Annotated in this window: 50 protein-coding genes, 1 tRNA gene and 5 pseudogenes (1 of these 56 only partly in view); 25 read left to right on the top strand and 31 right to left on the bottom strand. The window is 66.1% G+C overall.

The annotated features are described in order from the left end of the window. Positions 1-62: 62 nt before the first annotated feature. Positions 63-1511 (top strand): IS1182 family transposase, encoded by a 1449-nt coding sequence (locus MKL20_RS28185; RefSeq protein ID WP_244039443.1) that lies wholly within the window; start codon positions 63-65, stop codon positions 1509-1511. Positions 1512-1553: 42 nt separating this feature from the next. Here the strand turns inward: MKL20_RS28185 and MKL20_RS28180 are convergent, their stop codons facing one another. The 4 genes from MKL20_RS28180 to MKL20_RS28165 form a co-directional block, all read right to left on the bottom strand. After that, entirely contained in the window at positions 1554-1940 is a 387-nt protein-coding gene (locus MKL20_RS28180) for a hypothetical protein (RefSeq protein WP_244039442.1), read from the bottom strand. Between the two features lie 95 nt (positions 1941-2035). Beyond that, complete coding sequence (locus MKL20_RS28175; RefSeq protein WP_244039441.1) at positions 2036-2293, bottom strand: DUF6894 family protein; 258 nt, start codon at positions 2291-2293, stop codon at positions 2036-2038. Between the two features lie 66 nt (positions 2294-2359). Then, entirely contained in the window at positions 2360-3148 is a 789-nt protein-coding gene (locus tag MKL20_RS28170) for a Crp/Fnr family transcriptional regulator (protein ID WP_244039440.1), read from the bottom strand. A 461-nt stretch (positions 3149-3609) separates the two neighbouring features. Then, positions 3610-3858 (bottom strand): hypothetical protein, encoded by a 249-nt coding sequence (locus MKL20_RS28165; RefSeq protein ID WP_243969655.1) that lies wholly within the window; start codon positions 3856-3858, stop codon positions 3610-3612. Positions 3859-4139: 281 nt separating this feature from the next. Here MKL20_RS28165 and MKL20_RS28160 point away from each other — a divergent pair, with 281 nt between their 5' ends. Together MKL20_RS28160 and MKL20_RS28155 are read left to right on the top strand one after the other, a co-directional pair. Continuing rightward, entirely contained in the window at positions 4140-4883 is a 744-nt protein-coding gene (locus tag MKL20_RS28160) for a Crp/Fnr family transcriptional regulator (RefSeq protein ID WP_244039439.1), read from the top strand. Continuing rightward, the gene (locus MKL20_RS28155; RefSeq protein ID WP_244039438.1) at positions 4880-5134 is read left to right on the top strand and encodes a hypothetical protein; all 255 of its coding nucleotides are present in this window, start codon (positions 4880-4882) and stop codon (positions 5132-5134) included. Before MKL20_RS28160 ends, MKL20_RS28155 begins: the two co-directional genes overlap by 4 nt. 505 nt (positions 5135-5639) lie before the next feature. Here MKL20_RS28155 and MKL20_RS28150 read toward each other — a convergent pair. From MKL20_RS28150 to MKL20_RS28140, 3 genes are all read right to left on the bottom strand, one after another. Beyond that, a complete protein-coding gene (locus MKL20_RS28150) occupies positions 5640-5873 on the bottom strand; it encodes a hypothetical protein (protein ID WP_244039437.1) in 234 nt (77 codons plus the stop codon). 231 nt (positions 5874-6104) lie between these two features. Beyond that, positions 6105-6473 (bottom strand): hypothetical protein, encoded by a 369-nt coding sequence (locus MKL20_RS28145; protein ID WP_244020140.1) that lies wholly within the window; start codon positions 6471-6473, stop codon positions 6105-6107. A 256-nt stretch (positions 6474-6729) separates the two neighbouring features. After that, on the bottom strand, positions 6730-7227 hold the full coding sequence (locus tag MKL20_RS28140) for a MucR family transcriptional regulator (protein WP_409568209.1): 498 nt from the start codon (positions 7225-7227) through the stop codon (positions 6730-6732). 968 nt (positions 7228-8195) lie between these two features. Here MKL20_RS28140 and MKL20_RS28135 point away from each other — a divergent pair. Both MKL20_RS28135 and MKL20_RS28130 read left to right on the top strand, forming a co-directional pair. Then, entirely contained in the window at positions 8196-9746 is a 1551-nt protein-coding gene (locus tag MKL20_RS28135) for an alpha/beta hydrolase (RefSeq protein ID WP_244039435.1), read from the top strand. Between the two features lie 19 nt (positions 9747-9765). Beyond that, positions 9766-9984: pseudogene (locus tag MKL20_RS28130) on the top strand (alpha/beta hydrolase); the annotation flags it as partial. Here the strand turns inward: MKL20_RS28130 and MKL20_RS28125 are convergent. Next, positions 9966-10604: pseudogene (locus tag MKL20_RS28125) on the bottom strand (IS256 family transposase); the annotation flags it as partial. The pseudogenes MKL20_RS28130 and MKL20_RS28125 sit on opposite strands and share 19 nt — an antisense overlap. Before the next feature lie 59 nt (positions 10605-10663). Between MKL20_RS28125 and MKL20_RS28120 the strand changes: the two are divergent. Next, positions 10664-11148 (top strand): annotated as a pseudogene (locus MKL20_RS28120) (transposase); the annotation flags it as partial. A 281-nt stretch (positions 11149-11429) separates the two neighbouring features. Here MKL20_RS28120 and MKL20_RS28115 read toward each other — a convergent pair. The 3 genes from MKL20_RS28115 to MKL20_RS28105 form a co-directional block, all read right to left on the bottom strand. Then, on the bottom strand, positions 11430-11996 hold the full coding sequence (locus MKL20_RS28115) for a hypothetical protein (RefSeq protein WP_244039434.1): 567 nt from the start codon (positions 11994-11996) through the stop codon (positions 11430-11432). Between the two features lie 242 nt (positions 11997-12238). Continuing rightward, a complete protein-coding gene (locus tag MKL20_RS28110; protein ID WP_244039433.1) occupies positions 12239-12913 on the bottom strand; it encodes a hypothetical protein in 675 nt (224 codons plus the stop codon). Positions 12914-13289: 376 nt separating this feature from the next. After that, on the bottom strand, positions 13290-14165 hold the full coding sequence (locus tag MKL20_RS28105) for a hypothetical protein (protein ID WP_244039432.1): 876 nt from the start codon (positions 14163-14165) through the stop codon (positions 13290-13292). Positions 14166-14417: 252 nt separating this feature from the next. Here MKL20_RS28105 and MKL20_RS28100 point away from each other — a divergent pair, with 252 nt between their 5' ends. Next, positions 14418-14666 (top strand): hypothetical protein, encoded by a 249-nt coding sequence (locus tag MKL20_RS28100; RefSeq protein WP_244039431.1) that lies wholly within the window; start codon positions 14418-14420, stop codon positions 14664-14666. 51 nt (positions 14667-14717) lie between these two features. Here MKL20_RS28100 and MKL20_RS28095 read toward each other — a convergent pair whose 3' ends face one another. The 4 genes from MKL20_RS28095 to MKL20_RS28080 form a co-directional block, all read right to left on the bottom strand. Further along, complete coding sequence (locus MKL20_RS28095) at positions 14718-15413, bottom strand: hypothetical protein (protein ID WP_244039430.1); 696 nt, start codon at positions 15411-15413, stop codon at positions 14718-14720. Between the two features lie 899 nt (positions 15414-16312). Beyond that, positions 16313-16654 carry a hypothetical protein gene (locus MKL20_RS28090; protein WP_244039429.1) on the bottom strand — a complete coding sequence of 114 codons (342 nt, stop codon included), beginning with the start codon at positions 16652-16654 and terminating at the stop codon, positions 16313-16315. Positions 16655-16658: 4 nt separating this feature from the next. Then, on the bottom strand, positions 16659-17549 hold the full coding sequence (locus MKL20_RS28085) for a 3'-5' exonuclease (RefSeq protein ID WP_244039428.1): 891 nt from the start codon (positions 17547-17549) through the stop codon (positions 16659-16661). A gap of 171 nt (positions 17550-17720) precedes the next feature. Continuing rightward, positions 17721-18626, bottom strand: coding sequence for a hypothetical protein (locus tag MKL20_RS28080; RefSeq protein WP_244039427.1), 906 nt, complete (start codon positions 18624-18626; stop codon positions 17721-17723). Positions 18627-18742: 116 nt separating this feature from the next. Between MKL20_RS28080 and MKL20_RS33200 the strand changes: the two genes are divergently transcribed. Then, complete coding sequence (locus MKL20_RS33200; RefSeq protein WP_244039426.1) at positions 18743-18988, top strand: multiprotein-bridging factor 1 family protein; 246 nt, start codon at positions 18743-18745, stop codon at positions 18986-18988. Between the two features lie 570 nt (positions 18989-19558). On the opposite strand, the pseudogene MKL20_RS28070 reads toward MKL20_RS33200, so the two are convergent. From MKL20_RS28070 to MKL20_RS28055, 4 genes and pseudogenes are all read right to left on the bottom strand, one after another. Then, positions 19559-19813: pseudogene (locus MKL20_RS28070) on the bottom strand (integrase core domain-containing protein); the annotation flags it as partial. Between the two features lie 19 nt (positions 19814-19832). Next, positions 19833-20788 (bottom strand): IS630 family transposase gene (locus MKL20_RS28065; RefSeq protein ID WP_244039425.1). Its coding sequence is split into 2 segments (ribosomal slippage): positions 19833-20437 and positions 20437-20788, totalling 957 coding nucleotides; the frame shifts between segments, so codons are not numbered across the junction. A gap of 90 nt (positions 20789-20878) precedes the next feature. Beyond that, positions 20879-21268, bottom strand: a pseudogene (locus MKL20_RS28060) (IS3 family transposase); the annotation flags it as partial. Between the two features lie 211 nt (positions 21269-21479). Then, positions 21480-24716, bottom strand: coding sequence for a MobA/MobL family protein (locus MKL20_RS28055; protein ID WP_244039424.1), 3237 nt, complete (start codon positions 24714-24716; stop codon positions 21480-21482). Positions 24717-27038: 2322 nt separating this feature from the next. On the opposite strand from MKL20_RS28055, the gene MKL20_RS33195 reads away from it, so the two are divergent. Continuing rightward, entirely contained in the window at positions 27039-28532 is a 1494-nt protein-coding gene (locus tag MKL20_RS33195; RefSeq protein WP_244039423.1) for a hypothetical protein, read from the top strand. Next, entirely contained in the window at positions 28529-30787 is a 2259-nt protein-coding gene (locus MKL20_RS28045; RefSeq protein WP_244039422.1) for a DEAD/DEAH box helicase, read from the top strand. The genes MKL20_RS33195 and MKL20_RS28045 overlap by 4 nt, the downstream gene beginning before the upstream one ends. 4 nt (positions 30788-30791) lie before the next feature. Here the strand turns inward: MKL20_RS28045 and MKL20_RS28040 are convergent, their stop codons facing one another. The 5 genes from MKL20_RS28040 to hemF all read right to left on the bottom strand — a co-directional run bounded on the left by MKL20_RS28040 (position 30792) and on the right by hemF (position 35180). Beyond that, on the bottom strand, positions 30792-31046 hold the full coding sequence (locus tag MKL20_RS28040; RefSeq protein WP_244039421.1) for a hypothetical protein: 255 nt from the start codon (positions 31044-31046) through the stop codon (positions 30792-30794). A gap of 147 nt (positions 31047-31193) precedes the next feature. Continuing rightward, complete coding sequence (locus MKL20_RS28035; protein ID WP_244039420.1) at positions 31194-32873, bottom strand: DUF6538 domain-containing protein; 1680 nt, start codon at positions 32871-32873, stop codon at positions 31194-31196. A gap of 89 nt (positions 32874-32962) precedes the next feature. Further along, positions 32963-33052, bottom strand: a tRNA-Ser gene (locus tag MKL20_RS28030). Positions 33053-33132: 80 nt separating this feature from the next. After that, a complete protein-coding gene (locus tag MKL20_RS28025; protein ID WP_244039419.1) occupies positions 33133-34251 on the bottom strand; it encodes an ATP-dependent RecD-like DNA helicase in 1119 nt (372 codons plus the stop codon). Beyond that, positions 34248-35180 (bottom strand): oxygen-dependent coproporphyrinogen oxidase, encoded by a 933-nt coding sequence (gene hemF / locus MKL20_RS28020; RefSeq protein WP_244039418.1) that lies wholly within the window; start codon positions 35178-35180, stop codon positions 34248-34250. The genes MKL20_RS28025 and hemF overlap by 4 nt, the downstream gene beginning before the upstream one ends. A 167-nt stretch (positions 35181-35347) precedes the next feature. On the opposite strand from hemF, the gene MKL20_RS28015 reads away from it, so the two are divergent. Next, entirely contained in the window at positions 35348-36052 is a 705-nt protein-coding gene (locus tag MKL20_RS28015; protein WP_244039417.1) for a glutathione S-transferase family protein, read from the top strand. Positions 36053-36104: 52 nt separating this feature from the next. Here the strand turns inward: MKL20_RS28015 and MKL20_RS28010 are convergent, their stop codons facing one another. After that, positions 36105-36515: a PaaI family thioesterase gene (locus tag MKL20_RS28010; protein WP_244039416.1), complete on the bottom strand. Its 411-nt coding sequence runs from the start codon at positions 36513-36515 to the stop codon at positions 36105-36107. 370 nt (positions 36516-36885) lie between these two features. On the opposite strand from MKL20_RS28010, the gene MKL20_RS28005 reads away from it, so the two are divergent. Then, positions 36886-37392 (top strand): MucR family transcriptional regulator, encoded by a 507-nt coding sequence (locus MKL20_RS28005; protein ID WP_243950450.1) that lies wholly within the window; start codon positions 36886-36888, stop codon positions 37390-37392. Between the two features lie 153 nt (positions 37393-37545). Here the strand turns inward: MKL20_RS28005 and MKL20_RS28000 are convergent, their stop codons facing one another. Then, entirely contained in the window at positions 37546-37731 is a 186-nt protein-coding gene (locus MKL20_RS28000; protein ID WP_244039415.1) for a hypothetical protein, read from the bottom strand. Between the two features lie 199 nt (positions 37732-37930). On the opposite strand from MKL20_RS28000, the gene MKL20_RS27995 reads away from it, so the two are divergent. From MKL20_RS27995 to MKL20_RS27980, 4 genes are all read left to right on the top strand, one after another. Continuing rightward, positions 37931-38458: a hypothetical protein gene (locus MKL20_RS27995; RefSeq protein ID WP_244039414.1), complete on the top strand. Its 528-nt coding sequence runs from the start codon at positions 37931-37933 to the stop codon at positions 38456-38458. Positions 38459-38532: 74 nt separating this feature from the next. After that, positions 38533-38994 carry a GNAT family N-acetyltransferase gene (locus MKL20_RS27990; protein ID WP_244039413.1) on the top strand — a complete coding sequence of 154 codons (462 nt, stop codon included), beginning with the start codon at positions 38533-38535 and terminating at the stop codon, positions 38992-38994. A gap of 71 nt (positions 38995-39065) precedes the next feature. Continuing rightward, positions 39066-39419, top strand: coding sequence for a hypothetical protein (locus tag MKL20_RS27985; RefSeq protein WP_243972165.1), 354 nt, complete (start codon positions 39066-39068; stop codon positions 39417-39419). A gap of 118 nt (positions 39420-39537) precedes the next feature. Then, positions 39538-40668, top strand: a complete 1131-nt coding sequence (locus tag MKL20_RS27980) for a DUF2336 domain-containing protein (RefSeq protein ID WP_244039412.1) — start codon at positions 39538-39540, stop codon at positions 40666-40668. A gap of 133 nt (positions 40669-40801) precedes the next feature. Here MKL20_RS27980 and MKL20_RS27975 read toward each other — a convergent pair whose 3' ends face one another. Further along, positions 40802-41122, bottom strand: a complete 321-nt coding sequence (locus MKL20_RS27975; RefSeq protein WP_244039411.1) for a hypothetical protein — start codon at positions 41120-41122, stop codon at positions 40802-40804. Between the two features lie 263 nt (positions 41123-41385). Between MKL20_RS27975 and MKL20_RS27970 the strand changes: the two genes are divergently transcribed. The 4 genes from MKL20_RS27970 (at position 41386) to MKL20_RS27955 (ending at position 46422) form a co-directional block, all read left to right on the top strand. Next, positions 41386-43260, top strand: a complete 1875-nt coding sequence (locus tag MKL20_RS27970) for a PAS domain-containing sensor histidine kinase (protein ID WP_244039410.1) — start codon at positions 41386-41388, stop codon at positions 43258-43260. 27 nt (positions 43261-43287) lie between these two features. After that, a complete protein-coding gene (locus MKL20_RS27965) occupies positions 43288-43995 on the top strand; it encodes a peptidoglycan-binding domain-containing protein (protein WP_244039409.1) in 708 nt (235 codons plus the stop codon). 147 nt (positions 43996-44142) lie between these two features. Next, positions 44143-44481 (top strand): DUF1491 family protein, encoded by a 339-nt coding sequence (locus tag MKL20_RS27960; protein ID WP_244039408.1) that lies wholly within the window; start codon positions 44143-44145, stop codon positions 44479-44481. Between the two features lie 270 nt (positions 44482-44751). Further along, complete coding sequence (locus MKL20_RS27955) at positions 44752-46422, top strand: methyl-accepting chemotaxis protein (RefSeq protein ID WP_244039407.1); 1671 nt, start codon at positions 44752-44754, stop codon at positions 46420-46422. An 87-nt stretch (positions 46423-46509) separates the two neighbouring features. Here the strand turns inward: MKL20_RS27955 and dgcA are convergent, their stop codons facing one another. Further along, positions 46510-47493, bottom strand: coding sequence for an N-acetyl-D-Glu racemase DgcA (gene dgcA / locus MKL20_RS27950; protein ID WP_244039406.1), 984 nt, complete (start codon positions 47491-47493; stop codon positions 46510-46512). 1 nt (position 47494) lies between these two features. After that, positions 47495-48508, bottom strand: a complete 1014-nt coding sequence (gene dgcN, locus MKL20_RS27945; protein ID WP_244039405.1) for an N-acetyltransferase DgcN — start codon at positions 48506-48508, stop codon at positions 47495-47497. A 279-nt stretch (positions 48509-48787) separates the two neighbouring features. Between dgcN and MKL20_RS27940 the strand changes: the two genes are divergently transcribed. Next, entirely contained in the window at positions 48788-49357 is a 570-nt protein-coding gene (locus MKL20_RS27940; protein ID WP_243972183.1) for a PAS domain-containing protein, read from the top strand. A gap of 42 nt (positions 49358-49399) precedes the next feature. Here MKL20_RS27940 and MKL20_RS27935 read toward each other — a convergent pair whose 3' ends face one another. Together MKL20_RS27935 and MKL20_RS27930 are read right to left on the bottom strand one after the other, a co-directional pair. Then, positions 49400-49951 (bottom strand): GNAT family N-acetyltransferase, encoded by a 552-nt coding sequence (locus MKL20_RS27935; RefSeq protein ID WP_244039404.1) that lies wholly within the window; start codon positions 49949-49951, stop codon positions 49400-49402. A gap of 249 nt (positions 49952-50200) precedes the next feature. Then, a complete protein-coding gene (locus tag MKL20_RS27930; RefSeq protein ID WP_243960431.1) occupies positions 50201-51367 on the bottom strand; it encodes a type III PLP-dependent enzyme in 1167 nt (388 codons plus the stop codon). Between the two features lie 834 nt (positions 51368-52201). On the opposite strand from MKL20_RS27930, the gene MKL20_RS27925 reads away from it, so the two are divergent. From MKL20_RS27925 to glcF, 4 genes are all read left to right on the top strand, one after another. Continuing rightward, positions 52202-52696, top strand: a complete 495-nt coding sequence (locus tag MKL20_RS27925) for a GNAT family N-acetyltransferase (RefSeq protein WP_244039447.1) — start codon at positions 52202-52204, stop codon at positions 52694-52696. Positions 52697-52805: 109 nt separating this feature from the next. Then, positions 52806-54248, top strand: coding sequence for a lipopolysaccharide biosynthesis protein (locus MKL20_RS27920; protein WP_244039403.1), 1443 nt, complete (start codon positions 52806-52808; stop codon positions 54246-54248). Positions 54249-54372: 124 nt separating this feature from the next. Then, entirely contained in the window at positions 54373-55560 is a 1188-nt protein-coding gene (locus MKL20_RS27915) for an FAD-binding protein (RefSeq protein WP_244039402.1), read from the top strand. Positions 55561-55608: 48 nt separating this feature from the next. After that, on the top strand, positions 55609-56418 hold the 5' portion of the coding sequence (gene glcF / locus MKL20_RS27910; RefSeq protein ID WP_244039401.1) for a glycolate oxidase subunit GlcF. The gene runs 519 nt beyond the window's last position; 810 of the gene's 1329 nt are visible here — the first part of the coding sequence; it begins with the start codon at positions 55609-55611; its stop codon lies beyond the right edge, outside the window.

The raw sequence follows: 56418 nt of genomic DNA, 5'->3' as shown, positions 1-56418 counted from the left end.
GGCCCAGGCTGTGTGAAAACGCGCTGATCTGTTAGTGTAAATCCTGATCTTGGGAGGTCGGGATGAAGCGTTTCATTGCAGGCGAGGATCGTCAGCAGATCACACTGCTTCCCGACTGTCTGGACGACTACATCACTGCGGACAATCCGGTTCGCCTCGTCGAGGTGTTCGTCGATGAGCTCGATCTGACAAAGCTCGGCTTCGCGGGCGCCGTGCCGGAGGCAACGGGCCGTCCCGCCTACCATCCGGCGATCCTGCTCAAGATCTATCTCTACGGCTACCTCAACCGCGTTCCGTCGAGCCGGCGCCTCGAACGCGAGAGCCAGCGCAACATCGAGCTGATCTGGCTGACCGGTCGGCTGATGCCCGACTTCAAGACGTTGGCCGACTTCCGCAAGGACAACGGTTCGGCCATCCAGGCCGCCTGCGCGCAGTTCGTGGTGCTGTGCCGCAGGCTGAACCTGTTCAGCAAGGCCGTCGTCGCGGTCGACGGCAGCAAGTTCAAGGCGGTGAACAACCGCGACAGAAACTTCACCGCCGCCAAGGTCGAAGCTCGACTTGCCCAGGTCGAGACTAGCATCGGCCGTTACCTCGCGGCGCTGGACCGGGCCGACCGCGAGCCAAGCGACATCGCCGAGGCGCGCACGACGCGGCTCAAGCAAAAGATCACTGGCTTGCGCGAGCAGATGCAGGTTCTCCAAGCGAGAGGCCGGCAGGTCGAGGCCGCACCTGACGGCCAGATCTCGCTGACCGATTCCGATGCGCGCTCCATGGCGACCAGCGGCAAGGGCACCGGCATGGTCGGCTACAACGTCCAGGCGGCCGTGGATGCCGAGCATCACCTGATCGTGGCGCACGATGTGACCAACATCGGGAACGACCGGGCGCAACTCGCGCCGATGGGGCTTCTGGCGCAGGCGGCGACGGGATGCGACACGCTCACGGTGCTGGCCGACCGGGGCTACCTCAACGGCGAGCAGGTCCTGGCCTGCAAAGGCACTGGCGTGCTGCCCTGCGTGCCAAAGACCCTGACCTCGGGCCATGCCAAGCGTGGCCTCTTCACGGGACAGGACTTCGTCTACGACGCCGAACAGGATCACTACACCTGTCCCGCCGGCCAGCACCTGACCAAGGGGCTCGCCCGGTCCGATCGCCGGGCCGAGGGTGACGAGATGGACCACTACCGCAACCTGACGGCCTGTCTCGATTGCGCGCTCAAGCCCCGCTGCACGCCGGCGGAGACGCGGCGTGTCAAACGCTGGGTGCACGAGGGCGTCCTCGACGCGATGCAGGCGCGGCTCGACCGGATGCCGGACGCGATGAAGATCCGTCGCCAGACCGTCGAGCACCCGTTCGGCACGCTGAAGGCCTGGATGGGAGCGACCCACTTCCTGGCCCGGACCTTGGCGAAGGTCAGAACCGAGATGAGCCTGCAGGTTCTGGCCTACAACATGAAGCGGATGATCCAGATCTTCGGAGTCGGTCCGCTCATGGCGGCCATCCGGGCTTGAGGCCCACCACCTCGATCCGCCGCGCGAATCCCCGCGATCTCCTCAACCCCTGACGATCAGCGTTCTCACACGGCCTCGGTCGGTAGCTGCCGCGTTGGCGAAAGCCGTCTGGGCGGTCTGGACGAACTGCGCCTGGATAGAGCGATGCAGCACCCGGCGCAGGGCCGGGCGCTGTTCCACATCGGCCCGCAGCACCGCCACAGCGATGCTCAGCATGTGCCCGGCGGCCATCTGCACGAAATGGTTGTGCGGGCTACGGGCGTCGCCGAGCAGGATGAGAGAGTCCCCGATCAGCCCCTCCCGGCCGATCAACCCGATCTCGACCCGACCGCTGGGTTGATCGCGGGTGATCGAGACGAAGCCCGCCTCCGGGAAATACGCCGTCGCGATCGTCGTATGGGACGGGATCAGGACCTGTTGCAGGGGCATCTCCCGGGGGCGCCATGCGGGTCGCAGACTGGAAAAATCCTCCGGCGGAAGGGCTTGGAGGAGCTTGTTGCGAACGTCGGACTGCTGGAGGAGGGCTAAGACGACGAACCCGCACGTGGAACGTGCCACTCACCGACCAAGGCGAGCGAGGCGGAGTAGACCGCCGTCCCGTCCTTATCGCGCACCCGAACCGAATAGGTGCGACGATCCCGGTCCGGGAACTTGTTACGCGCCATTTCCGGGAGGGCATCCAATGCCTCGATGCGAGCGGCGTCGAGGCTGGGCAAGTCGAAGCCCTCATCGTCCTCATGGCGGAAGTGGCCGTCGTCGGTATCGAAGAAAAAATGGGGCATGAGATATCCGATCTCGCTCAGGCGGGAGCATTCGCATCTCTCAGCCGCTGACGCCCAAATGTTCGATCAGCGATGTGTTTGGTTCTGCCTCATTCGGGGGCTGACGTTTGTAGCCTGTGTTGGTGAACCCAAAGTTTTTTTCGCTCTTGGCGTGTGATGCAGGTAGGTTGGGACGAAGTCGCAGAATGCTTTCAGCCGAGCCACATCTGGGATCTCAAGGCGACGCTTCTTGAGGACGATCAGGTCTTCGGACCGCAGGTGTTTCATCACGCGGTTCACGTGAACCGGCGTCAGACCGAGCATGTCGGCGAGGTCAATCTGGGTGAAGGGCAAAGCGTAACCGTCCTTCTCCGCCAAGCCGACCACACGCAGGCGCAGCAGCAGCTCACAGAACAGGTGTGCCATCCGCTCGGCGGCCTCGCGTCCCGCCAAGCTGACGAGCCACTCGCGCAGTACGGCCTCATCGACGAGGGTCGCCCACCAGAGAGCGTGGGCGATGCGGGGATGGTTCTCGGTCAGGTCCTGGATGGTGGCGCGTGGGATCTCCACCACGGTGCACGGCGTCATCGTGCCGAGCGAATGGTCCATCTCGTCGAGGATGGCGACGTGCAGGTCGCAGAAATCGCCCGGCACCATGAGGGCAGTGATGTGGCGCTGACCCTTCGGCAGGATCTTGTAGCGGCAGACGAAGCCGGAGAGGACGAGATGCACGTTATCGGGTCGATCTTCTTCGCTGGTGAGATCCCGACGGGCTGGGACCGGTCGGCTATGCAGGCTCGCGCGCCGCAACGTCACGAGATCGGCCTCGGTTAGTCCGCCTGCGGTGCTGAGCTTGCGGATCAGGGTCTCGATCATGGCTCACGACGCGCTCTTCGGCGGTCGTTTCGCCCCGATCCGGACGGCGTATCGCAATTATGCGGGATAGGCTTCGAGATCGGCGCGTCGAGAGACACGCAATCCGGCGGCACCATACCATCATATATTGTGTTTATGGCAGCGCATGAGATTGAGTACAGTTCCAGACCTTCGGGCCACCCTGGGTCCTATCGTGGATGGGCCTGCGGCTCCCCACATGTGAGAGATGATCATCTTCAAGCCGAACCCCCACAAGCTGCGGGTTACTCCCTCCTCAAAGGAGCCAGGCCGGTTCGATTGGTCGGTCACGCGGGATGATATAGTCGTGCGCCAGTCGGCCCGGTCCTTCGGCTCGGAGGGCGCGTCAGAGGCGAGCGGCGATGCGGCGTTTCGAGAAATCACGTCTCAGTGGCTGAGCGGACGCTAGCTGCTGTCTGCTCGCAACTGACCGGGCGCGCCGGCTACACCCGCTCCGGCTGCGCGAGCATGATGGCGGCACGGATAGCGGCCCGCCGAAGCTCCGGGCTTGCCCAGAACTGACCCATGAGCGTTTGGGCGAAGGGGTGGGCTGCAACGGCCGCGGCAGGGTCGATCCGATAAATCTCACCGAACGAGACCGGACCAGAAGTTGGATCGTCGATGTAGGCGTCCACCACGGCGGTGACATCGTCCTCGACGATGTCGAGGGTGGCGAACAGGTCGAGCGTCATGAGCCGGTTTGCCATGCCGACGCCGTAGCCGCTTCACCGAGGCCCGGCTCTGATTGAGGTTAACACGGTGCGTGCAGCCCGGTCACGTAACCGTGAGGTCCGACATCTCAACAGACGGGGGGCGACCATGCGGAGCACCGGGATCGCCGAAAATCTTAACGCAGGTTTGATCGCGGAGTTAATACACCTCCTACGCTCATAGGATCGTCAGCCGCTCCGATACAGGTGCTGCCGCCTGGGAGAGCCGTGTGCTTCCGCCTGCGACGCAAGGCGACGCCACGATGGCTGCAAAGCTCCCCCACGCCCTCTACCCGCTCATCCGCAAGCTGGAGAGCGTCACCCGCCTCTCTGACGAGGAACGACGGGCGATCGAACGTCTGCCCGTCCGGGTGCGGACCCTCACGGCAAGACAGGACATCGTGCGGGACGGAGACCGGGCGACCCAGTGCTGTGTCATCCTGGAAGGTTGGGCCTGTCGGTACAAGTTCCTGAGCGAGGGGCGCCGCCAGATCTTCTCGTTCCACATCGCGGGCGACATCCCGGATTTGCAGAGCCTTCACATCCCGCTGATGGACCACAGCCTCGGGACGATGACCCAGGCCACCGTGGCGTTCGTCCCGCACGAGAGCATGCACGACCTCACAGCCCGCTTTCCGACCATCGCCGCCGCGCTCTGGCGTGACACGCTGATCGACGCGGCGATCTTCCGGGAGTGGTTGATCGCCATGGGCCGTCGCCCGGCGTTCGAGCACTTGGCGCACCTGTTCTGCGAACTGTACCTGAAGCAGGAGTCGGTCGGTCTGGCGGGTGATCACCGATGTCCCCTGCCGATCACCCAGACCGATCTCGCCGACGCCACCGGCATGACGGCCGTGCACATCAACCGCGTGTTGAAGGAGATGCGCGGTCGTGGGCTGATCACGCTGCACCGGCAGACACTGGTGGTGAAGGCGTGGGACGAGCTTGTCCGAGCCTCAGAGTTCGACGCGACCTACCTGCACTTGCAGAGGCGAGCGGCGGGATGACCCTCTACCTCCAGCCCGTGCGTGTCGCCACCAGCAGTGAAGACAGCGACGGCCAACTCGTGTTCGCGGACGGGTTCCTCGTGGCAGTGCTGGTGCAACTGTCCGGGCAGCACGGGGCCAACGCGGGCATGTGGTTCCTAGAGGCCGGGTTCGGCCTGACCGCGGTGATGAGCGCTCCCCTGTTCCTCGATGTGGACGCGGCTCAAGACTGGATCAGGCTACACCTCGGCATCAAGAGAATTGGCGGGTAGCATAGCTAGAAACCCGAAATGTTCTCACAGATCTAACTTGACCGGTGATGGAGCCCCCCATCTACGCTGGCAATCAGTGTTCATCGTCGAAGCATGACCCTATTCCACCTCCAATATGTAGTTCATCGTGCAACTGCGAGCGGTATCGCGTTCGGTCGGGAGCAGTTCAGCGCCTGCACAGAGACGGAAGCGGTCATCGAGGCCGCTGGCCGGTTCACTCGGTTGCTTGGGAAACGTTCGGGATCGGCCATCCTCAGAGATGAAGCTGGTCGAGTCGTCTGGACCGAACGGCGCCCTGTCGGCTCAGATATCTCCACCGGAGGCTGATCACGATTGGAGAAGGGGGCAATTCTTCCACCTTCCGGTTACACTATTCCTCCAGGTCGAACTGGATCGACACGACCGGGGACAATCATGCTGAGATGGCTACTTCGGTTTCTTACCAGCTCGGAAGCGGTCGAACATGCGGCCAGAAGCGGGGTTGCCCGGCATGGACTGGGCTGACTCAGGCACAGCCCTTGTAGCCGCCGCGCTCGGCTTCCCGTCTTGCTACGCTTAGGACACGATGGCGGCCCTCGCCGTCCTCGATTGCCGACCAGAACTGCACCAGGGCAAGCAGGGCGCCAGCTTCGCCGACCGGCGGCTCGCCGAAGAGTTCAGCCACCGGCACGTCAAGTGTGTGAGCGAGCCGGTTCAGCGTAGCGGCGTGGCGGTCGGTGTGGGCGTCAAGCGTGTCCATGGCCCCGGCAACGCACGAGATAGGCCGCTGATCGCACTATGTATTCAAAATACGGTGCGGCACATTGCTGAGCCGTCCGGCTCGGCCCCGCCGCCCGATCTGATCACGGGCTGGTGGGGGAGGTCGTCTATCTCACCGGCGATAGCCGATACGCAGCGCGGCCCTTTAACATCATACCGAGGACGGGGTTAGCAGGCCGACGTTCTGTCAGGCGAAGCGCTATCTCTCCAGTCAGATACCGACGCTGGCAGCCCCGGCATCGGCTGCCTGCCGTGCGGTTGCACCATCGCGCAGCGCTGCAGCTATGACAGACGAAGACATGTCGATCGCGCCGGCTCGCTCGTCACCAAAATCGTGCATGCTGTTCGCGTTGGATCCAACCCGCGCGTGGAAGTTGTCCGGGAAGCGCCTGTTGATTCGATCCCTCAGCATGTCCGTCGCTATGCGGTAGTCGCCGCTGAAATCCTTCGGCGTTTTGGTCGCCCTCGCACCGGAACCTCGCTCATCTTCCGAAGCAAGCAATTGATGATTTTCCGCCCGACCGGGTCTGGCCGACATAAATTCTGCGAAATTCGAAATCAGTTTTTTGATGGTATTCATTGAACATACCAAAAATAGCAGCGGATATCGCCGCGTTGGGACCTGCGTAGCACGCGCTCGTCGGCGCAAAGTTCCGAGGTGATCCCATACCGAGGCATGATGATCGGTTCGCACGCGCATGCGTCGAAGGATATCCTGAGTCCCTGGCCTGCGCTCCACCGGCAAGGACGATGAAGGTGAGGGCTATGCGCATCCTAGTAGGATAGCTGCCGGGATGGCGTATCGGGGGACGACTAGATTGAAGCGCAGGGCTTGATCAGGCAGCCTTGCGTCGGCCCTTCGGGGTAATCTTAGCCATTGCACCTGGACGCCCAAGGCCGATCGCCTTGGCGAGGGCAGAGCGCCGCTCGGCGTAACTCGGGGCGACCATCGGATAGTCGCCTGGCAGGTCATAGCGCTCGCGGTAGCTCTGCGGGCTCAGACCATTCGCAGTCAGGTGACGCTTCAAGGTCTTGTAGGTCTTGCCGTCCAAGAAGCTGACGATCCCGTCCTGCTGGACCGACTTGCGGATCTGGGCCGCGGTCGGCTTGTCGACCGCTTCGTCCAAGACTGTGCTGGTCGCGACGGTGCTCGTCCCGGAAGCGAGGCTAGCGATCGCGCCGTGCACGCGGGCGATCAGCGCCGGCAGCTCGGCAACCGGAACGGGGTTGTTTGACACGTAGGCGGAGACGACGTCGCCCGCCAATTCGGTGGTTGAATAGTTAGACACGGGTTGATCCGATCGAATGCATGTGACTCGGCGGGGCCGCCGCATATTTTTCTATTGCACGGATATTTTGAAAAGTAATCGGTCATCAATGTCGCATTTAATGTCAACGATGCGACACATTTGCGATCGTGACCGCCCACCAGCTTAACGTTAAGTGCATGAGAAAATCAGTTCAGGATCAGTGTCGTTACCGGACCTCGATAGAACTTGGCTGTTGGATCCTCTCCACAGTCTCTTCGACGAGGCAGCGGACGGGGTCAGTGCACCACTTTGCTGACCGTGGCGCTGAACGATGCGATCCCGTCGCTCTCTACGACCTCTGTGAACGCGCGGTAGGCGTCCTGCTCCGTCGCGAACCGCTCCTGCGATTCAGTACTGCCGCTGGACATGTGGACGACCGCCAACTGCCACGGGTGCCGGAATCCGATCGTTTTCCCGACGAGTAGTCTCAACCGTCAGGTGCCCCACCAGACGGGCTCACGTTTCGTCGGAAAAATATGCCGGGTTTTCAAGCGCCGGAAAAACGCGCAGTCAGGCGTGCATGTCTGCTTCGAGCTACGGCTTGCCAGAAACCGGACGGGCAGCTTTCGGTCAACTTCTGCCGTCCGCGTTGCGCCAGACTACGTCATGCTGGATTGAAGACACGAGCAAAACCGGCCGTTCGGGTCGACGCTCCGGGCCACAGCTGATTGGACCAAGCCCTCGACAAATGCTTGCGTTGAGCGCTCCTCAGAAGTGGACACCTCCTTGCGGCTTTTTTCTTCGAGCGATCGCGTCAATATGCAGTCAGCGCGTTTGGCCAGTCGTCTTGAGACGTGTCCTCCCCCCGCTGCCAAACGACGATGCGGATACATGGGCGAGGGGTCGTTTCCGGCAGGCGACAATCTCCGCGTTGACGGCGACGAGCGCCTCGATCCACGGCATTGGCATGAACTTCGTCATCGCCTCCTGTCGCATCTTCTCATACCTATCGCCCGAGGACGAACGGTCACGGCACGCCGACCTAGGCTGCCATGAGGCTGTCTTATCTGTACAAGGCTTTCCGTACGGCGGTGGCGGCCCTTGCGCTCGGCGCGATCACGGCAGCACTCTGGCACTTGCGGGCGGAGACCGACGGGCTGGCAATCGAGGCGACCTCGATCGACGGGACCCCAGTTACGATCTTCCGTACTCAGGTTGGGCAACCCGGCCCTGTCGTAGTGATCGCCCATGGTTTTGCTGGATCGCAGCAGCTGATGCTGCCCTTCGCGACCACCCTGGCGCATGCCGGGTACGTCGCGGTGACTTTCGATTTTCCTGGTCACGGTCGCAACCCGGCACCGCTGACCGGTAGCATCGCCAGGGAGGACGGTGCCACCCGCAATCTGGCGGCAGTGACGGCGCAGGTCACGGAGCAGGTTCGGATGCGTGGAGATGGGCGCGTTGCTTTGCTCGGCCACTCCATGGCCTCGGATATCGTCGTCCGCGTCGCGCAGGCGTTGCCCTGGGTGGCAACGACAGTCGCGGTCTCGATGTTCTCACCTGCTGTGACGCGGGAGAGCCCGCGCAACTTGCTGGTGATCGTTGGCGACTGGGAAGGGGGCCTGCGCCGCGAGGCCCTTCGAGCGGTCGGGCTGGTTTCAGCACCCGAGCCACCGCGCGAAAACGCAACTTACGGCGATGTCGCGATCGGAACAGCGCGCCGCGCTGCGGTCTCGGCAGGCGTCGAGCACATCGGCGTGCTGTATGCCCGTGCCAGTCTCACGGAGGCCGTCACCTGGCTCGACGGAGTCTTCGGGAGGTCGCCTCGCATGTTGGGGGCGCCCGATCAGCGTGGTCCTTGGATCCTAATGCTGCTTGCGGGCGTCGTGGCGCTGGCATGGGCTGCGTCGCATCTCCTACCCGTGGTGAGCCGGATGCCCGTCGGAGCTGGCCTCGGCTGGCGGCGCCTGTGGCCGGCGCTCGTATTCCCCGCCGTCGCGACGCCACTCGTCCTGCGGGTGCTGCCGACCCATATCCTCCCAGTCCTAGTCGCGGATTACCTCGTCGCGCATTTTGCGATGTACGGTCTGCTCACTGCAGGCTGCCTATGGCGGATTCGGTCTCGATCCGTGACAGCGCAGGAAAGCGCGTCGTCCCCGGTGGCGGTCGGAGCTCTGGCAGCCGGAGCGTTGGCTGTCACCCTCTACGGCTTCGTCGGGCTCGCGCTGCCCATCGATACCTACGTGACCTCCTTCATGCCGGGGCCGAACCGGATCGTCCTCATCCTGGCGATGCTCATCGGTACCGTCCCGTTTTTTCTTGCCGACGAGTGGCTGATGCGCGGACCGGATGCCGGGCGCGGCGCCTACGCGGCCTCGAAGATGGTCTTCTTGTTGTCGCTGGGCCTCGCCGTCGGGCTCGATTTCGGACGTTTGTTCTTCCTCGTTATTATCGTGCCGGTGATCCTGCTGTTCTTCCTCGTCTACGGTGCGATCGGCACCTGGGCCTACAAGCGCACCGGCCATCCCTGGGTTGCTGGGATCGCCAACGCAATCGCGTTCGCCTGGGCGATTGGCGTCACCTTCCCCCTACTGGCCGGATAACTATGCCAATCCCTGGCTACGACTACACGCCTTAGCCGAAGATGCCGCCTTGATGACGCCGGTGACGGTCGAGTTCGAAAAGCACCACCGCGACCTGACGCTCCCGGTGGTGATCATCGTCGGCGGTGACGATCAGATCCCTGACGTCTACCGCCAGTCGAAGCGGCTGAACCGCGAACTGCCGAGCAGCGAGCTCATCGTCGTCCGCGGCATGCCCCACAACCAGAACTTGGCGCCCTCGTTCTGCTCCAGCCACAGGCCGAGGATCTCCTTGGATCCGTCGGCGCGCACGCCGAGCGCGATGTACACGGCCTTGTTCCGCACCAAGCCCTCGTCGCGCACTTTGATCCGTAGGGCGTCGAAGAACACGAGCGGATAGACCGGCGCCAGCGGCCGAGCCTGCCATGCGGCGACCTCCTCCAGCACCGCGTCGGTCACGGGGCTGATCAGGTCGGGCGAGACCTTGATCCCGTAGAGCTCGCGCAGATGCCCGACGATCTCCCGGGTGCTCATGCCGCGGGCGTACATCGCCACGATCTTGTCGTCGAAGCCGGGAAAACGGCGCTGATAGCGGGCGATCAGCTGCGGGTCGAACGTCGCCTGCCGATCGCGTGGGATCGTCAGCTCGATCCGGCCGGTCTCGGTCGTCACAGTTTTGCGGCCGTAGCCGTTGCGGGTGTTGACGGCGTCCTCGCCCGCCAGATGATGATCCATCTCGGCGTTGAGCGCCCGCTCGGCCAGGGCCTTCTTCAGCTGCTCTAGCAGGCCGTCAGCCTCGAACTCCGTCTTGGGATCGGCGCCTGCTAGCAACTGGTCCAGGAGCGCGTCAGGGATGTGGGGTGCTTTGCGTCGTGCCATCGGGAACCTCCATCGGATCCACTATGGCCGCCCCCACACGAAATTCCTGCCAGTCCCCTACGAACATGTCCCGCACCTACGGTCGGGCTCCACGCGGCGAGCGCTGCCGGCTCCTCGTGCCCCAGGGCCATTACAAGACCAATACCGTCACCGCTGCCCTGCGCACCAGCGGCTTGGTCACCACCACCCTGTTCGACGGGGCCACCAACGGCGCGCGCTTCCGCGCCTACGTCACCGACACCCTGGTCCCGGTGCTGAAGCCGGGTGACACCGTCATCCTCGACAACCTGCAATCCCACAAAGTCATCGGCGTGCGCGGAGCCATCAAGGAGGCCGGCGCGGCTCCCCTACCTCCCGGCCTATTCGCCCGACTTCAACCCGATTGATCAGGCCATCTCAAGCATAGGGCTGCTACGCACCGCCGCTGTCCAAACCGTCCAAGACCTTTGGGCAGCCATCGCCCGGGCCTTTCGCAGCTTTCACCCAATATGAATGTAGCAATTACATCGCCGCCAACGGATACAACGCTTATGACCAAACCTAAACGGCAACAGCTCTAGCGACCGCGCCCGGCGGATGAAAAGCCTATCCTTCGCTTGCTGTACCTTGCCCACATCTGCAGTCCGGGTCAACCGATTTGGATGCACGAAATGCAATTGCATTCGAGTAAACGTGATTCAGCTACCCAGCCAGACGATTTCCATGGCTTGACGCCTTTGATTCCACTCATCTGGCTTGGCGTTGCTTCACGCGATCCGTTTTAAAGGGGTCGACTAGTCGTGGATCCCGATCCGCATGGCACGCCCCTGGTACTCGGAAGTTGAACTAGGATAATTCAGCCTGGGGGCGAACGCTATTGAGATTTACGATGAAGGCTGCGATCGACGAATAGACGAATTCGCGCGTGACACTTGGATATTGGAGCGATTCACTGCGGATGGGAACCGAGTTTGCGTCGATCTCGGACAGTTCGATCAGCGTGCGAACAGCCTTAGAACGGGCGCAACCATAGAAAGCGATATAACAAGGAGGCCAGATCAGGTCGGTGGTTACCCCGCGGGCCCGTCTCTGGCTGCAATAGAAGCGGATACCCGGTGTGGCAAAGATATCCAGTCGATCCAGTTCATCGTCGCGAACGACCGACACATGCCAGCCGCTCCGTGCAACCTGTTCGGCAACATCACGCATTGCTGGTTCGATCGTGGTGCGCACAAGGCTATCGAAGCGTGTCTCTTCCGCAGCGAGCGCAGCAGCCAAGGAGGGATTGCTTTCGGTGACGTATGCCTGGAATCGCTTCTGTTGCTCTCGTGCGCCGTCGATGCCGGCCTTCAGGACTTGCTCGAACGGCCAGGCTTCCTCGTGAGTACCGTCTTCGTCTCTGGAGTCGCTCATTCTCGGGTGTCCTCCTCGGGATCTTGCAAGAGTTATGTTCAAATTGCGTTATGGATCGACTGTGCGTGATGTCTCGGCAAATAGGCTTTCACATTTTGTGTAAGGCATAGAGTTGTTTTAATGTCTTCAACACGGCTGGGCTTGGATGCTTATGTTGATCGCAATTGGTCGAGGTCTGGTTCCACGATCCAACGTGTACCGCCTGTCGAGCGACGGCCATGATTTAACGACGTATCGAGATGTTAGGCGATGCTGCGTAGGCCGCCCAAAACGATGATGTGCATCCTCGGCTTGAGCGGCTTGCGATTTGTCCATCGGAACGGGTCGACCCTGACGGTGTCGAGATCGATGGTATCGATCGTTCTGACCCGTGTCGACGTGAGGATGATGTCCGCCGATGCCTCACGGATATGCGGGCTGGACTTCTGCGCTTCCTCCAGGGCCGCCTTCAGCAAAGAGCCGACGTTCACCATACGGCTCTCCGAAAGACGGCTGAGACGATGGCGGTACGCTTGCATCGCAAAATCTTCCCTCACAGCGATCAGGTCACCGTGATCGCCCGGTCGAAGGTTGGCGACAGGGCCGGAGTTCCGGTTGTCAACCGTCTTCATCTTCCGAAGATCAGGGATGCAGAACGGCAACGCGATGCCGTTCTCGATCACGCAGTTCAGCAGCTCGACGAGCACTTGCCAGTCGCAGTCCGCCAGGACAAGGGTGGCGCCGGACTGCAAAGCTTGGAGAACGCCGAAGAGGATGTCTTCGACGTGGTGCACTAGATTGGGTTCGTGGGGATCCTCCGGCGCACGCAGGCGCATCGTCTCCACCGTCGCCTCGGAGAAGGCCTTGGCGAGCACGGTAAGGCGGGCCAAGCGCAACGCATCGTCCTCCAGTTCGGCTCGGAGGATCGAGTCGTACATCCGTCCGTCGTGCCCGCGATGCGAGACGATCTTCTCCGTAGGTGGCGAACGGTCCAGTGGACCTACGACTCCAGCACTCAGCAGGTACATCATCCCCGCACGTTGGAAGAAGGACCGGTACGGCTCGAACGCGTCCGCAGGCGGCGTGTGATCGCAGGACGGTACCAGCCGGAATCGGTCCGGCTTCCTACCCATCAGGAAGCAACGATCGAGGTGGCCCGCGTATATGATATCCATCTGCATTCTCGACAAGCATGGTTTTGTAGTTAATGGAAAGTTGTCTCGGACGGATTTCCATTGATAATGACGCAAGTTCAGGGAGGCAGGTGGTAGACTTTGATTGACCAAGCCCATACCAAACCGTGGGGAAGGCCTATCATGGCTCGACATCTTCCAAGCCTGGAAATTCAGACCAGAGTTCCGGCTCGGTGAAGCCATTCGGCCATGCATAGGCATCGACGATCCGGCAGACGAGATCGTGGATCCATTCGCGGTCCGTGCCGAACAGTCGATCGAAGTGCCTGACACGCTTTACGTCGTGTTCACGCACACGCCAACGTGCATCTGGAAGCGTCAAGTAACCGAAGGTGACGTGCAGGATGACGTCCCGAACGAGGATCCTTCGCTCGCTGATGTAGCTAGGCATCACTTCACGGCGCAGTCGTTCGACGAAGACGCGATAAGCGAGGTCCTCCAGTTCGAGTTCGTCGAGGTTGTGCAGCACCTCGAGAGGGGGCTTCCAAGGGTTCGACGCGTCGATGGCCATCACCACGCTGTCTGCGTCCCCGTCCTGCGGGGCTGTCGCGATCGACACACGATCGTTCAGCCAGACGGCAGCTGTGGCATCGTCCCAGGTGTCCAACGGCTGGGGCAGGCGCCGGACCGGAGGGAAATTCTTGAGCCACGCGACCGCGTCCTTGGCGTGCCAGGCCGGATGATGATGGCCGACCTGCACGAGAGGCTTGTCCCAGTCCGCGAAAGCTTCTTTCGCCTCGCCGGACGGAGGCGTTGCGAGCTCTTGCGCCATCAGCTTCGCTAAGCCCGCTCGGACCTGCAACGGCACCAAGGCAAAATTGGCGTTGGCGGTGATCGCGCTGCGCATGGCCTCGGAATGGAGCGCACCGCCCAGTTCACGTACGATGACCGGATGTGTGAGCGGCGTCGGACCCCCGATCGCCCCGAGGAGCCGTTTCGACCAAAGCCCCTGGCACCGAGCGAAGGCCTCCAAAATCGGTCTGACAGCAGCGTTCATACGTCGACGGACCTCCTCGGAGAAATTGAGATGGGATCCCACCACCCGCGGCGAGAGATCACCCCAGACTCCTGGGACTTCGTCGACCTCCATCGATCCCGGGGAGGAAATCGGCATCGTTCCGGGCGGGCATGGATCGCCGCGCTTCGTTCTGGAAACAGATCCTGGATCTAGTGGCGATGGGTCGGGTACGGTCGCTTCAAGCCAGTATCGTCCGTCACCGTCCGACAGCTTCGACACGAGTGCGCCGCCATGGAGGCTCACCACATTATTTCGCGTGCGAGCGCCCGGCGTCAGCCTAGACAAATCTTCGTGCAAAATTTTGTTCGACATGGCGAAAATCCTGAATCACCGGCACTGGAGACGGCGGCTTTCCAACTGGTCGACTTTCTGGAGCTCGAAAGCGATATCACGATGAAGTATTGCGACTGTCACATCGATTCAGGCAAGTGGAGCGGTACGCATTCGATCCCATTGCCATTCTCAAAAATTCTTTGCTGAGTTTATACTTGTTGTATCAGAAAAAACGGTCGGACGGATCAGACCACATGTTCATTCGTTTGAAGTTCGAATTTTTAATTTATTCCAGAATTCTTTATATGTTGCGTAGCTAGATTCGAAAATACTATATGTAAGAACGCCTTGCGCCTCAGAGAACTTACTGGACTTGCAAAGCTCTATCACCTCACGAAGTCGAAGTAAGTTTTTCCTAGCTACATCGTGGCTTCCCCACGAGTAGTAATCGTACTTATGATAAATTCTCTTCAACATATAAACCGAAGGTCTCAGACCATTTTTTGAGTGGCCGTACATCAATCTAAAAACTTTTATGTCAGCATATACGAATTCCCGTCTGGTTTTCGATCTCAACCCATTGCAAATGACGCTCAATATAACGTCAAGTTCTATTTGGGATTTTCTCGGCATGGCATCTCTGAAAAGAATCCCTTCCGCTATCCCTCGATCATCTGCAAGCTTGATGATCTCGGCGGGGCTCATCGAAACAGCGCCGATATACGTATCGAATTTTCTTGCGAAACCTTCTTTGACGAGCTTTCTAAGCGCTACTTCTGCGATTGCTATGTCAACACTGTATCGCTTGGCAATCATTTGGCCGTCAATCTTCTCGCGATGTTTCGTAATTTCTTCCAAGATTGATACTCTTACAGCTTCTGCAACCATCTCAATCACCATCTCAATCCTTGCATTCGTCTTTTCTTTTTGACGGTCCTCGGTCTCGTTTCCCATGTCGTCAATGGTCCTCATGGCTATCAAACGCTGATCGACATTTTCTTGGACTACGAAGACCTGTCGACGCGATCAGCGTGAACGTGTTCGAAGCGGACCGTGAGGTCGAACTTCGCAGGTCGAGAAGCATGAGCGTCCGCGAACGCCTCTTGGAGCCTATGGATTACCTTTGTGGCGCGCGAGCAGGACGAGCGTCGTGTTCATCTCGATCATGCCTTGCAAACCGATCCGGCGGCGCGTCTCGCGATGGACCAACCCCCCGATGGTGGAGACCGACGAGCGCGTTGGCAGACGGCGGGACGCACCTGATGGGAGAGACGGTTCGAAGGTGGGCGGCCATGGCTCTATGAGTGACGGGTGAAGCATTTCGGGATCCAGACAAGTTGAGGGCGGGCCGCGCCCGTCTTGGGGCGCGGAGAATTGTTCGGCGAGGCGGTCGGTCCGGGATCGGCTGAGGACGGATCTCGGCCGCGCCCTTGCGCGGAGCGCGGCGGCGTGCGAATCCGAGGCAGCCGAACACGTTCACCGATTCACTCGGCGGGCGGGTCGGAGAACCTGTACGGTCCCGCGTGGGCATGACGCTAAGTTGGCGAACTTAGGAGCGTCTGCTGGGGGCGGGATCGCTTGTGGCCCATGTGAGGGGCGCGTAGCCTAGGTCGCGCGTCCCTCCGGGTTGTCATCAATTTTCTCGAGCGAAGCTCCTCGTCGTCGAACGGCTCCGGTGACCGCGGTCTGATTTTTATGGCCGAGTTCGCGCCGTATGAGGAGTCCGTGGGCTCGGCGCCAGTCGTTTTCATCTCGCAATTCTGGCGAATTACCCAGCCAGCTCAATGAATTGCGAATTTTTCGACGTGCGGCCTTCAACAGGCTTGTCGAGCCCATAAAATGGTTTCGAATCGCTAAACGGCCCCTTTGACGAGCTGTCTTGGAATGGCGCTGGTGAGGCTTGAGCGGGGCTCGGGATGCGACTGTAAGCATGTGCATCCCGGGGCGTTCCCGGGAGCGGCGGCGCCCATGACGAGCGCTGCCAGGAGGACGATGCCGATCTCCGCGAGGAGGTACATGGCTAGATATATGTGCCAGCGCACCAGCTCGTGCCGCAACGCCTCGACCGCCTCGCCGGCCGCCGCGTCCACGCTCTTGGCGATGGCCCTGGCCTGGATCTCCGTACAGCCTGAACCGGTCAAGTCCACGATCCGCGCGATGCGCGTCTGCCCGCCGGCATCGTTGTGATGTGCCATGGCGTCATCCATGTCGCGCGGAGAAACGGACGAACGCATCGATCTCCAGAACCAGAGGTTCGATGGTCGCGTCGTGATCTAAAGCGTTGAGGAACGCCAGTTCGGCACCGATCTCTCGCGCCTCACAGTCTCGGTGCCACGCCCGCGGTCGACCATCCTCGCCGGCGGACCACCGATACCCGCGCGCTCGCACTTCGTCCCGGAGCGCATAAGGCAGCCCGAGCGCGTAGACGCGCAAACTTGGCCGCTTGGCGGCCTCCAGCAATTCACTCAGAACAAGCTTGCCAGATCGAGGCAGCGGTTGCTCCAATACTTCCAGCAAGGCGTAAGTGTCATCAAGACTACGGTGGCCTTCAAAGAAGAAACCGAAGCGATGTGCAATGTAGAAAAGTTTCGTGCCCTCGATGCCCTCGTCTGACCACGGCACTTGAGTCTGTGAACAGGCCCATGGCAGATCCTCGAAGACCGGTAGAACTTTCTCGATGTGGCGTCGGTCGAAGGTCGCGTTGTGAGCGATGACTATGTCGGCGCCCCTCGCGAAGGTCTGTAGGGCTTCGACATCGAACCTATGACCACGAACGGTCTCATCGGTGATCCCAGTCAGACGCGTGACCTGCGGTGGGATCGGTACGCCCGGCTCGTTCAGTGCCTGTCGTTGTCCGAGCGTACCCAGTACGACTCCTGCCGGCGTATATATGAACTTCAAAAGACCTATTTCAATTATTTCCGCCGATAATTCCAGGCCAGTCGTTTCGACATCTACAATAATCCCAGTCTTTGCATATGGACCCAGCGGGCGCTCGCAGTATCCGCGTCGTGCAAGCTTACGTAAGACCCGAAAGTCTGGGGAGCAGCGCAATGCGATGGCGTGGAGTTCGCTTTCGAATGTATCCATGGTGATCCTCGCGATGGTGGTCGTAACCGTGTCGGCTCGGGGCACCCCAGTGGGCACCGGCCCTTGGAGCCGTGCCCGACCACGTTGGGTCGGGTCACGACGCTAAGCTATTGTTTTGACAGGCTCGCTGGCGCCGAACCGGTCTCCACTTCGGCGGCAAGCGCCCAAATTTCAGCGTCGGCCACCTGCGCGTAGGCCCACCGACATTGCGGCGCGCAGACGCATTGGCGACGTCAGGCGGATCTCGTCGGGGCCAACGGGAAAGATCGCATTGGCGCTGGGCTTGGCTTCCGGGCCTGAACGAACGTCGTCCTCCGGGGCCAACTCAGTTGGCTCCGGGCCGCGTCGTGTCTCGACAGGTGAGAGAGTCTCGAACCGGTGGTACAAGGGCTCGAGCAGAGCGGGCATGGTCCGATGCAACTCGTCGCGCAGGTGAGCCGTCATCTTCTCAACGGTCGCGATCACCGGCACGCCGAAGTGGACATCTACGTCGGGTCCTTGCACGGTGAGGTGCGGCGGCAGGCCGGCGGCGCCGAACCAGTCGATGCACGCCGAGGTGACCGTGTCGATCGTCGAGTAGCCCTGATCCCGCAGGTAAGACCTGAGTAGGAGACGCACGGCGGCGACGTCGCGCTCGAGCGGCCGGCGAAGGCGAGGGCCCATATCGCCACCGCCCCTCTTGATCGAGTAAGCGCCTGCCCATCCAGTGGCGATATCGATCACAACGATGTCCTGATTGACCGATCGGCTCGCGGGCTGATCATAGCGGAGGCTGAGTCGGGCTAGCTCCTCGGCGGTGTTCGATGTGACGAGGCTGTCAGCGGCTGGCGTGATTGGGATGGTTGGATTGTGGAGCACGTCAAACCTGCCACTCGCCTGCAGCGCCTCGACAAAGGCTTTCTCAAGCAGGATCCCGTGGCGCTTGACGACAGAAGCCGAAACACTGATCAGCCGGCTGAGCTCTGGGCCAAGGACTTCATCGAGGGCGAATTTGGTGCTGACGGCTGCTGCGACGGCATCGCTCGCAGCTTTCAACAGCACATCATTGTCAAACGGGCTGGTCGGGTGGGACAGCATTTGATGATCTCCGAATTTGCGGCTGGCGCTAAATCGCCATCGACGCGTTGCTTGCGTAAAATGCGCATGATGGCGCAATTTGCGCAAGTGGCCTCGTCCTCGCGTTCGAGGTCCAAATGATCACGCCAGGCCAATGTCGCGCGGCACGCGCGCTACTTAGTGTGTCTCAGAAACAACTGGCTGATTCCGCAGGAATAAGCCTACGCACTCTCCAGGGATTCGAGGCTGGTGAACGCGATTTGCAGAGCTTAGCGCTGAGCGCGATAGAGAGATTCCTAGCAGAGCAGGGAATCCGGCTGATCAACGATTCGAATTGGTCAGGTGTAAAATTGTCGCTTCACGCCAAGCCCGCATCATCGTGATTTTTCACGAAATATGAGATAAGTAACTATATTCGATTTTTCTCAGATGACTCCAGTTATCCACAGGCCTGAGCGCTTGTGTATTGGCCGCATCGTCCGCAGCCACTCCCGTGGAGTCCGAACCCGGCGTTGCGCCTCTCTGCCGCCGAGAGCGAACAAACCGTAACGAGTACAAGCTCTGCACTTAGCGTCACAGAACGATGCAACTGGATCTGGTTGCGAGGGACGGGGTTGCGATAAGGCTGGTGAAGACCTCGTCGTTGTTGGCTCGGCGATCGGAGCCAATGGGCGGGTGGGGAAGCGGTTGAACCAAGCCGAGCGTGCGCTCAATGCCCTAGCGCGGGCCCGCGTCCGCGGTCGCGTGTGGCAGGGGGCCTTCCAATCAACGCGGGCATCCGCGCATTTAAGGCTTTCGCATCAGCCGCGATGATCGTCCGTGCGGATTCAGGTACCTTCTGGATCCCGTCCAACAGTAGAGTGCGCCATTGCGGTCCACGTTCCCATGCCTCGGTGAGAGTGCCTTATAAGCGCGTTCGCGACATGGAGTTGACCCCGTTTGTGGTCCACAGCCTATGTAAGTTCTCGGGCAGTGACAGCTTGGTTGGCGCAGGCTTGGGGCGTCAAGCAGCCCGGGGCGGCGTGGGATCGATCTTCGTCGTAATGGCACCTCCATTCCTCAATGCGCTCTCGGGCATCGGTCAAGGACAGGAATCACGAGGCGTTCAGACATTCTGATCATAGGCGCCCATTGAACGACTCGATTTAGGCGTTCTCGGTCGGCTTGCCCGGTCGCGAGACGTCGATTTCGACCCCGTTCAGGTACGCCGACTAGAGCTGTTGCCGTTTAGGATGGGTCATAAGCGTCGTATCCGGCGGCGACGATGTAGTTGCGGCATTCCGCTGGGGTGAAGGCTGCGAAGGCCCGGGTGATGGCTGACCAAAGGTCTGGGACGGTTCGGGCAGCGGCGGTGCGCAGCAGCGCCTTAAGCTTTGAGAAGGCCTGCTCGATCGGGTTGAAGTCGGGTGAGTAGGCCGGGAGGTAGAGGAGCCGCGCGCCAGCTGCCTCGATGGCTTCGCGCACGCCGACGACTTTGTGGGATTGCAGGTTGTCGAGGATGACGGTGTCGCCGGGCTTCAGCACCGGGACCAGGGTGTCGGTGACGTAGGCGCGGAAGCGCGCGCCGTTGGTGGCCCCGTCGAACAGGGTGGTGGCGACCAAGCCGCTGGCACGCAGGGCGGCGGTGACGGTGGTGGTCTTGTAGTGGCCCTTGGGCACGAGGAGCCGGCAGCGCACGCCGCGTGGAGCCCGACCGTAGGTGCGGGCCATGTTCGTGGCGGTCGCTGTCTCGTCGATGAAGACGACGGCATCGGGGTCGAAGTCGAGTTGGCTCTCGAACCACGCCTCCCGTGCGGCTCTCACGTCCGGACGCTCCTGCTCGGCCGCGTAGACAGCCCCTTTTTACGGGTGATCCGATGCCGGGCGAAGAACCGCCACAGCCCGCTGACGCTCGTGCGGACACCCTGCTTGGCCAGGATATCACGCACCTCGTGCAGGAAGGCCTGCGGCTGCTCCCGATCGATCTGAAGGATCCGCCCAGCGTGCGCTTCGATGGCTGGCGCAGGTCGCTGCCCGCACGAGGGCCGGGGTGCGATCACGCCTTCCGCCTGGAAGCGTTCGTGCCAGCGGATCGCACTAGACGAGCCGATCCCGAAGCGCTTGGCCGCCTGGCGGCGCGAGGCTCCCGCCTCGATCGCCGCGATCGCCCGTTCTCGCAGATCCACCGATAGCGCTGACGGCATCCCGACCTCCTCGGAAAGCCTAACATCGAATCAGATCCGCTCACTGCCCACTACCTCAACGATTCAACCCAGCCGGACACGGCTCTAATAGAGCATGAAACCAGCGAATTCCGGTCCATTGTCCACCGGCGAGCTCTTGGACCGCCCCCGCAGCCGAACCAAGGCGTCCAGGGCCTCGGTAACCTGGAAGGCGCGGAAGTTGGCTCTTGGCGTGAGTGAGAGCGCCTCTCGCGTGTGGCAATCGACGATCATTAGGATCCGGAACGGACGTCCGTCAAACAGGCGGTTGGACATGAAGTCCATGGCCCAGTCTTCGTTGGGTCCACAGATCATCGGTCGTTCCTAGCGGTAGCGCCAGGTCCGTCTGCGCTTCAGCAGCTCGGGCCGGATCGAAAGTCCCTCGTCCCGATAGATCCGATAGGTGCGCTTGTGGTTCACTTTCCAGCCCTACCGCTGCAACAGGATGTGCAGCCGCCGGTATTCGATGTCAAAATCGCATCTTCGGCCCTTGGCGGCGGAATGCCGGCCCGCTCGAGGCTCTGATCGAAGACCTCGTCGCCGGGCCAAAATCAATCGAGGAATATCGGCTGTTTCTTCGGCGGCTCCGTGCTCGAACTTTACGCCCCCCCTTGCGGAGGAGATGTGGCGCATCAAGAGCATAAACTTTCTCGATCGGGTATTATGGGCTCGCCTAGCGTTCGCGGCCGCGATCGCGCTCCTTCCGCTTTTTCTCGGGGCGCTTGGCGCCCTTGATCTGAAGTTCGGGCGTGCTTTGGGCTGGAGGCCCGACCAGTCGCGGCTTTGTGCTCTCAGGCTTCATGATCTCGACCTTAGTCACAGCCGGGCGGACGTGCTTGGCGCGATCCTGCGCGTCCATGATCTCGGCTAGGTTGGGCATCGCTGCGGGGCGTTCGCTCCGTACCGATGCGCGCGGCGGCACCAGTTCGTCGACTCTCGTGGATGCTGGGTTCGCCGTTCCTCGTTGTGCGACGGGCGTTCCTCGGGCGGTGTCCGCGACCACGGGCGGGACGGGGATGGCCGGCTTGGCTGCCGGCGGCGGTTGCAGCGCGGGCGCTGGCGTCGCGCGTGGCGATGGAACCGGCTCGACAGCGACCGCCTCGAGAGGAGGCTTTGAAGGCTGGGCGAGCATCGCGTTCATTGGGATACCGGGCGGAACGCAAGCGTGATCGGCTTGAGCGGATGGCGTGGCGTCCGTTGCAGGGCAGGCCGTCCTCACCGCTGCGGACAGCGGCACGGCTGGTGTGGGTTCAGTATGAGCCGAGGGGCGTGGCCAGTAGCTCTCTGCCCATATGGTATCCGCGGCACGGGTCGGCATTGGATTTGGCGTATCGGCCTCGGCGGCCTGGCGCTCCCGCAGCACCTCCCGCTTGGTCGTCGGGTTCTGAGGTACGACGGAACGCCGTTCATCTGACACGGGCTTGATCGGCCTTGGTAGGGACGAGGCTTCGACCGGTCGGGCCCCCATGGCTGGCGCTCCGCTACTGCGCCCTTGGGGTCCGTAGCCGGCTGGCAGGGTAATCGGCGGCGCGATCCGGATTGGAGGCACCATCTCGGCGTTCGTGTCCGTGTCACGACGCCCGGGCCGATACCGCGACTTGGCGGGACGAGCGTCGTTCGGCGCGGCCGTCGCCGGACTCGCTGCACGCGCGGGGGCGGTTCTGCGTTCTAGCTGATCCGGCACTGGTGGCGCGGTCTTCAGCACGGACGACATCGCCACGACGGCGCTGTCGAGGCTTTCCTGCGACGCGGCCCGGAACTGCTCTTCCATGGACTGCTGGCGGGCGGCACGGACCTTAAGCCGTTCGTCGCTGTCGAACTCGTGCAGGGTTGCGGTCGCCAAGCTGCGTCCGGGAAGGGTCGGATAGGCGGGATTAGCGACGCGCTTGCGCATTTCCTGCACGATCAGTCGGACATTGTTGCGGGCGATGTTCGCGCGCGCCGCGTTTTCACGATCGAGACGCAGGCCGCCGTCGTAGATCGCCGTCAGGAACGTGATGACATCACTGCGCAGTTCCAGACCGAACAGGGATGCCCCGGCGACAGGACCATCGCGGGGCGGTGCGTCATCGGCGATTCCCTTTTTCTTCCGGGCTTTGACTTCTGCTTTATTGACGGCCGACATCATCAGCTTCGGCCTCGATGCGATGCGGTCGACCACCAGCCTGGTGAGATCCTGGTGCAACTCCAAGAGCGCGAGCTGGAAACTGGCCTTAACCCCCAATTCCTTCAGGCGACCGATCTCGCCAGCCTTCCTCGCCGCGCCCGGGACAGCACGGGCCACCTTCGTGGCATGCTCGGCCATCCTCTTCAACGAATGCTTCCGCTTCCGCGCCTTGATCTCGTGATCCTTCACGAGCCGGTCGTGGACGGTGTCCCACTGCCGCCTCGCTAGGACTGGGCCTTCCTCGGTCAACTCGCCCTTGCGCTCCTTGTTGAAGGTGCGTGAGTTGATGTGCTGGAGCGGCTCCAAGTCGATGCCCATGTTCTCGTATGTCCCGAGATTGTAGCGCTTCGATAAGCCGGCATCCTCGAGCACCCGGTTCGACACCGTCTCCCAGTGCTTGCGCAACTCCGTGACCCAGTCTTGGTTGTTGGTCTCGCGGAGCCGGTTCTGCTGATGGGGGCGCACGAGGTACTTCGTGCGGTTCGGATATCTGCGCTCCTCCTGGACTTCGAAATCCCAAACCTCCCCGCCGCTGCTGGTCGTGATCCTCGTGGTTGGGCGGTCGTAGTAGGCGATGTGTACGTGGAAGTTCCGGGCGTCGTTATTCGTGTCCGGCGCGTGGATCACCGCCCAGTACGGGAAGCCTTTCTCGGCGAGCTTCTGCGTGAAATCGCGCACGATCTGCAGCCGCTCGCGGCCATCAAGTTCATGCGGCAACTCAGCGATGACGCGCGTCTGCGTGCGGCCCCCGCGACCGGGTGAGATCTCGAGCGGAGCCGCGGTGTCGAGGCCGACTGCCCATTGATGCACGGCGAAGGCCTTGTCCGTCGGAAGCTTCAGCTCGAATAGTTCGTCGTCGCGCGCGAGAGCGTCTCGGAGTGGTCGCTGTGCGGCGCTGGGAGCGTGATCCACCGCCTCGGCGACCTTCGACCACCACTCGGGATTGTCCCGGGGCCTGATTGTGATCCGGTCACCCTTGGGTGTGGCTTCGGCCTCCTCGACCGCCAGCCAGAACTGCGTGCGTTCCTCGACCGTGGCGCCGATCGTGCCGAACGAGGCCTCGTCGAGGGCGTCCAGTTCTTCGTCGGTGATCCGCCGCCCGGGCTTGCGCTCAATGCCTTCGGCGGCTCCAGCGCGCTCGATATAGACCTGCTGCGCGACGGCAGACCGGTCGATGCCGCGCCGCTCGATTTCTGCGGTGAAGGCTTCGCCACGGAGGCGCTCCGCGCCGCGCTTCTCAACCTGCTCCGGCGCCCCTTCGCGCTCGACATAGAGCACGTGCGCGGCCGCTCGCGATCCGGCGAGCCGTCGCCCGCCGCGGGCCGCCTTGATCATCTCCCGGATCGGCGAAGTCTTCGAGACCGACGTCTGTGAGAAATGGCAACTCGTCTCGCCGGCGGCGGAGGTGGGACGCTCGCCGCCCTTCACTTGATTGCCGAACCGGACCCCCGGGTTATCGTAGGCCCGATCGATCGCCGGATGCACGCCGGGGCTCTTGCTGAAGGCCGATCCTTGCGCGCGGGGCGCGATGGTGATCGCGCCGTACCGAACCTTGGCCGGCAGCGATTGGCCGGTACGGTCGATCGCCATGTCTAGGCCGCCGAAGGCGCGGGCCTCGCTCCGCCCGACCGCCAGTCCGGCGCCCCCCGGTCCGCGCGAGATCGCGGTTGATCGGTTCAGAAGGAGCGAGAGGTTTTGTAGCGTGCCCAAGACGAGCGGGCTCGGGTTGAACAGCGCGGTCATCGGTCCTCGCAGAAGGCCCTTAACGTATCAGCTTCGGATCGTGCTTACGAACCTAGCGATTCATCGGATGGCGTTCGAGGACGCGTTCGCCGGCTGTGATGCGGCCTGTCCCGGCCGCAATAAGAGGATCAGGATCTTTGGCCCCATAGGGCCTCTATCGGATCCCGTGTTTTACGGGAGATGAGCGCGTGTCGACGCGCGTCCCAACTGTCCAGCATCGGGCGTGGAACAGCGACTGCAGTTTTCCTTCACCATACCCAAGCTGGATCCGAAACGGCTGTTTGATCTGGCGACCCAGTTAGTAACCGGACGCAGGCCCGGATGAGTGTGCCCGATGCCAGTAGACCCAAAACGGGTCTCACATGTCCCATGCGCGGGCATGGCGAGGGGCAGGACGATCCGAAACGTAGAAGCCCGTTTGATCGGACAGGGAGACTGGGAGGGGTACCAAAATCGGCTTGAAGGGGTCGTCAGTTTTTGCTGCGCCCGTAGGGTGCACAAAAACTGAGGAATTGAGCCATCGAGCTTGCGAGCCAGGGTCGTCGGATCCTGGGTCTCTTCTGGGACTTCTGGGGCCTGCGTTCTTCAGGGAAATTTCGGGGCTTCAGGACCCCTCCTGGAGGCCCGAAAAGCCGTCCGGGGCACCTCGGAATGGCCCTCAAAGAGGCCGGAACTGGCCCTCGGAGCGGGAGTGACGGGGTCCAGGCATCGGATCAGCGCCTCGAGACCCTCGGAAGGCGCAAAGATGAGGTGCGGATCGGTCTCGATCGCCACCTCTCCGAGGCACCACCAGGCTGCCTCGGACTGGGCTGGCGCAGCTCGCCACCGGCGAAAATTTCGAGCGGCGATGGGTCACCCATGGACCCGTCGATCGCTGGAAATGAGGATGGCCGATTTCGCCATCCTCCCACCCCGGAGCGGCGGTCCTTCGGCCCAGACGCCGGCGGTGACATCCCGGGGTTTGGAGGCGTATTTACACGTCAGGGTGATGCCGTAAAAGCCATACATTACAGAGATTTGGCGACCCTGTGCAAATGATGGCGCTGTGTCTGTTTGCATGCCCCTTCCGGGCTCCATCCCCCTGGGGATTCCGGCTGTGGGGCGGTGTAAATGATTGCCGTCGCTTCAGTGCCTGGAGCCGCAGGTCACTGTAAGTGAGCCGCCTCGGTTCATTGCCGAGACACGCTGTAAATGAACGCCGTTTTTCACCTGCGCCGGGCGCTTTCGGGGGCGTCGCCAGGTGCAAATGATGCGCGTCGGATCATGGCCGTCGGTCCTTGTGGCTCTCTGGAAATGACCGACTCGGGATCATAAACATCGCCACACGGTCGGGTTCGGAGCGAGGGCCACGATGAAGCCCGGACAGATCCGGGGCTCGCGGGCTCGTCAGACCTGCGCCTGGGGACATGGGCCTCCGACGGCGCGGCCGGCGCGGCACCTGGAGCCTCGTCGGGAGAGCTTCCAGCAGACCGCCCGTGTCGATGCCCTCGCCCAGGCGGCCGCTACTCGGCCGAGGGTGCGCGCAGACTTGCGGTTCGGATCGATCGCGACGCGTCGCGTCGTCGGGTCGGACGCCGACCGCGGGAGGTCGGACCGCGGGCGTGGCTCCACGTGGAAATGACCGGGCCTCGGTCTTCCGCATCGGCGGCCGAACCGGAGGATCGGTCCTGCTGGTCGCCCCTGTTGCGGGCCCCGAGAAGGTGGTGGATCAGGTGTGAATGATCGCCTCTCGCCTATGCGCGCCCGCGTTGACGGCCCCTAAGCGTAGCCGGTAGAATTGGCTGGAAATGACGCGGTCGGTTTCATCGCCGCCGGGAGGGTCGGATGGCAGAGGTCTCTTACGATTGGGGGAGTGAGCGGCCGGTGCGGTCGGGGATCCGCCCTTCGATCCGTACGACGCCTCGCCTCGCGCAGCTGCGTCAGGCCTGCGCGAGGGAGGCCGCGAGGCTCGCCAACGCGGATCTGCGTTTTCGGGCGGCGCTTGTTGAGCGTGAGGCGGATCTGGAAGATTCCAGCACCCGGGATCCCTTGTGAGGGTTCTCCGCATTTCGGGTGCGGTGCGATCAACCGGGCTGGTCCGCAATGGGACCTGCCTGAAATGCGACACCTGCGGGAGCACGACGGGCTCTCCCGGGTGGAAATGATGGACCTCTTTGGGATCTCGTGATGGCTGAGGTCAACTATGCCTGGGGCTCGGAGCGTCCGTCGGCACGGCGGACCCGTCTGAAGCATCAGATCGAGGCGGCGCAGGCTCTCAAGGCTGCGGCGGCGCTGGAATACGAGCGCAAGCTCGCGGAGATCGCGGCGATCGAGGCGGTGCGCGTGGCCGATCTCAACGAGGTCGACCTGATGACGTCCGGCGGGGCGGCTCCGTACAACCGCGATCTCGAGGCCGATCCGCAGGTTGCCGGGCGGACCCGGGTGGAGAACACCCAGGCGCTCTACGGGCGCGGGCGCAAGCTCGTGCGTTCGACGCTGCCGACCCAGGTGGTCAAGGCCGGCGAGACGGCGCGCCATGCGCGCAAGGGTGTGAAGGCGACTGGTCGCAAGGCCGCGGGACGCCCGAAGGCGTCGCGTGTCGCACCCTCTGCTCGATCGGGTCAGGACATGGATCCGACGGGTTCGTTGGTGCAGCCCGCAGGTCTGACTTCGCAGGGGCCGGTCGACGTCGCGCCGCAGAGCGAGATCGTGGTGCCGGACGCCGTGCTCGCGACGCCGGAGGCGATCGAGGCGGCCGCGACCGTCCCGGAGGTGCCGCCCTACCGGCCGCCGCCGATTGCCCCGGCGCTCGAGGCGGCGGCGTTTCTCGCCATGGGCGACATCGATGCGCCGGAGAGCGACGAGATGATCGAGGTCTCGACGATCACCGACAAGGTGATCGACGTGTTCTCGCCGGCGGTGCTGGCGGAGCGTGCGGCGCGTCGTGATCCGTCTCGGCTGCCGCCGGGCTACGATCCGACCTGGGCCGATCATTGGCAGCGGGATCCCTACGACCGTCTGGCGGAGATGGTGGCCGAGTTCCCGACGTTCGGGGCGGCGACCGACAAGAGCCCCGATCTCCTGACGGACGACGAGGCGCGCGTGCTCGCGGGTTCGGCGCTGTTTCGCCTGACCGGCAACCAGACGGTGGCGGACTATGCCGGCAAGACGCTGCCGCCGATCTACTCGCAGCTGACCGAGCTCGATCCGGCGCTGTGGCGGCGGGAGATTGCGCGCGGGGGCGGCACGCTCCAGAAGTTGGTGGCGGGCAAGCGCATCTACATCGACCCCTTTCGGGAGATCGAGCGCTCGCGCGTGCGGATGTGGCCGCTGGCGGTGTCGCGCCGCGATGCCGTCAAGAGCTACATGGAGGCGCTGGCCGTCGGCGAGATGACGTTCGAGCCGGCGTCGGACGCGAAGGCAGACCTGATGCGCTCTGTTCGCTATCGGGTGTTCCGCGGGCCGGACCACGACTGGGTCGGGTTGCCGTCGCGGCTGGATCTGGAGATCTACTACACGCGCATTCTCGACAAGCTGCCCTGGCCGGCGGGTCTGTCGCGGGTTGAGCTTGTGGAGCGCTTCGGGCAGGGGATGGGACCCACCGAGATCCAGAATCTGTCCCTGCTCGGCCGTCCGCCGGCATGGCTGCTCTCGGACAAGCGCTGGGACGACATCACGTCGGGGGTGATCGATCTCGGCAACGGCGAGACGGTGTCGCTCGAGGACGGGGAGTTCGAGACGGCGGATTCGTTCGGCTCGGAGGGCGGTCTCGCGCCGGTGGTGCCGTTCGATCCGGATGCGCCCGAGCCGGAGGCGTCGGAGACGGACGAATCTTGATAGTTCGGCCTCAGCTTGAGGCCCTGGCGGCTCCGCTTCGCGACCTGAGCCGGTGGAACCGGCTCCTCAACCTGCCCTCGGACCGGCGGAGTGGGTATCTTACCTTCTCCGAGCCGGTCCGGGCCGTTTGGGAAGTGCTGTCGCAAGGAGCTGCGATCGGGCTCGACGATCCCATTGTGGGGTTTCGCGACGATTGGTCGAGCGCGGATCCCGTCGGCTTGGGTCGGGATCAGGTGGCGCAGCGGCTGACGCGCCTGCGGTCGCTGTCGTCGGATCTGGCCGAGCAGACGGGGGTGAGCCCGTTGGCGTTCGCGCTCGGGCTCGTCCTGTGGCGGGACGGCGAGCGCGTGCGCGCGGCTCCGCTGATGCATTGTCCGGCGATGCTGGAGGGCGAGGCGGGGGCACAGACCCTGCGGCGGTTCGGAGCTCCGGTGCTTAATCCGCTGCTGGTCGAGCGGCTGGGGATAGTCGTCGGAGCGCTGCCGGCGGATCCGCTGCGGTGGCGGGCGGAGGACCTGGCGGGGTTCGGCGTGGTCGGGATCGCGCCGGTGCTGACGCTCGGCCTGTTCGATCTCGCCCGCTATCGCCAGTGGCAGTGGCTGATGAGCGGGGTCGAGCGGTCGGGTCCAGGGGCGGGCGCGGTCGTGCGGCTTCTCTCGGGTGAGGCGACGACCCCGTGGCCGCAGAAGCTGATCCGGCGGCCGATGCGCAACGGCCGGCGTCAGGAGATCGTGGTCGGATCGATCGACCGCAGCCAGGCGATGCTGCTGGTGGCGAGCCGGCGCGGCGTGAGCCTCGTGGTCGAGGGCGGCCCGGGCTCGGGCAAGACCCAGGCGATCGTTAACATCCTCGGCAACGCGTTCCGGGATCGCCGGACGGTGCTGTTTCTCAGCGGCCGGCAGAGCGCGTTCAACGCGGTCAAGGACCGGCTACGGGCGAAGATGACCGCGACCGCGATCCTCGACCTGTGCGACACCGGCTGGGAGCCGCGGCTCTTGGCCGAGCGCATCGGGGTCCAGCCGGGCGAGAGCATCCGGGAGACCTTGGCCAAGGCGGCCCTGCGCCAGCGGGTGGTGATGGCGACGCCGGCCAGCCTGGCGCTGCACATGCCGCGCGGGTGGGACTTCGATCTCCTGGTGGTCGACGAGGCGTCGCTCATTCCGGTGGTCGAGGCGCTGCCGGCGGTGGCGGCGTGTCGGCAACTGATCATCTGCGGGGACAGCCAGCAGATGCAGTCGGATCCGCCCCTGCATGTGCTGTTCGATCGGGATCGGCCGTACGAGCCGGTGCCGTCGCTGCTCGACGTGGCGCTGCGCGCCGGTCTGCCCGTGCGGGAGCTGAACTTCCATTACCGGTCGCGGCATCCGACGCTGATGCACTACACGAACCGGATCTTCTACGACGGCCGGATGCGGATGATTCCGAGTCCGTCACCCGATGGCACGAAGGGGCTGCGCGCCGCGTGGGTCGGCGGGACGATTTCGTGGGACACGATGACCAACGCGGCCGAGGCGGAGGCGGTGGTCGATGCGATCGCGGCGCATGTCGAGGGCGGCAGCGCGGCGTCGGTCGGGGTGATCGCGATGACGATGCAGCAGCGCGACCTGATCCGTCGGCGGATCGCCGAGCGGGGCATCGACCTCACGCGGATCGCGGAGCGGGAGCGGGTGCTGATCGCGGACTACAACGGCGTCCAGGGCGAGGAGCGGGACGTGGTGTTCGTGTCGCTGACCTTCGGGCCGCGCCCGGGCGAGACGGCTTGGCCGACGAGCTACGGGGCGCTGTCGCTGCCGGGCGGCGAGAAGCGCCTCGACGTGATCCTGACGCGGTCGCGGGAGCGAACCGTCGTGCTGACCTCGTTTCCGGTGGGGTCGATCGACGTCGGGCTGTGCCTCGCCCACGAGAATCTGCGGGCGTACCTGGAATGCCTGTCGCGTCCGGATCGGGACGAGGCCGTGCGCTACGAGGGGCCGCTCGAGGAGGTCCTCCAGCATTCCAGCCTGCGCGGGGCGCGGTTCGGCAACGCCGTCGGGGTCGTCGATCCGCGCACCGGCGCGTATGTCGGCGTGGTGTATCTCACCGGGCTGGCGCACATGCTGATCGAGCGCTCCGAGATCGCGCAGTACCGCAACTCCGGGTGGACGGTGATCGAGATGCCGGCCGAGGCGGTGACGCGTTCCGTCAAGGATCTCGAGGTGCGCGCCCAGCTGGCCGACCAGGTGTGGAAGGCCTGCTGGCAGACGCTGGTGGCGTGAGCGCTCAGAAGTCGAAGATCGAGCCGCTCTTCGGGGCCGGCTTGCGCCCGGTCGGGGCGGTGTCGCTGACGACGGGGTCGAGGCCGAGGGCGTGGCAGCGGATGCGCCAGAGCTCGGTCGCCGGGCAGCGCTGCCGCGCTGCAGCATTTAACTCGACGCCGCAATTACCCGCAGAAACGCCGCGGAGGTACAGGCGCACATCCGTGGCGATCTGCGGCAGTGACGCCGAGCTCCACAGGCTGTGGAGTGCCTTAGCCACAGCGTTGACGAGTGGCCACTCCGATGGTCCATTTCCTAGGTCCGATGCCGCTTGAGTAGGGTCGATCAAGCTCCTAAGTCCTTGATGTCGTACCCCTCCGGTTTTGGTTGAGAATCTTTGCGCCCCACTCATTCAGAGATAAAAGTCTCAGCCAAGCCCGGTTGGCACAGGAAGTTTCTCTATCTCCGGACATAGTGTTGAAATCGCGTAGTCTTCGCCGTAAAGTTCGCTGGCGTCCCCACTACTATGCCCCATCAGTCTGTCTCTAATTTCTGGCGGTACACCAAAATTCTTACACGATGTGGAGAAGCGATGCCTGAAAGAATGGCTTGGGCTGATACGGGGGTCCGTAATCTCCAACTTTTCCCTGACCCAGCGACTGATTACTTTCGTCGCATTACCTCCTCGATTGCCGAAGCGGTCTGGCGTTGCATCAGGGAACAAATCCCGGCCCTTTGAACGCAAGACAAAGTCCAGAAATCCTTCTTGAATGAGTCTCGAGTGGACGGGAATAATTCGTTTCGAGCTGAGATTTTTGAGATTCTTTCTAATCCGCTTCGTATCGGAGGTTTCCGTCCCCTCCCCTTCGCTGTCTTGCTCGGTGGTCATCCGGAAATAGTGCATGCCATGAGAGGTAGTGATATCGGCTCGCTCCAGTTGACAGATCTCTGAAATGCGGGCGCCAGTAAAGCAAGCAATCCACGGGACCCACCGCCGATAACCCGTACGATCCCGTGCCGCTCTCAAAATGCGGGCAGCTTCCTCGTCGGTGAAATCGCGCTTCGTCGATCGTCGCTGCCCCTTTACGGCGGCACGGGGCTGCTTCAAACCGCTAAAGGGATTGACCGGGCATTTGCCATTCGCCACGGCCCAGCCGTAGATAGCTTTGACAGCGAAGATGTCGTTCGAAACACTCTTTGCTGACCGAATCTCGAGCGAGGCAATCTTCCAATCGGACGCGTCCGACAAGCTCGCGCTTTGGAACGTGGCACCGCGCTGCGCTAGGAAAGCGGTCCACCGGCGTACCTTGCTCGAGAAGGTGTAAAAAGTTTTCTCGGTCGGTGTCTGATCCCTCTTCCAGCCATCCAGGATCTGTTCCGGGGTCGACGCTTCGATCTTCTCCCGTTTCGGCCGAGGTGTGCCTTCGGTTCTGAGGGCGTCGCTCACCTGTAGCTCAGGCGTCGGTCTGGTGTTCCCCCGATGCCGGTCGCTGATGACCGTCATCACCTCAAGTTCGGTCTCGACGAACGCCAGATGGAGACGACGATCCGCGGGCGATCCGAACGCGATGTTCAACCCAGCATCAAGAACGGTCATCATCGCATCGAGGTCGAAATGCACAGCGGTGAAGTCGCCCCGCGCGTTGGCGTCGCGCAACTCGGCCTCTCTTGACGCAATCTCTTGACCGAGTGCGTCGAACCCTTCGCGAGTGAGTGGGTCGGCGCCGCGCCGCCGCGCTTCATCCGCGGCGAGCTTGCGATGTCGAAAGGTCGCAACCAATCCCTGAATGACCATGTCGTCGAGTTCCGAGAGCTTCGGCTGAACGCTGAGAGCCAGACGGCGCTTCGCCAAACGAACCAGTGCGTCGGCCTCGCCGTCCAGTCGGCGCGCTCGGTCGCGCGCCACATCCTCGTCGCGGGTGCCGAGGCTGACCCAGAACTCGCGCCCCGCCCGACTTCCCTTCAACGAGACGCCCGCGCTTTCGTCGAAGATGCCTGGCCCAGCCGTTCCGAGTACGGCCGGCATGTCGGCGCGCAGCGCATCCGGGATGGTGCGGCGGAAATAGAAGATGCCCCGACGCTGGACCAAGCCCACCATCTGCCTCATGGCTTCGTAGCACTCCTTCGTAGCAGGAGCGCGCTCAGAAGCCTACGGAATCAGAAAGATACCGTTATCGCAGCAGGTTAAGGGGTAATTGGCGGAGAGGGGGGGATTCGAACCCCCGATGCCCTTGCAGGCATGCCGCATTTCGAGTGCGGTGCATTCAACCGCTCTGCCACCTCTCCGCAAGGTGCCTCGATGAGACGGGCGGTGCCTAGCATGCGCGACCGCGCTTCACAAGCGATGTCGCGGCGCCGAGGGTCGGTCAGACCACGATGGTGATCGCCTGCGCGGCCCGGGTGAGGCCGGTGTAGAGCCAGCGGGCGCGGTGCTCGCGGAAGGCGTAGGATTCGTCGAACAGGGTCACCCGGTCCCATTGCGAGCCCTGAGCCTTATGGACGGTCAGGGCGTAGCCGTAGGTGAACTCGTCGGTCTCCCGGCGAAGGAACAGCGGGATCTCCTCGTCGGAGCCGGAGATCATCGCGCGCAGCACCTTGATGTCGGTGGCCCGGCGGCGGAGCGCCGGGTCGTCCTCGGGGACGACGTCGAGGCGGATCAGGTCCGGGCGCGGTGGCGCGCGCAGGGCCTGGACCGTCCAGGTCGAGCCGTTGAGCAGGCCCTTCACCCGGTCGTTGCGCAGGCACACCAGCTTCTCGCCCACCGCCGGCATCGGGTCGGTGTGGCCGGCGAGTTCCCGGAGCCGGTTGTTGTAGAGGCGGCGGGTCTTGTTGAGGCCGACCAGGACCTGGTCGCATTCCAGCACCTCGGCCGGGTCGAGGGTGCGGCGGGAGACGATCCGGCTCTGGCCGTAGGTGCCGAGTTCCAGCCGGCCGCCCTCGCGCACGGTCATGGCCATGCGGACGATCGGGTCGTCCTTGGCTTGGCGATGGACCTCCGTGAGCATCACGTCGGGCTCGGTCTCGGTGAAGAAGCCGCCGCCGCGCACCGGCGGCAGCTGCGCCGGGTCGCCCAGAACCAGAACCGGCCGGTCGAAGGACAGGAGGTCGTTGCCGAGGTCGGAATCGACCATCGAGCATTCGTCGATGATGATCAGGTCGGCCTTCGCGGCCGGGCCGGAGCGGTTCAGCGTGAAGGTCGGGCCGCCCTCCTCCGCCTCCTTGGTGCGGTAGATCAGCGAGTGGATCGTCGCGGCGTCGTAGCAGCCCTTCTGGCGCATCACCGAGGCCGCCTTGCCGGTGAAGGCGCCGTAGACCACCGTGCCGTCGACATCCTCGGCGATCCGGCGGGCGAGCGTGGTCTTGCCGGTGCCGGCATAGCCGAACAGCCGGAACACCTGGGATCCGCCGTCCTTCCGCCACGCGGCGATGGCCTTCAGCGCCGCGTCCTGCTGCGGCGCATAGGCCGATGGCAGCCCGGCGCTCACGGCCAGCGCACGGTCGGCGGGAGCGACGACAGGATCGAGGCGACGTTGCCGCCGGTCTTCAGCCCGAAGATCGTGCCCCGGTCGTAGAGCAGGTTGAACTCGACGTAGCGCCCGCGCCGGACCTGCTGCTCCTCGCGGTCGGCCTCGGTCCAGGCCGTCCCGACATTGTCGCGGACGATCTTTGGATACGCCTCCAGGAAGGCGCCGCCGACATCGCGCGTGAAGGCCAGGTCCGCCTGCGGATCTCCGGTCCAGCGATAATCATAAAAGATGCCGCCGATGCCCCGGGGCTCGTTGCGGTGCTTGAGGTGGAAGTATTCGTCGCACCACGCCTTGTAGCGGGCATGGTCGACGCCGTGGGCCGCGCAGGCGCGCTCCAGGCAGGCGTGGAAGTGCCGGCTGTCCGGGTCCTCCTGGTTGCGCCGGCGCACCAGCACGGGGGTGAGGTCGGCGCCGCCGCCGAACCACGCCTTCGTGGTCACGACGAACCGGGTGTTCATGTGCACCGTCGGCACATGCGGATTCCACGGATGGGCGATCAGCGAGATGCCGGTGGCGAAGAAGCGCGGATCCTCGGCGGCCCCGGGCATCTGGGCGCGGAATTCCGGGGCGAACTCGCCGTGGACGGTGGAGATGTGCACCCCGGCCTTCTCGAACACCCGGCCCTTCAGCATCGCCATGACGCCGCCGCCTCCGGGCTGGCCGGTATGGTCGGTGCGGTCCCAGGGGGTCTTCACGAAGGTCCCGGGCCCTGCGGGGGCATCCGGGTGGAACGGCCCCTCGGCCTCGGCCTCCAGGGTTTCGAAGGCCGCGAGGATTCGGTCGCGCAGGGTCGCGAACCAGGCCGCGGCCTCGGATTTCATGGCCGTCACGTCGGCCTCGGACTGGGGGGCAGTCAGCGCCGCGCGGGCGTCGTCCGGCATCGTCATGCGCTAGGCTTTCCCACTGTGCCGATGGGGCGTCAATCGGCGCGCATCAATTCGGCTTGCCGCGCGCGCGACGCCGAACCTTTGTCCCCTTCGGCGGCGCGCGCTCTAGATCAGCCGGTCGCGCGCCAGTGCGGCGCCGTCTCGAACCGTCAGGACAGCCCGAGCCCATGGCCGACACGCTCCGCCTCTTCACCTCGCCCTCCGCCTTCCCGAACCCGCAGCGTCTGCGCCTGTTCGCGCACGAGAAGGGCATCGCCCACCTGTTCGACGAGGTGGTCTACGACATGGCGCCGGGGGGCGAGCAGCGGCAATGGCGCCATCTCAAGATGAACCCCTGGGGCGAGACGCCGACCCTCCTGCTCGCCGACGGGACCGTGCTGTCCGAGACGGCCGCGATCGTGCGCTACCTCGACGCGGCCCATCCGGGGCGCCGCATCACCGGCGGCACGCCCCTGGAGCAGGGGCTCGACACGATGTGGGACAACCGGATCTGGGTGCATATCCTCTATCGCATCACCACGATGTTCCACGTGCTGAACCAGGGCCTCGGGCCGAAGCTGGAGCTGACGCACAACCCGCAATGGGGCGAGCATTGCCGAAAGGAAGCGCTGGGGCACGCCGCCCTGGTCGACCGCCATCTCGCGGACGGCCGCTCGTGGATGCTCGGCGGCGATGAACCGACATTTGCCGACATCACGCTGTGCACGGCGATCGCGTTCTCGAAATTCCCGGTCTGCGCCACCCCGCTCGACGAGCGGTTCGAGCAGCTCGACGCCCTGTGGCGGCGCTGGCAGGCGCGGGCGAGCTTCAAGGCGGCCTATGCCGATGGCGGCAGCGGCCTGACGGAACTCGACCACCTCAAGACCGCGTAGGCCGGCTTTCCGGCCTCGGTTCGGCGCAGGCCTTCGCCGAACCGACCGCGCCTCAGCCCAGGGCGCTCTCGCTCACGGGCTTGAGCAGGCCGGTGGCGCTCGCCACCAGCGCGCCCTCCGCGTCGCGGATCTCGGCCTCGCAGAAGATCACCGAGCGCCCGGCCCGGGTGACGCGGCCCTCGGCGATCAGTGTTCCCCGCCCCGGGGCAAGGAACCGGGTCTGCATGTCGAGGGTCACCACCGGCCGCCCGGCCTTGAGGCGGGCGGCCGTGCCAAGGGCGACATCGAGCAGGGTGCAGATCACGCCGCCATGCGCGATCCCGAGATTGTTGGCGTGTTCCGGCCGCAGGACGAGGCGCAGCCGGGTGCGACCCTCCTGCACGTCCAGGGCCTCGATCCCGCAATGGTTCACGAACGGGATGTGGGCTCCGAAAACCGTGCCCTGCTCCGATGATTGGTCCACGTCGATTTCCCCAGATCTCGTCCTGCCGACAGCGTCGTCGTGCGTGCAGTCTACAATCCCAGGCGGCGGATACCGCCTGACGCGACGTGTTTCCGGTCCGTTGCGAGACCGGTCAGGGCTTTTCGCAGACGAAGCAGCCGGATTGGCTGTGGCCAAAGGCGTAACAGAGGCGGTCCGCAAGGACCCGATCCCGTTCAAGTCCCGCGCGCCGCTGTCGGTTTGCTCGGGCGACGATTGCAGCTGCACCGACGGCTTGAGTAATATGCGTGTTCATGGCCGACGCGTTGTGCAAAGAAAATCTCGACGACGACTTGATTTTGTTGCACAGACGATAGAACCGTGCCCCACCGTCGGATAAAGGGAGTCATCGATGGACGACATCGCCACAGATCAGCAGCAGACCTTTATCGAGCAGGCGTCGGACATCGTGTCCGCGTATGTCTCGAACAATTCCGTCCCGATCAGCGAATTGCCCGCGCTCCTGGCCGGCGTTCACGCGGCTCTGGCGAAGCTCTCCGCGCCCGCGGCTGCCGTCACCGAGACGGCCGACAAGCCGACGCCGGCCCAGATCCGCAAGTCGGTGACCCCGGATGCGCTGGTCTCGTTCATCGACGGCAAGCCCTACAAGACCCTGAAGCGCCACCTGTCGCGCAACGGCCTGACCATCGAGCAGTATCGCGAGCGCTTTGGCCTGCCGCGCGACTATCCCTCGACCGCCGCCAGCTACTCGGCCCAGCGTTCCGAGCTCGCCCGCAGCCTCGGCCTCGGCCAGCAGCGCCGCAAGTCGGCCGCCGCCCCGGCGCCGGAGCCCGAGGAAGAGCCGGCCGAGAAGCCGAAGAAGGCGACCCGCCCGCGCAAGGCCAAAGAAACGGCCTGATCACGCAAGCGGCCTGATCTTGAGCGCCCCCATACTGGGGCCTCGATCCGGCCGATGGTTCCGGGCGGCACGGGTTCAAGCGTGCCGCCCGAACCCTCTTCGCTTCCGGGTCTCGCTCGGGCGGCAGGCCCCGCGCAGCGCTGTCGAGACCGATCAGGCGAAATCGGCGAGATCGTCGGCGACGTCCCCCGCTTCCCGCTCCGTCTCGGCTTTTTCGGCCTCGCTCTTCTCAGGCTTGTCGGCCTCGGGCTGACGACCGGGCACTATCGACCGCCCGCCATCCGTCGGCGCATCACCGCCCTGCCCGTCCTCGGTCCGGTCCGGCACCCGGCTCGTCATGCTGCGCACTCCCGTCGACCTTATCGATTGCCGAGCTAAGCTTTCAGCGCCGCACCCGTTCCGCGCCCGATGCCGCCGGCGCCGTGACAGCACGGCCCAACCGGAAAGTCGCAGGCCTTCAGGCCCCGGCGGAAAGGTGGAACGGTGACGCCGCGAGCGCGGACGCCACGAGCCGCCGACCCGAGGGATGGAACGCGCGATGACGGACACGCGACCCGGCGCGGAGGCGAGCCGCCGAGACCTGCTGGCGGCCTCGCTGTTCGGAGCCCTTCCGCTCCTTCTGGCCGAGGCCGCGCAGGCCAGCCCGCTCAACCCCGCGCAGACCATCATCCTGTCGCCGGACGCGCTCCCGTGGATGCCGACGAAGGGCTATCCCGAGCGCAGCGCCGACCGTTGCGCGCTCACCGGGGACATCAACGGCACCGGCCTCTACTATACTTTGATCCGCTGGTGGCCGGGCTACATGAGCGCGCCGCACACCTATACGACGGACCGGTTCTGCATGATCCTGTCCGGCACGTGGTGGTGCAACAGCGGACCGGATTTCGACCCCGCGGCTTGCGTCCCCGTGAAGGCCGGCAGCTTCGTCCGCCGCGTGGCGGGCACGCCGCATTATGACGGCGTGGTCCGCGATGGCAGCGAGCCGGCCGTGATCGCGATCTGCGGGGTGGCGCCGGTGAACTATGCGCTGGTCGACCCGTCGCAGCCGGGCTGGCGGCGGGTCTGACGCGGACCGACCGGACGCGATCGATTTGCGCGGACCTGCGTTGAACGCCCGGCAGCAGGGTACGGGAGCAGGGATTGGGCAATCGCTACGGGCTGGAGATCCGCGCGGCCGCGGGTCCCGACGCTCCGGGTCTCGCGGACCTGCTGGCTGAGGCCGGCATCGCGGTCGCTGCGGCGGATCTCGCCGCCCGGCTCGACGCCCTTCAAGGTAGCGGCGGCACGGCCTTGGTCGCGGTGGAATGGGGGCCGCCGAGCGGGCTGATCGCGCTCGCTCCCATGCGCACCCTCGAGGCCGCCAAGGCCCTGGGCCTGATCACCACCCTCGTCGTCGCGGCGGAATCCCGGCGCCGGGGCATCGGTCGGGTCTTGCTGAAGGCGGCGGCACGGGCGGCCCGGCAGGCCGGCTGCGAGCGGCTGGTCCTGACGATCGGCCCCGGGCAGGACGCGCTGCACGCCTTCGCCGCCGCGGCCGGATTCACCGCGGATGGGCAGATCCTCACGCGTCCTTTGCTGAAGCGAGGGCCCGCGGAGACTTGAGATCCGCGACACCATGGGCACATCCGGCGGCCAGGATCGAGCGTTGACCCAGGAATACTGGAGTTCCACCGATGCTGCGATCCGAGACCCCACCGTCCCCCGGGAACCTGCAGGCCGATCCGCCGCCGGATTCCGACAACCCGACCTCGGCGCAGCTGAAGGGCGACATCGACAGCGGGCGGACCGGCGACAAGGTCCCGCATGTGGATGTCGGGGCCGCGCCGCTCGGCACCTGCGAGGAGGCCGGAGGGGCGCCCCCGACCTCGCAGGAAGTCCGCCTCGCGCGGCAGAACGAGCGGGCGCCGTCGGAGAAGGCCGCGGCCGGCATCATGCAGCAGCGCACGCCGTGGATCACGCCGGTTTTCGCGAGCGCCATCGTGGCGATTGCGGTGGTTCTGACGCTGTCCCTCTGGCTGACGCACTGAGCCCGGCAAGTCCCGGGATGATGCAGGACGGCACGGCCGCGATGGGGGCGGCTTAAAGGTCGATTCACGTCGATGCGGTTAGCGTGAGCTTACTGCAGTCTTGCGTAAACCGATCCTCATGCCCTCATCCGTCGACGCTCCGCCGGACCTGTCCGGGCTTCTCGAATTGGCGCGGATCGAGAATCTCGATCTCAAGCCGGTGATCCTCCGGGTGCAGACCGACCTGTTCGTTCGGGCGCCCGGCCGGGATCGGGCCGAGATCGAGATCTTCGAGTCCCTGGCCTGCGGACTGATCCCCCGGGTGGACGACGAGACCGCCCAGGTCGTCGCCGCCAAGCTCGCCGCCTTTCCGGAGACGCCGCCCTCGGTCCTGGAGGCGCTCGCCATGCGGGGCGGCGCCGTCCGCGACACGGTGGTGACGCTCGCCCCCGTACTGAGCCACCGCCTGATCGAGGCCGCGCTGGCCGACGGCTCCGACATCGCTGCCCGCATCGCCGCCCGGGTCGGGCTGAGCCGCGAGGCGGTGGACGAACTCTCCCGCGAGGGCCGCCTGGAGATCGACCTGGCGCTCGCGGCCAATCTCGGCATCACCCTGCGCGGGGCGGCGCTGGCCCGCCTCGTGAGCCGCGGCCGCAGCGTCGCCGAACTGGCGCGCCTGCTCCTCGCCCGCCCCGACGTCTCGGCCGCCGACCTCGTGCCCCTCTACCTGCACGCCGACCCGATCCGCCGCGAGGTGATCGGCCGGACCGTCGAGGCGACCGCGGCCCTGCGCCCCTGCCCGCCCCCGCCGCGCGGCCTCGGCGAGACCCTGACCGGCCTCTCGGCCTCGCAGGACGTCCCGACCTTCATCGCCGCCCTGGCCGACGGCCTCGGCGTCGCACACGACTTCCTCACCGTGGTGGACGATCCGGGCGCGCGCTACGACCTGCTGACGCTCGGCCTGCGCGCCGCCGGCCTGCACGAGGAGGAGGCGGTCTACATCTTCCTCACGCTGAACCAGGGCGTGGCGCGCTCCGCCGAGCGGGTGGCCGGGCTGGTGCGCCTGTTCCGGACCGTGAGCCGCCCGGCCTCCCGCGACCTGATCGCGGCGATCCTCGACACACCCCTGGCCGAGCGCGGCCGGAGCGAGGCTCACCAGCCGCTGCACGGCCCGGAGGCCAAGCTGCGCCAGGGTCCCGAGCGCGCCGGCGCCCAGCGCCCGCCCCTGCCGATGCGCCCCCTGCGGGCGACCAGCGGCGAAGCCGGCTGAGGCACGGAAGTCAGGGGATCCAAAAGGGCTCAGCCCTTTTGCGGGTGAAGGGCGGAGCCCTTCTTCATCAGGGCTCCGCCCTGACAACCCGCCAAAGGGCTCGCCCTTTGGAAACCCATGGTTTTCCGTGGGATCAGCGGGGCTCCGCAGGACCGCGCCAGGCGGGCTGCCGGTCGGAGGCTTCCAGCGTGTCGTTCGAGGCGGCCTCCGGCTCGTCCACGCCGGCGCGGCGGCTCAGCTCCGCCATCAGGCCCCGGGCCAGGACGGCGCGCACGGCCCGGTCGCGGGTCTCGGCAGGAACCGCATCGAGGGCGGCCGGCAGCGTCGCCTTGGCGCCCGCGGCCACCGATCCCGTGAGCTTGCGGGTCTCCGCGGCCGGATCGGCGCCGTTGCGCAGCAGCGCCAGGTACGAGAGCGCGCCGATCACCAGCGCGGCGCGCAGCAGGAAGGTCATCGGACGGGCTCCTTCGCGGGTCTCGATCATGAAAATCCGCCCGGTTTCGTGAACTCCACCTCAACCGCGTCGAGTTTTCGCGCGCCATGGTGAACGAAGCGCGCTCGCTGGCCGCTGGTTACCTTACGGAAAGCATCCCGCGCATTCGGCCAAGTCTCGCAACACTCGTTTAAGCCGCCCCTGCGACTGTCCGGTAGTCGTTTTGAAGTCGAGCCGGAGGCGCGGGACATGTCGATTGGCATTCACCGCGGCGCGTGTGAGCCTTGCCTGTTAAAAAAGCCCTGACGTCTCTGCTCGACGACCGTCTCGCGGGTCTGGTCCACGAATCCGTGGCCGATGATGCGAGCGTTCGGTTCCGGCATGAGCGCTTCCTGGTGTCCCGCCTCGCCACCGGCATGGTGATGATGGCGGCGCTGCCACCCTACCTGCTCTGGCGCGGGGTCCCGTCGGGCATCGAGGTACTGGCGATCGCGAGCCTGCTGCTGCCGGTTCTGGCCGCAGTGCTGCTCGCCCGCACCGGTTCCCTCTGGGTGGCGCATGCGGTCTCGTCGGCGGGCCTGACCGGTCTCGTGGTCTGCCTCGCCGGCCTCACCGGCGGGGCGACCTCCCCGGCGGCGGTCTGGCTGGTGGCGATCCCCCTGGAGGCCCTGGTCTCCGGCTCGATGCGCGCCACGGCCGCCGCGGCTTTCCTGGCGGTGCTCGGCGTGCTGGGCGTCGTCTCCCTCGGCTCCTGGCCCGGCACCCTGCCGGTGATGGACATCTCCGCCGGTGTCGCCCTGCCGGTCTTCGCGATCACGGCGATCGGCCACGTCGTCGCCCAGGCCCTGGAGCACATGCGCAACGAGGGCGCCTGGCGCGAGCGGCTGCGCGACAACGAAGCCCGCGACCGCCTGCTGCTCTCCGCCATCGACGACCTCGTGACCTGGCACGACCGCAACGGCCGCGTGCTGGAGGCTTCGATGTCGGCCAGCCGGCTGGTCGGCAGCGACGCGGCGCGGCTGCGCGGCCACGGCCTGCTGGAGCGGGTCCACGTCGCCGACCGGCCGGCCTTCCTCAAGGCGGTGAGCGACGTCGCCGCGACCGGGCGGCCCTCCACGCTGCCCCTGCGCCTCCATGTCGAGCCCGCCGCCGGCCGGCCCGACGGCGCCACCCTGATCCATGCCGAGATGCGCGCCCACCGGATCGCGCACGGTCCCCACGACGCGGCCATGACCGTCGTCGCCGTGACCCGCGACATGACCGGGCATCACCTCCACGCCGAGGAGCTGGAGCGCGCCCGCGCCGAGGCCGAGCGCGCCGATGCGATCAAGGGACGGTTCCTGGCCAACGTCACCCACGAGCTGCGCACGCCGCTCAACGCGATCATCGGCTTCTCCGAGGTTCTGGCCGGCGAAGGCGCGATCAGCCTCAGCCCGGACCAGGCGCGGGAATATGCCGGGATCATCGGCGCCTCCGGCCATCACCTGCTCGGGGTCGTCAACACGCTGCTCGACATGAGCCGGATCCAGAGCGGCAATTTCGACTACGCGCCGGAGACCTTCGACGCCGCCGCCCTGGTGCGCTCCTGCTGCGACCTGATGCGCCTCAAGGCCGAGGCCGCGGGTGTGACCCTGGCGGCCTCCGTGCCGGGCCCGATCGAGATCACGGCCGATCCGAGCGCGTGCCGCCAAGTGCTGATCAACCTGATCTCCAACGCCGTGAAGTTCACCCCGCGGGGCGGCCGGGTCGACCTGTCCCTGCGCCACGGCCCGGACGGGTTGGACATCGTCGTCGCGGATACCGGCGTCGGCGTCGGCGAGGGCGACCTGCCCAAGCTCGGCACGCCGTTCTTCCAGGCCGGGAGCGGCGGCTACAAGCGCCAGCACGAGGGGACCGGCCTCGGCCTCTCGGTGGTGCAGGGCCTCGTCGGCCTGCATGGCGGCGCCATGCTGATCGAGAGCGCCCCCCAGGCCGGCACCGTCGTGACCGTGACGCTGCCCCTGGTCTGCCGGGATCCGGCGGCCGCCGCCGGCCCCGCCCCGATCCGCACCGCCGTGCGGGGTGCCGGCCCCCCGCGCCGGTCGGTGGTGCGCCTGCCCCTCGGCCTGTTCGACGCCGAGCCCGCCGCCTCGGAGCCGACCCTGCGCCGGGCCGGCTGAGCCAGCGATCCGCGAGAAGGAGACACGATGTCAGGCTACCGCGAGATCACCGTCCCGGGCGAGGCACGCGCCGTCCGCCGTCCGGCGCCACGCCGCGCCGCCGCCCCGAGCGATTGGCGCGGCGTGCTGGTCGGTGCGGTGAAGGCGACAGGCGCCTCGTGCCGGAACAGCCCGGGCACGGTGCTGAGCAGCGTCGTGGCCGTGGGCGCGGCGGGCTTCATCTGCTTCAACGCGCTGGGCCATCAATCCGGGCGCCATCCGGCGCCGATCCTGCCCAAGGTCGCGACCCAGAAGGCCCCCGCCCCGCGCGAGCCGGCAGCGGCCGCGAAGGAGGCGATCCGGGATGTCGTCAAGGAGCCGACGCAGCCCGACCGGGCCGCCGCCCCCGCCAAGCAGGCCGCCCGGGACCCGATCGCCGACCTGATCCGCTCCGACGAGACCACCGCCTCGGTGACGCCCCGGGCCGTGGCGGTCCGGACGACCGCTAAGCCGGTGCAGAAGGACGCGCCCAAGGAGGCCGCGAAGACGGCCAAGCCCGAGGCGCAGCCCGATCCGGTACTGCGGGCGCAGAAGGCGCTGTCGAAGCTCGGCTATCCGGTCAAGCCCGACGGTGCCATGGGGCCGGGGACGCGGGCGGCGATCGAAAAATTCGAGCGCAGCGCCAAGCTGCCGGTGACCGGCGAGGCCGCGGGCCGGACCCTGCGCGCGCTGATGTCCCGCGCCGGCCAAGGTTAGAGCGCTCGCCGCCGACGTGGAGGCCGGTTCGGCGTCAGCGAGCGCGTCACATCAAGAACTGAAAGTCGTTCCCGATTGCAACCCGATCGGGAACGACTCTAGTTGGTCGCGACCGGCAGCGTTCCGCTTCCGGGAGGCCCGACACGCATGCGCCTGCGCTCCGATTTCTGGGTCTCGGCCCACCTGCGCCGCCTCGGGGTCGAGGGCATCCCGGCGGTGCTGCGCCGACGCGGCTCGCCGGAGGCCGGCGCGATCTTCGTGAAGGTCGACCGCCTCGACGGCACCGCCGATCTCTACGGCCCCGCCCCCCAGGCCCTGTTCGAGGCCGAGGACAGCGGCGACCGCCGCTTTGCCGCCCTGGTCACGGGCGGCACCCCGCTCGACGTCGAGGAGCGGCTGACCAAGGAAATCCGGTTCGACTCCGATCTCTGGATCATCGAGATCGACGATCGCCAGGGGCGGCATTTCTTGGAGCTGGCGGAATAAGCTGTTGTCCTCGCCATCGATAGACCATCGACCATATTCATATTATCGAATTCGATATTTAATGGTCGTTCAAGTCCATGCTCAATAGATTTATTGGTATTGGATCTTAATTCAAGCGATTAAGCAGGGACTTCGTCGGGCAGATCGTGGCAACACCGGGCTCAGCAGATCGCAGATCCGGCCCCGCCCACCGCGTTACAAAATTTATGCTCTCGATTTAACTGTCAATTTATCGCGTGTTTGTACGCCCCTCTTAACGAGGACCTGGTGATGAGCATGAAGATATCGTTCGTTCTGAGGGGTCTGATCGGGCTGCTCGCGATCGGCTTTCTCGTTCAAGGCGCCATGAGCGCACTGCAGTTGCGCGCCGTCAACGCCAATGCTCGAGATCTATCCGACAACTGGATGCCCAGTGTGCAAGCCCTTGGCGAGTTGAAATACAAAGTGACACGCCTCCGGCTCGTCGATGCCCGATACGTGACGGCAATCGAACCCGTTCCTGAACTGGACTCGGTGTCGGCGCGCCGCCTCAAGGACGTCGAAGCCGTCGCAACCCGCTATGAACCGCTGATCGCGAGCCCGGAAGAACGAGCCGCCTGGATGGCCTATCAGCAGAACTGGAGCGCCTATCTGAAATTCCGATCGCGGATCATGTCTGCTGCGCAAGCAAAAGATCAGGGGGTCTTGAACGAGATCTTTCAGGCGTCGCGCAAACCGTTCGATGCTTCGATCGAGTCGCTCGATCGAAGCACGGCCTTGAACGTTTCGGGGGGCGACGAAGCCAAGATCAAATCCGAAGCGACCTATGTGCATGGCCTCTGGATCATCGGCCTGCTCTGCAGCGTATCCTTCGCGTTTGGGCTTGCCGGCATCGTCTATGTGCTCGTCGGCGTGACGCGACCGATCGACCGCCTGATCCTGCGCATGCGGAATTTGGCTTCCGGCGATGTCGACGCCTCGGTTCCCTACACGGACCGCACCAACGAGATCGGCTCCATTGCTGCTGCCGTCGAGGCGTCTCGGGAAAATCTGGTGCGGACGCGTCAACTGGAAGAGGAAACGGTGCTGGCCCGGGCTTCTGCCGAGGAACAACGCAAGGCCGGCATGCGCCAGATGGCCGATGCGTTCGAGGACACGGTCGGCGGTATCGTCGGCATGGTCTCCTCTGCCGCCACGCAACTTCAGACGACCGCACAGACCATGACGGTCACGGCGGGCGAAACCGCAAACCAGTCGGGCTCGGTTGCGGCCGCCGCCGAACAAGCCGCGGCCAACGTCAACACGGTGGCTGCGGCGGCCGAGGAACTGGGATCGTCCGTGCAGGAGATCGGGCGTCAAGTGTCGGGCTCATCCGATCTGGCACAGACGGCGGTCGGAGAGGCGGACCAGACCCTGCAGCTCGTCCGGGCCCTCAGTCAAGCCTCATCCCGGATCGGCGACATGGTCGGGCTGATCTCCAACATCGCGAGCCAGACCAATCTTCTGGCGCTCAACGCCACCATCGAGGCGGCGCGTGCCGGCGAGGCCGGTCGGGGCTTCGCGGTGGTCGCCACCGAGGTCAAGGAACTGGCCACTCAGACGGCACGGGCGACGGAGGAAATCAGCGGCCAGATCAGCCAGATCCAGGGCGTGGCGGGTCAAGCGGTGGCGGCGATCGGCTCGATCACCACGCGCATCCGCGAGATCAACGGCGTGGCAACCTCGATCGCCGCCGCCGTCGAACAGCAGGGTGCGGCGACGCAGGAAATCGTTCGCAACGTCGCTCAGGCGTCCACCGGCACCAGCGAAGTGACGAGCAACATCACGGGCGTCGCGCGCGCCTCGGAAGCGACGGGGGCGGCCGCCAATCAGGTGCTGTCGGCGGCCTCCGAGTTGTCACACCAATCCGAGCATCTGAACGGCGAGGTCCTCCGCTTCCTCGCGACAGTCCGGGCGGCCTGAACCGGGCCGGTTGCGGCAGCGAGGCGGAGGGGAGCCGGCTAAACGCGGCCTCGCTTCACCACCATCGATGGCTGCCGCAAGCCTCCCCTACCCCCACAAATCCGGCTCCGGCGGGTGCACGATGCTCCCGTCGTAACGCAGCGGTGGGTCGCGGTCGCGGGCGAGGAGCAGCGGGCCGTCGAGGTCGACGAAGTCGGCTTGCGACGCCAGCAGCGTGGCGGGCGCCATGCCGAGCGAGGTGCCGAGCATGCAGCCGACCATCACGGAGAAGCCGCGGGCCCGGGCCTCGCGGGCGAGCAGCACCGCCTCGGTCAGGCCGCCGGTCTTGTCGAGCTTGATGTTGATCGCGTCGTAGCGCCCGGCCAGCGCATCGAGGCCGGCGCGGTCGTGCAGGCTCTCGTCGGCGCAGACCGGGACCGGGTGCGGGATCTCGGCGAGCAAGGCGTCGGCATCGGCCGGCAGGGGCTGCTCGATCAGGGCGACGCCGGCCTCCAGGCAGGCGGCGAGGTTGGCCTCCAGGGTCTCCGGCCGCCACGCCTCGTTGGCGTCGACGATCAGCCGCGCTTGCGGCGCGCCCGCCCGCACGGCGGCGATGCGCTCGGGGTCGCCGGCCCCGCCGAGCTTGACCTTGAGCAGCGGCCGGTGGGACGCCGCCCGGGCGGCCTCGCCCATGCTCTCGGGGGTGCCGAGGCTCAGCGTGTAGGCGGTCACCGCCGGGGCGGGGGCGGTCAGCCCGGCGATCTCCCAGGCCCGGCGTCCCTGAAGCTTGGCCTCCAAGTCGAACAGGGCGCAGTCGAGGGCGTTGCGGGCCGCGCCCGCCTTCATCCGCGCCGTGAGCTCGCCCCGCCCTATCCCGGCGCCGATGGCATCCGCCTGCCCCTCGATCAGCGCGACGACGCTCTCGACGCTCTCGCCGTAGCGCGGATAGGGCACGCATTCGCCGCGCCCGACCCCGTTCGCGTCCGTGATCGTCGCCACCACCACGGCGATCTCGGTGCGGCTGCCCCGGGAGATCGTGAAGGCCCCGGCGATCGGGAAGCGCTCGACGGACAGGGTCAGGCGGCGGGCCATGTCAGACCTCCGGGAAGTCGGAAACGATCCGGTCGACCAGCCCGGCGACGCCGAAGCGCACCGGATCGGTGGCGGGCAGGCCGTGCTCGGCGGCGAGTTTTTCCAGGAGCGCCTTCGCCTCGCTCTCGCCCAGGGCTTGCGTGTTCACGGAAATACCCACCGGGCGGATCGCCGGGTTGGTCAGGCTGCCGAGTTGCACAGTGAGGTCGATCACCTGCTGGAGGGTCGGCAGCGGGTGCTTCACGCCGCGCATGGTGGTGCGGGTGGGCTCGTGGCAGACCACGAAGGCGTCGGCCTGGGCGCCGTGCAACAGCCCGAGGCTGACGCCTGCGAAGGACGGGTGGAACAGCGAGCCCTGACCCTCGATCAGGTCCCAGTGATTCGGGGCGGCCTCGGCCGAGATCGTCTCGACCGCGCCGGAGATGAAGTCGGCGACCACGGCGTCGATGGCGACGCCCCTTCCGGAGATGAACACGCCGGTCTGCCCGGTGGCGCAGAAATCGGCATCGAGGCCGCGCTCGCGCATGCCCCGCTCCAGGGCCAGCACGGTGTACTTCTTGCCGACCGAGCAATCGGTGCCGACGGTGAGCAGGCGCCGGCCCGCGCGCTTGGTGCCCTTGCCGGTGGGGAAGCGCTCGTCGGTGTGGCGCACGTCGTGGAGCTGGCGCCCGCGCCGGGCGGCGGCCTCCGCGATGGCCGGAACCGCGCCGAGCTTGACGTGCAGGCCGCTCGCCACGTCGAGCCCGGCCTCGAGCGCCGCCACGATCTCCTTGACCCAATGGTCCGGCAGCACGCCGCCGGCGTTGACGACGCCGATCACCAGGGTCCGGCAGCCCTTGGCCAAGGCCTCGGGCAGGGTCATGTCGGGGATGCCGAGATCAGCGGCGCAGCCGGGGAGCCGCATCTGGCCGACGCACCAGTCCGGGCGCCAGTCCTTGATGCCATAGGCGGTCTTGGCCGCCAGCGTGTCGGGCACGTCGCCCAGGAACATCAGATAGGGCGTGGCGATCTGCATCGGTCGAAAAGCCTTCTGGGGAAGCCGGCGCCCCGTCTATGCGGGATCGCGGCCGCCGGGCGCAATGCACGATGGCGGCCAGGGCGGTGGACGCCGCCGCGACCGGGCGCATCGCCGGTATGCTCGGGCTGCGGCGCCGACGGATGAACCCGCGGCATTCCGACTTTCCTGTCAGCGTATCCGGAACGGGCCGCCGCCGTGCACGATTGCCGATGCACCCCGGGCTCCCGATTTGCGAATGTGCCGATCGAGCCGCCATCCGCAACCGGAGGCCAACCGATGATCTTCATGACCGACGCCGCCGGGGCCCTGACCTATGTCAGCTCCGAATGGCACGGCCTTACCGGGCAGGACCGTCTGGACGCCGTCGGGCAGGGCTGGTTCGAGCGGCTCCACACCGAGGACGGTGCGGTGCTGCGGGCCGTCATCAAGGAGGCGGCGCAGGCGCAGGCGGAGTTCGTCGTCCGGTTTCGGCTGGCCCGCGACGGGGGCGGCTCGATCTGGGCGGCGGCCGGGGCCGTGCCCTCCTACGGGCCGCCGAATCAGACCTTTCTGGGGTTCCTCGGCTCGATCACCGAGCTCGCGCCCGGCGGCAGCGAGACCGAGGCGCAGGGCGGCCTCGGCCGATTCGTGCCGCCGCCGCCGCGTCCCTCGACAGTTCCGGCCTCGACCCTCGACCTCGTGGCCGACCATCTGCTGATCGCGCACGGCCTGATCGAGGTGGATGGCGGCAAGTCGGCGCTGGCGCCCCTGCGGGAGGCCCTATTCCGGGTCGGCCAGGAGATCGCGCAGAAGATGACGGTCGCGCCCGCCCCGTCGACGATCGAGAACGGCGAGACGCTTCACTGAGACCGGTCCCACGCGCACCGGGACCGGTCCTGACGTGACGGATCAGGCGGCGCGTCGTCGCGCGACCGCGGCCTCGTCCGACACCGTCTCGACCGGAGCGAGGACGCCCGTGGCCCGGACCATCCCCTCGGCGCCGGCGAGCGCCCCCGAACGCAGCTCCAGCCCGAGGAAACGGGCGCGCTCGAACGGGCCCGGCAGGGTGAGCCCATCCGCCAGCGCCCGGTCGAAGCCGAACCGGACGTAGTACGGCGCGTCGCCCACCAGCAGCACGGCGCCGTGGCCCAGCGATTCCGCCCGGCCGAGGGCGGCCTGCATCATCACCGAGCCGAGCCCCTGGCCCTGGATCTCCGGATCGACCGCGAGCGGCCCGAGCAGCAGCGCCGGGCGGGCGAGGCCGGCCTCGACGTGCCACAGGCGCAGGGTGCCGACGAGGCGGCCGCGCCGGGTCGCCGCGAAGGCGAGGCCGCGGGCGGGGAGCCGACCCTCGCGCAGGCGCTCCGAGGTCCTGGCGCGTCGGTTGCCGGCAAAACAGGCGTCGAGCAGGCGCTCGCGCGCCGGGACGTCATGGATGCGCTCCGCGCGGATCTCGATCATGGCAATGCCCTCCCCGGGCCGACAAGCGGGAGAAGCGTTCTTTTCCACGGAGAGCCGAGCGCCCTCCGTCGAAGCCGTGGTGAAGGTCAGTGCCCGGCCGGGTCGCCCGGGCCGTCATCACGAGCGAAGCGAAGTGACCCAGGGCAGCCCGACCTCGGTCGGGGTGGCGCCACTGGATTGCTTCGCTCCGCTCGCAAGGACGGCACCGTCTCTGCCACCTGAACCGGAACCTGTCTCAGCTGGAAAACGTCAGATGACGATCTGCTGGAGGGGCGGGAAGCCGTTGAAGGCCACGGCCGCGTAGGTCGTGGTGTAGGCGCCCGTACCCTCGATCAGGACCTTGTCGCCGATCGAGAGCGAGACCGGCAGCGGGTAGAGCTGCCGCTCGTAGAGCACGTCCACCGAGTCGCAGGTCGGCCCGGCGATGACGCAGGGCTCGGTCCGGTCCCCGTCGCGGGTGGTGCGGATCGGGTAGCGGATCGACTCGTCCATGGTCTCGGCCAGCCCGCCGAACTTGCCGATGTCGAGATAGACCCAGCGCACCTCGTCGGCATCGGCTGACTTCTTCGACACCAGCACGACCTCGGCCTCGATCAGGCCGGCATTGCCGACCATGCCGCGGCCCGGCTCGATGATCGTCTCCGGGATCTGGTTGCCGAAATGCTTGGTCAGGCCCCGGAAGATCGCCTCGCCGTAGCTCTCCACGCCCGGCACCGCCTTGAGGTACTTGGTCGGGAAGCCGCCGCCGAGATTGACCATCGACAGGAAGATGCCGCGCTCGGCACACTCGCGGAAGATCGCCGCCGCGGAACCCAGCGCCCCATCCCAGGCCTCGGTGTTGCCCTGCTGCGAACCGACATGGAACGAGATGCCGTAGGCCTCGAGCCCTTGCCGGTGGGCGTGCTCGAGCACGTCGGTGGCCATCTCGGGCACGCAGCCGAACTTGCGCGAGAGCGGCCAGTCGGCGCCGGCGCCGTCGCACAGGATGCGGCAGAACACGCGCACGTCGGAGGCCGCGACCTCCATGGCCTCGGCGGCCCGGGCGATCTTGTCGACCTCGGCCTGGCAATCCACCGCGAACAGGCGGATGCCGAGCTTCAGCGCGCGGCCGATGCAGCGCTCCTTCTTGATGGTGTTGCCGAAGGAGATCCGGTCCGGGGTGGCGCCGGCGGCGAGCGCCATCTCCATCTCGGCCACCGAGGCGGTGTCGAAGCAGGAGCCCATCTCGGCGAGCAGGCGCAGCACCTCGGGGGCCGGGTTGGCCTTCACCGCGTAGAACACGCGGGTGTCCGGCAGGGAGCGCGCGAAGGCGGTGTAGTTGTCGCGCACGACATCGAGGTCGAGGACCATCACGGGGCCCTCGTCCTGACCGAGGTCACGGCGCACGCGCAGGAAATCACGGATGCGATCGGTCATGGTCGTCTCCCGGCACGGGTTCGCGGGCGCCCGTCCTGCGGGCGCGCTGTCGATGTGACGACCCAACGGGTCGCCGGCGTCAGGGGGCGATGCGTCGCGCGGACCGAAGCGCTTTGGAGACGCGTCGATCCATGCGGGCGCAGAGCACCCGGAAGCTGCCGTGGATTGGAAGGGAGGACCCCCACCGCACGCCGGGCAAAGAGAAACAAGCCTCTTCGGTGCCGGCCTTTGGAGGGCCGACGAGACCAAAAAAGCCCGTTCGTCGTTGCTTTAAGCTGCGTCCCCCGTGGAGAGCGGGGTTCGCCGGTTTCGCCTCCGGCTGCCGGTTGTTGTCGGGGTCCGGTGTTGCCACCTGGATGCCGGCCGTAGGGATCCACCCTTGCGACCATCGATCCTTTAAGACCCCTGGCGGCTGTCCGGCAGTTGACCGGATGCCCACCAACCGGCACGCGGCCACAGGCACGTGCGAAATTGGGCAGGGCGCATATACGGAGAATGGCCCCCAACAACAAGGGGATTGGCCCCCGATCGAGCCGCATTTCCCCGCCAAATCCGCACCGCGGCCCCGCCGTTGCAAAAACGGCGCATTCCGGCGGGGCGGCCGGCCCGGGCGGGCTTCCCAAGCGGACCGGAAGCGGGCATCTGACCGCCGGAGCGATGTCCTTTAGACGAGCGTACGATGGCCGGGCCGAACAGATCGAGAGCCGAGCCCGATCGCGTCGCCATCGCGCCCGGGTCCTTGTCTTTATATGTCCGCCTGCGCCGAACCGGCTTGGGCGCCGGCGCGACGGCCCGGGCGTGAGCGCCCCCGTGAATGCCCCCGTCGGCGTGCCCGTGCGCGACCCACGCGGAGACGGGCTCCCGGAGCCGGTGATCCGCGCGGCCGGCCTCGCCGATCTCGACGCCCTGGTCGCCCTGGAGCACGCCGCCTTCGCCACCGACCGGGCCGAGCGCCGGGCGATCCGCCACGCGATCCTGTCGCCCAGCATGGATGTGCTGGCGGCCTTGATCGCGGGGCCGGACGGGGATCGGGATCCGGTGCTCGTCGGCGCGGCCGTCCTGGAGCGTCGGCGCGGCAGCCGGATCGCCCGCCTCGCCTCGATCGCGGTGGCGCCCAACCGCGGCGGCCTCGGGCTCGGCGGAAAACTGCTCGACGCCGCGGAGGCCCAGGCCCGCGCCCATGGCTGCGACCGCCTGCGCCTCGAAGTCCGCGCCGATAACGGCGCCGGCATCCGCCTCTACCAGCGCCGGGGCTACACCCGCTTCGCCGTCCAGCCCGCCTATTATGAAGACGGAATGGAGGCCTGGCGCTACGAGCGCGGGTTGTAGAGGCCCGTCAGTCCTCGCCCTGTTCCCGCCCTGTTAGGAGAGTCTTACGGGTCCCAGCCTACATCCCGGGGGCAGCCCGAAGAACTTCGCCGCGCATGAGGCGCCGTCCATGGCCGTGATCGCCGCCTTCGTGATCAATGCGGGGCTCAACTTCGTCCTCGGGCTCCTGATCGCCCAATTGCTCGGGCCAGCCGATTTCGGCCGGTTCGCGCTGGCGACCACCGGGGCGATCGTGCTGAACACGGTGCTGTTCGAGTGGCTGCGGCTCTCGGCGACGCGGTTCTATTCGGGGCGCGTGCGCGTGGACGAGCCCTGGATCCGCCACGGGCTCGACCGGGCCTATCTGCGCATCGGCCTGCTGCTGCTCGCTGCCGCCGCCCTGTGCGGGGCGTTCGGCTTCGGCGGCGGCGCGGCCGGGCGCGAGGCGGTCCTGTGCGGCACCGGGCTCGCCGCCCTCGGCATCGGGGTGTTCGATTACCACGCGGCCCTGGCCCGGGCCCGGTTCGACGGAAAACTCTATCTCGGCCTCGTGGCGGTGAAGAACGTCCTCGCCTTCGTGATGATGGCCGGCGCCGCCTGGTGGCTGCCGCAGCCGGCCTGGGTGCTGGCGGCGGCGGGGCTCAGCCAGCTCGCCGCGGTGGTGCTGCTGCGCCACCCGCTGCGTGATCCCGAACATCCGTTCGAGCGGCCGCGCCTCGGGACGACCTGGGGGGTCTTCGCCCGCTACGGCCTGCCGCTGATCGCCGCCAACACCGCCTATCAGTGCCTCGCCTTCGTGAACCGGGGCGCGATCGCCGGCCATGCCGGTTTCGCCGAGGCCGGCTATTTCGCGCTCGCCGCCGACGTCACGTCAAGGTCGCTGATGACGCTGGGCACCGCGCTGGACCTGCTGCTGTTCCAGTTCGCCGTCCAGGCCGAGGAGCAGCACGGCCACGCGGCCGCCGAGGCGCAGGTCGCCGAGAATGCCGGCACGGTGTTCGCCCTGCTGGCGCCCTGCGCGGTCGGGTTCTGGGCGGTGCTGCCGGCGCTCCAGGGGCTGGTGGTGCCCGATGCCTATCGCGGCCCGTTCGAGAGCTACAGCGTCGCGCTGATGCCCGGCCTGTTCTGCCTGTCGATGATGTTCTACGCCCTCAACCCGGTCTTCCAGATCCGCCGCCGGACGTTGCCGGTGATCGCCGCCGCCCTGGTCGGGCTCGCGGTCAACGGCGCGGGCCTGCTGCTCCTGCCCGAGCTGATGGGCGGCATGGGCGTCGCCCTCGCCCAGACCCTGGGGCTCGCCGCCGCCGCGCTCTGGCTCGGCTGGCGGGCGCTGACGGGGGCTGAGCGGATCGTGCTGCCCTGGGGCCAGATCGGCGCAGCCGCCCTCGCCTGCGGGGCGATGGGGCTGGCGCTGGCCCCGTTCCGGCACCTGCCGCCCGCCGCCGCCCTGGCGGTGCTGGTTCCGGCTGGGGCGGCGCTCTACGGGGCGCTGGTCTGGATCTTCGACATCGCCGGCCTGCGCCGGCAGGTCGCCGGACGCCTGCGCCCGGGCCGGACCATCGCGGCGGAGTAGCCGCCCCCCGGATATTCAACTTTCGCGCACCTGCAACCCCGCGACGCCGCCTCCGCTTGAATCCGTCGCCGGTTCCGGCGAAACCGGGTCTGGAACAAGTCCAAAAAGAACCGGGGCGGAGACGATGGGCGGCTACGAGCCCGGCACCGAGGCGGAGGCTGAGGAGATCGTGCGGGCGGCGTCCGGGCGCGGCGAGCGCCTGCGGCTGGCCGGCGGCGGCACCGCTGCGGGGCTCGGCCGCCCGGCGCAGGACACCGCGACGCTCTCGGCCCGAAAGCTCACCGGCGTGACGCTCTACGAGCCCGCCGAGATGGTGGTGGCGGCGCGCGCCGGCACGCCGCTCGCCGAGGTCGAGGCGCTGCTCGCCTCCCGGGGCCAGATGCTGCCGTTCGAGCCGATGGACTTTCGCAATATCTACGGCACCGGCGGTGAGCCGACGCTGGGCGCCGTGGCGGCGACCAACAATGCCGGCCCCCGCCGGATCAATGCCGGTGCGGCCCGGGACAGCCTGATCGGCGTGCGCTTCGTCAACGGGCGCGGCGAGGCGATCAAGTCGGGCGGCCGGGTGATGAAGAACGTCACCGGGCTCGACCTGGTGAAGCTGATGGCCGGCGCCCACGGCACCCTCGGGCTGCTCACCGAAGTCACCTTCAAGGTGCTGCCGGCCTGCGAGCGGGTCGCCACCCTGGTGTTCTGCGGCCTCGACGACGCCCGGGCCATCGCGGCCCTGGCGGCGGCCCTCGGCTCGCCCTTCGAGCTCACCGGCGCGGCGCATCTACCGGCCGGGATCGGCGCCCCCGAGGCCCGGACGCTGATGCGCCTCGAAGGGTTCTCGGAGTCGATCGATTACCGGACCGGCGAGCTGCGCCGCCTGCTCAAGCGCTTCGGCGCGCCGGAGCTTCTGGAGGGCGAGGCCGGCACCGCCCTGTGGCGGTCGGTGCGCGATGCCGCCCCCCTGGCCGAGCCCCGCGACCAGGCCCTGTGGCGGATCTCGACGGCCCCGACGCACGGGCCGGCCCTGGTGGCGGCGATCGCGGCCCAGCGCGAGGCCCGCTGGTTCTACGATTGGGGCGGCGGCCTGATCTGGCTCGCCACCGGGTCGGCCGGGGATGCCGGCGCCGCCATCGTGCGCGCCGCGTTGCGGGACCAGGCCGGCCACGCCACGCTGGTGCGCGCCCCCGATTCCGTGCGGGCCGCCGTGCCGGTGTTCCAGCCCCTGGCGGAGCCGCTGATGCGGATCACCGCCGGGATCAAGACGGCGCACGATCCCGCCGGGGTTCTGAACCCGGGCCGGATGTACGCGGGCGTTTGAGACGGGTCCCCTCCCCTCCAGACCGGGGAGCGCAGGCAGGAAGGCATCGTGCAGACCAACTTCAACCTCGCCCAGCTCGCCGATCCCGCCATGGCGGCGTCGGAAAAGATCCTGCGGACCTGCGTGCATTGCGGTTTCTGCACCGCGACCTGCCCGACCTACCTCCTGCTCGGCGACGAACTCGATTCCCCGCGCGGACGCATCTACCTGATCAAGGACATGCTGGAGGGCGGCAAGCCGGCCTCGCAGGAGGTGGTCAAGCACATCGACCGCTGCCTCTCCTGCCTGTCCTGCATGACCACCTGCCCGTCGGGGGTGCATTACATGCACCTCGTCGACCATGCCCGGGCGCATATCGAGACGACTTTTACGCGCCCTGCGGGTGACCGGTTCCTGCGCGCCCTGCTGGCGCAGGTGCTGCCCTATCCGAACCGGTTCCGGCTGGCCCTGATCGCCGCCAAGCTCGGCGCCCCGTTCCGTGGGATCGTGGCGCGGCTGCCCCGGGTGGGCAACCGGCTGGCCGCGATGCTCGACCTCGCCCCGGCGCGGCTGCCCGGCAGCGAGCCGACCAATCGGGTCGGACGTTTTTCTCCGGAAGGCGGCCAGGCGACCAAGCGCGTCGCCCTGCTGCGCGGCTGCGCCCAGAGCGTCCTGCGGCCGGACTTCAACGCCGCGGCGATCCGGCTGCTCAACCGGCACGGGATCGAGGTGGTCCATGCCGAGGAGGGCTGCTGCGGGGCGCTGACCCACCACATGGGCAAGGAGGCCTCGTCCCACGCCCTGGCCAAGCAGGCGATCGACGCCTGGGACGCGGAGATCGCCAAGGGCCTCGACGCGATCCTGGTCACGGCCTCGGGC

The organism is Methylobacterium sp. E-066 (assembly GCF_022829635.1).
Lineage (GTDB): Bacteria > Pseudomonadota > Alphaproteobacteria > Rhizobiales > Beijerinckiaceae > Methylobacterium.
This window is presented reverse-complemented; position numbering and strand designations above follow the sequence as displayed.

What these genes read in the sequence shown, in the direction of transcription:
- MKL20_RS28185 (WP_244039443.1), top strand. Translation starts at nt 63, where the DNA reads ATGAAGCGTTTCATTGCAGGCGAGGATCGTCAGCAGATCACACTGCTT.
- MKL20_RS28180 (WP_244039442.1), bottom strand. Translation starts at nt 1,940, where the DNA reads ATGCCCCTGCAACAGGTCCTGATCCCGTCCCATACGACGATCGCGACG.
- MKL20_RS28175 (WP_244039441.1), bottom strand. Translation starts at nt 2,293, where the DNA reads ATGCCCCATTTTTTCTTCGATACCGACGACGGCCACTTCCGCCATGAG.
- MKL20_RS28170 (WP_244039440.1), bottom strand. Translation starts at nt 3,148, where the DNA reads ATGATCGAGACCCTGATCCGCAAGCTCAGCACCGCAGGCGGACTAACC.
- MKL20_RS28165 (WP_243969655.1), bottom strand. Translation starts at nt 3,858, where the DNA reads ATGACGCTCGACCTGTTCGCCACCCTCGACATCGTCGAGGACGATGTC.
- MKL20_RS28160 (WP_244039439.1), top strand. Translation starts at nt 4,140, where the DNA reads ATGGCTGCAAAGCTCCCCCACGCCCTCTACCCGCTCATCCGCAAGCTG.
- MKL20_RS28155 (WP_244039438.1), top strand. Translation starts at nt 4,880, where the DNA reads ATGACCCTCTACCTCCAGCCCGTGCGTGTCGCCACCAGCAGTGAAGAC.
- MKL20_RS28150 (WP_244039437.1), bottom strand. Translation starts at nt 5,873, where the DNA reads ATGGACACGCTTGACGCCCACACCGACCGCCACGCCGCTACGCTGAAC.
- MKL20_RS28145 (WP_244020140.1), bottom strand. Translation starts at nt 6,473, where the DNA reads ATGAATACCATCAAAAAACTGATTTCGAATTTCGCAGAATTTATGTCG.
- MKL20_RS28140 (WP_409568209.1), bottom strand. Translation starts at nt 7,227, where the DNA reads ATGCGGCGGCCCCGCCGAGTCACATGCATTCGATCGGATCAACCCGTG.
- MKL20_RS28135 (WP_244039435.1), top strand. Translation starts at nt 8,196, where the DNA reads ATGAGGCTGTCTTATCTGTACAAGGCTTTCCGTACGGCGGTGGCGGCC.
- MKL20_RS28115 (WP_244039434.1), bottom strand. Translation starts at nt 11,996, where the DNA reads ATGAGCGACTCCAGAGACGAAGACGGTACTCACGAGGAAGCCTGGCCG.
- MKL20_RS28110 (WP_244039433.1), bottom strand. Translation starts at nt 12,913, where the DNA reads ATGTACGACTCGATCCTCCGAGCCGAACTGGAGGACGATGCGTTGCGC.
- MKL20_RS28105 (WP_244039432.1), bottom strand. Translation starts at nt 14,165, where the DNA reads ATGAACGCTGCTGTCAGACCGATTTTGGAGGCCTTCGCTCGGTGCCAG.
- MKL20_RS28100 (WP_244039431.1), top strand. Translation starts at nt 14,418, where the DNA reads ATGGAGGCTCACCACATTATTTCGCGTGCGAGCGCCCGGCGTCAGCCT.
- MKL20_RS28095 (WP_244039430.1), bottom strand. Translation starts at nt 15,413, where the DNA reads ATGGGAAACGAGACCGAGGACCGTCAAAAAGAAAAGACGAATGCAAGG.
- MKL20_RS28090 (WP_244039429.1), bottom strand. Translation starts at nt 16,654, where the DNA reads ATGGCACATCACAACGATGCCGGCGGGCAGACGCGCATCGCGCGGATC.
- MKL20_RS28085 (WP_244039428.1), bottom strand. Translation starts at nt 17,549, where the DNA reads ATGGATACATTCGAAAGCGAACTCCACGCCATCGCATTGCGCTGCTCC.
- MKL20_RS28080 (WP_244039427.1), bottom strand. Translation starts at nt 18,626, where the DNA reads ATGCTGTCCCACCCGACCAGCCCGTTTGACAATGATGTGCTGTTGAAA.
- MKL20_RS33200 (WP_244039426.1), top strand. Translation starts at nt 18,743, where the DNA reads ATGATCACGCCAGGCCAATGTCGCGCGGCACGCGCGCTACTTAGTGTG.
- MKL20_RS28055 (WP_244039424.1), bottom strand. Translation starts at nt 24,716, where the DNA reads ATGACCGCGCTGTTCAACCCGAGCCCGCTCGTCTTGGGCACGCTACAA.
- MKL20_RS28035 (WP_244039420.1), bottom strand. Translation starts at nt 32,873, where the DNA reads ATGAGGCAGATGGTGGGCTTGGTCCAGCGTCGGGGCATCTTCTATTTC.
- hemF (WP_244039418.1), bottom strand. Translation starts at nt 35,180, where the DNA reads ATGACGATGCCGGACGACGCCCGCGCGGCGCTGACTGCCCCCCAGTCC.
- MKL20_RS28015 (WP_244039417.1), top strand. Translation starts at nt 35,348, where the DNA reads ATGGCCGACACGCTCCGCCTCTTCACCTCGCCCTCCGCCTTCCCGAAC.
- MKL20_RS28005 (WP_243950450.1), top strand. Translation starts at nt 36,886, where the DNA reads ATGGACGACATCGCCACAGATCAGCAGCAGACCTTTATCGAGCAGGCG.
- MKL20_RS28000 (WP_244039415.1), bottom strand. Translation starts at nt 37,731, where the DNA reads ATGACGAGCCGGGTGCCGGACCGGACCGAGGACGGGCAGGGCGGTGAT.
- MKL20_RS27995 (WP_244039414.1), top strand. Translation starts at nt 37,931, where the DNA reads ATGACGGACACGCGACCCGGCGCGGAGGCGAGCCGCCGAGACCTGCTG.
- MKL20_RS27985 (WP_243972165.1), top strand. Translation starts at nt 39,066, where the DNA reads ATGCTGCGATCCGAGACCCCACCGTCCCCCGGGAACCTGCAGGCCGAT.
- MKL20_RS27980 (WP_244039412.1), top strand. Translation starts at nt 39,538, where the DNA reads ATGCCCTCATCCGTCGACGCTCCGCCGGACCTGTCCGGGCTTCTCGAA.
- MKL20_RS27975 (WP_244039411.1), bottom strand. Translation starts at nt 41,122, where the DNA reads ATGACCTTCCTGCTGCGCGCCGCGCTGGTGATCGGCGCGCTCTCGTAC.
- MKL20_RS27965 (WP_244039409.1), top strand. Translation starts at nt 43,288, where the DNA reads ATGTCAGGCTACCGCGAGATCACCGTCCCGGGCGAGGCACGCGCCGTC.
- MKL20_RS27960 (WP_244039408.1), top strand. Translation starts at nt 44,143, where the DNA reads ATGCGCCTGCGCTCCGATTTCTGGGTCTCGGCCCACCTGCGCCGCCTC.
- MKL20_RS27955 (WP_244039407.1), top strand. Translation starts at nt 44,752, where the DNA reads ATGAGCATGAAGATATCGTTCGTTCTGAGGGGTCTGATCGGGCTGCTC.
- dgcA (WP_244039406.1), bottom strand. Translation starts at nt 47,493, where the DNA reads ATGGCCCGCCGCCTGACCCTGTCCGTCGAGCGCTTCCCGATCGCCGGG.
- dgcN (WP_244039405.1), bottom strand. Translation starts at nt 48,508, where the DNA reads ATGCAGATCGCCACGCCCTATCTGATGTTCCTGGGCGACGTGCCCGAC.
- MKL20_RS27940 (WP_243972183.1), top strand. Translation starts at nt 48,788, where the DNA reads ATGATCTTCATGACCGACGCCGCCGGGGCCCTGACCTATGTCAGCTCC.
- MKL20_RS27935 (WP_244039404.1), bottom strand. Translation starts at nt 49,951, where the DNA reads ATGATCGAGATCCGCGCGGAGCGCATCCATGACGTCCCGGCGCGCGAG.
- MKL20_RS27930 (WP_243960431.1), bottom strand. Translation starts at nt 51,367, where the DNA reads ATGACCGATCGCATCCGTGATTTCCTGCGCGTGCGCCGTGACCTCGGT.
- MKL20_RS27920 (WP_244039403.1), top strand. Translation starts at nt 52,806, where the DNA reads ATGGCCGTGATCGCCGCCTTCGTGATCAATGCGGGGCTCAACTTCGTC.
- MKL20_RS27915 (WP_244039402.1), top strand. Translation starts at nt 54,373, where the DNA reads ATGGGCGGCTACGAGCCCGGCACCGAGGCGGAGGCTGAGGAGATCGTG.